Below are 53,841 nucleotides of genomic sequence, written 5' to 3' on the forward strand. Positions count from 1 at the left end.
ACGCGCAGTCCTCGGCCACGGCAGCATAGAATTGCTGAAGCTCCGCCTCCAGGTGCTCATTGACGAGCAACAGTGCCTTCAGGGCGCCGCGCAGGTCGCCATTGCAGCTCGCCACGATCTGATCGATGGCCGCATCGCTAGGGTCGGAAATCATGGTACTCCTCCGATTACTTCCCGTTGAACTCGTCGTGCGGACGCTGGTTCCTGTGGATTCAGTGCACAAGCCAAGAGGCATCCCGGGTGCGTCCCGGTTTCGATGAAGCCTCGCCCCTGATGGCGAAATTGCCACCGGCAATCTATGGAATTACTAATGACGGTGGGATGAACCCGCTATCCACAGGCTGGGGGCATTGTGGACAACTCCGCGCCCCGGCGCGAGCCGGAAATCGACAATTGGCTTTCCGAACAAGAGCATGTCCGGGCAGGGGGCAAATCGACGCGAAACCAGGCTTGAGCTTCGTCGTAATTTTCACGTGTCCAAGACACTTCAAATACCCAAGACCTTTCGGACCCCTCGATGTTGACCGCAATCATTGCGCTGGCGGCCGCCGGGCTGGCGCTGGCCCTGGCGACGCAAATCGGCGTCATCCTCATTCAGGGGGCCCTTCCGCCTCGGGGCCGCATGGTCGATGTGGCCGGCGGGCGGCTGCATGTGGTCGAGCTCGGCCCGCGCGATGCAGCGGGGCCGCCGATCGTGATGCTGCATGGCGCAAGCTCCAACCTGCGCGCGATGCGGCCGCTCGCCGACCGCATTGCGAAAACACGCCGGGTGATCTTGATCGACCGGCCGGGCCATGGCTGGAGCACGCGCGCGCGTGTCGCGGATTCGACGCCGGCGACCCAGGGCCGGATGATCGTGGAGGCACTGTCCAGGCTGGGCATCGACCAAGCGATCGTGGCGGCGCATTCCTGGGCCGGCGCGCTCGCGTTGCGCATCGCGCTGGATCATCCGGACCGCGTCGCGGGCCTCGTGCTGCTCGCCCCCGTCGCCTATCCCTGGCGCGGCGGTGCCGGCCGCTACAATGATCTGATCTCGACGCCTTTGATCGGGCCGTTGCTGGCGCACACGATCACCTTGCCGCTCGGTTATCTCGTCACGACATCAGGCGTGCGCGGCGTGTTCGCGCCGCAGCCGATGCCGGACGATTTCGTCCGCGACAGCGAGACGTTGCTCCTGCTGCGTCCGCACGAGTTCATCGCCAATGCGCGCGACCTCGTCACGCTGAAGGCCGCCGTGGTCGAGCAGGCGCCGCGCTATGCGGAGATCAAGGCGCCGGTCACGATCATTGCGGGCGACGTCGACAAGACGGTCTCGACCGGCATTCATTCGCGGCCGCTTGCAGCAACGGCGCCGAACGCCAAGCTCATCGTGCTGCCCGGTGTCGGCCACATGGTGCAATATGCCGCGCCCGATCTTGTGGTGTCCGAGATCGAGGCGACGGCTGACCGGTTGGTCCAATCGGCAGCAACAGCGGACAAGATTGCGCCCGCGAATCTGTGATCCGGTGAGGCTTGCGCAGTCGCATCCTGCCGAACATCATGCGGCTGCGCGGCCCGATAGATCTCACCCAAAGGACAAGCCTCATGCGGATCGACAACATCGCCGACCTCATCGCTGAAACCCTTGCCCAGGCCGGCGTGAAGCGCATCTACGGTGTCGTCGGCGACAGTCTCAACGGCTTGACCGAGGCGTTGCGCAAACGCGGCACGATCGACTGGCTGCACGTGCGCCATGAGGAGGTCGCGGCCTTCGCCGCCGCCGCCGAATCCCAGATCACGGGCGACCTTGCGGTATGCGCGGGCTCCTGCGGCCCGGGTAATCTGCATCTCATCAACGGCCTGTTCGACGCGCATCGCAGCCGCACGCCGGTGCTGGCGATCGCGGCCCAGATCCCCTCCGCTGAAATCGGCGGCGGCTATTTCCAGGAGACCCATCCGCAGGACCTGTTCCGCGAATGCAGCCATTATTGCGAGCTGGTGTCGGATCCGGCGCAGCTGCCCTACATGCTCGAGAACGCGATCCGCGCCGCGGTAGGCAAGCGCGGCGTGGCGGTGTTGGTGCTGCCGGGCGACGTCGCGATGCGGCCGGCGCCGAAGCGCGACATTGCGCCGAACGCCGGCCTGCTGCCGCCGGTGCCGGTGGTGCGCCCGTCCGAGGCCGAATTGAACGCGCTCGCCGCTTTGCTGAATGGCGCGAAGCGCGTCACGCTGTTCTGCGGCCGCGGCTGCGCCGGCGCGCATGACGGCCTGCTCAAGCTCGCCGAGACGCTGAAGAGCCCGATCGTGCATGCGCTCGGCGGCAAGGAATATGTCGAGTACGACAATCCCTATGATGTCGGCATGACCGGCTTCATCGGCTTCTCCTCCGGCTATGCCGCGATGCACGGCTGCGACGTGCTGCTGATGCTGGGCACCGACTTTCCCTACAAGCAGTTCTTCCCGACCGGCATCAGCATCGCCCAGGTCGATCTCCGCCCGGAGAATCTCGGCCGCCGTTGCAAGCTCGATCTCGGCGTCGTCGGCGACATCGGCGAGACCATCGCCGCGCTGTTGCCGAAGCTCACGGTCAAGACCGAGCGCAAGTTTCTCGACGCCAGCCTCGCGCATTACAAGGACGCCCGCGCCGGCCTCGACGATCTCGCCCGCGGCAAGCCGGGGCAAAAGCCGATCCATCCGCAATATCTGGCGCGGCTGCTCAGCGAGCAGGCGACCGAGGATGCGGTGTTCACCGCCGACGTCGGCACGCCGACGATCTGGGCCGCGCGCTATCTGCAAATGAATGGCCGCCGCCGGCTGGTCGGCTCCTGGGTGCACGGCTCGATGGCCAACGCCATGGCGCATGCGATCGGCGCGCAGGCGGCGCAGCCGGGGCGTCAGGTGGTGTCGATGTCCGGCGACGGCGGCTTCGCGATGCTGATGGGCGATTTGATCACGCTGACGCAGGCGAAGCTGCCGGTGAAGGTCGTGATCTTCAACAACAGCGTGCTCGGCTTCGTCGCGCTGGAGATGAAAGCCGCCGGCTTCATCGAGACGGGCGTCGACCTGAAGAACCCGGATTTCGCGGCGATGGCCCGCGCCATGGGCATTCACGGCGTCAGGGTGGAGGATCCCGGCGAACTCGAGGGCGCGATCCGCGGCGTGCTCGCGCATGACGGCCCGGCGGTGCTCGACGTCGTGACCGCGACGCAGGAATTGTCGATGCCGCCAACCATCACGCTGGAGCAGGTGAAGGGCTTCAGCCTGTGGGTGCTGCGCGCCGTGATGAGCGGTCGCGGCGACGAGGTGGTCGATCTCGCCAAAACCAATCTGTTGCCGCGCTGATCGCGGCGGACGCAGAAAATCAAGCGGCCCTTCCGAGCGGCTTCGCGCGTTCGATGCGCTTCCGCTCGCTCGGCGAGTTCATGGCTTGCCACAGGTCAGTGCGTCGCTGGACGTTCAGCCAGAACTCCGGGCTGTTGCCGAATACGCGGGCAAGAATGAGCGCGGTTGCCGCGGTGACGTTCCGGCGATCATTGCACAATTCATTGACATGCTTGCGCTGAACTCCCATGGCCTCGGCCAAGGCGCCTTGGGTAAGCCCCAACGGCGCCATGAATTCTTCCCTGAGAATCTCGCCCAACGTGGCGGGCTTGCGCTTGGTCGTCAGCATGACCCTTCTCCTGCGTCATCTGTAGCTGTGGTCGTCGAGGTAGACGCCTTGTGCTTCGCCTCGCGCGCCCGACCACCGAAAGACAATGCGCCATTGCTTGTTGACGCGAATGGAATGAAACCCCGCAAGATTGCCTCGGAGTTTCTCAAAGTGATTGCTCGGCGGCACCCGCAGGTCCTGATCAGTCGTGGCATCGTCGAGCATCTGAAGCTTGCGAAACAAACGGTCTTCAAGATCAGACGGGATGTTTCGCGATTTCGCGTCGTCCGTGAAGAAAGCGCGCAACCATTCGTCCCGGAAGCTCAGGATCATCGGACGCTGCCCCTCGATGAACCATTGTACCACACGGTGGTACAAAATCACAACGCCCGCGTTGCGGGCGTTGTGAGGGATTGCCGAGCGGCTTTACTTCGGCTTGCCGTCCTTGTCGAACGACGACACATAGGCCCACAGATTGTTGGCCTCGGTCTCGTTCTTGATGCCGGCGAATGCCATCTTGGTGCCGGGGATCTTGGCCTTCGGGTCCTTGATGTATTCGAGGAACTGATCCTTGTTCCAGGTGATGCCGGAGTTCTTGTTGGCATCGGAATAATTGTAGTCCGGCGCGGTGCCGGAATGGCGGCCGTCGAGGCCGTTGAGCTCGGGTCCGACCTTGTTCTTGGCGCCTTCGCCGATCGCGTGGCAGGCGAGGCATTTGTTGAACGAGGTCTTGCCGGCGGCGGCATCCTGCGCCAGCGCGGAGGATGCGGTGGCCAGCGATGTGACGACCGCCAGCGCGCTCAAAGTCTTTAGGTTCATGGGGTTCTCTTCGTTTCGTCCCGGGGGTAGTGTTTGGTTGTGGCATGTCCGGCTTGGACAGGACAAGCCACGAAACTTTGACAGGTTTCATGACCGTCCGCTTGTCCGAGAGAGAACTCGCCCTTGCGGGACGGGGCAATCCGACCTTCGGTCAGGTGACTGAAACAGGGTGACTGAAACAGGTGCAGACCCGATTGATTTGTCGTAACAAATCGACGAAGCGCAGAGCGCTCCGAGGGAACACCAATGTCCATCATGATGCCGGCGGCCGATCAGTCCGTCCTTGCCCGCCGCGCCGAAATCGTCGCCGCGTTGCGCGCAATCGTTCCGGGCGAGGGCGTGATCGACAGTGCCGCCGAAATGCTGGCCTATGAGTCCGACGGCCTGACCGCCTATCGGCAGCCGCCGATGGTCGTGGTGCTGCCCGATACCACCGAGCAGGTCGCGAAGGTCCTCAAATATTGCCAAGCGCAGGGCGTCAAGGTGGTGCCGCGCGGCTCCGGCACCTCGCTATCCGGCGGCGCGTTGCCGCTCGCCGATGGCGTGCTGCTCGGACTCGGCAAGTTCAAGCGCATTCGCGAGATTGACTTCGATAACCGCGTTGTTGTCACCGAGCCCGGCGTCACCAACCTTGCGATCAGCCAGGCGGTCGCCCATGCCGGCTTCTATTACGCGCCCGATCCGTCGTCGCAGATCGCCTGCTCTATCGGCGGCAATGTCGCGGAGAATTCCGGCGGCGTGCACTGCCTGAAATACGGCATGACCACCAACAACGTGCTGGGCTGCGAGATCGTGCTGATGTCGGGCGAGATCTTGCGCATCGGCGGCAAATCGGCCGAGAATGCCGGCTACGATCTGATGGGGATCATCACCGGCTCGGAGGGGCTGCTCGGCGTCATCACCGAGATCACGGTACGCATCCTGCAGAAGCCCGAGACGGCGCGCGCGCTGATGGTCGGCTTCGCCGAGGTCGAGGCGGCCGGCGAATGCGTGGCTGCCATCATCGGCGCCGGCATCATCCCCGGCGGCATGGAGATGATGGACAAGCCTGCGATCCACGCCGCGGAGGCCTTCGTCCACGCCGGCTATCCGCTCGACGTCGAGGCGCTCCTGATCATCGAGCTCGACGGTCCCCAGGTCGAGGTCGACGAGCTGATCAAGCGGGTCGAGGCGATCGCGCAAGGCTGCGGCTCGACCTCCTGCCAGATCTCGACCTCGGAGGCCGAGCGCAATCTGTTCTGGGCCGGCCGCAAGGCGGCATTCCCGGCGGTCGGTCGGATCTCGCCAGACTATCTCTGCATGGACGGCACCATCCCGCGCGGCGCGTTGCCCAAGGCCTTGGCGCGGATCCGCGAACTCTCGGAGAAATATGGCCTCGGCGTCGCCAATGTGTTCCACGCCGGCGACGGCAATCTGCACCCCCTGATCCTGTACGATGCCAACAAGCCGGGTGAGATCGAGAAGGCGGAAGCGTTCGGCGCCGACATCCTGCGTTGCTGCGTCGAGCTCGGCGGCGTGCTCACCGGCGAGCATGGCGTCGGCATCGAGAAGCGCGACCTGATGCCCGAAATGTTCACCGAGATCGATCTCAACCAGCAGCAGCGGCTGAAATGCGCCTTCGATGCCCAGGGCCTGCTCAACCCCGGCAAGGTGTTTCCCACCCTACATCGCTGCGCCGAACTCGGTCGCGTCCATGTCCACGCCGGCAAGCTGGCCTTCCCGGATATCCCGCGGTTCTAGTATCGTCTCACCAGGCCGCGCGCCGCGCTGGCATCGCCATAGGCGGCGCAGGCCCGTTCGGGGTCAGCTATCAACTCCGCCCGGACTCGCTTGAACGTTTTGCCGGCCGCTTCGGACACCTCGGGACGGAATTTACGCGGATCGTAGTCATTGCCATCGTTAGCCTTGATGGCCGCGTCAAAGGCGCCGATCATGGCCATGGCGGCGTCGGGGCTGCCGAGAAGCGTGGCGCCGAGCTGAACGCCGCCGGCACCATTGGCCTCATAGCCGGTGCATCGTTGTTCGAGCACCGCGGCCGCGGTGGCGAGCTCGTCGAGGAACGTCGCCTCGGCGTCGGTGAGCATTGCGGCGCGCGCCTGCTGGGCCACGATCATCGCGAGCAGCGCGATGGCTGTTGTTTTGATGTTCATGGCGGCGGTTCTCCTGCGGCGGTTGAGCCGCGATCGAAATCACCGGTCGCCGAATGGCGATAACGCCGGCCAGTCCTTTTGGGGCATCAGGGGCCGCGCCGGCTATTGGCCCCAAGGCCAACATGCATCGGCGTCGGCCGCAAGCGGACGTGGGGAAATTGCGAGCGCCTTGCCGATCGATCCAATTTGGCTGATCGCGCTAGCCAACCGATAACCTTAACCGATGCTTGCCGCGGCGGCGTTGGCAAGCCGTCAGGGCTGCCGTTGCGCGTCGCTGCCCTAGTGGCGGCCACCGTTTACACCGCCTTCAACTGTTCCCCGGTATTTTCCCAAGATGCATGTCTTCGGGACCACATCGATGCCCAGCCTGGCTGATCAGCTGGCGCTTTCGCGCAATCGGCCCGCGGGTTTCGACTACATGCGGATCGCGCTGGCGGTATCGATCATCTGCCTGCACAGCCTGAACGTCACGCTCGGGCTCGGCAGGGCACTGGAAATCCTGGGTTCGTTCCGCATCGGCATCGCGATGGTCCTCGCGCTGTTCTTCGCGCTCAGCGGCTTCCTGGTGACGGCGAGCCTGCAGCGGTGCAAGAGCCTGATCTCCTTCCTCGGCCTGCGCGTGCTTCGGATCGGGCCCGCGCTCGCGGTCGAGACGACGCTGTCGGCGGTCATCATCGGCTCGGTGTTCACCGAACTGCCGTTGGCGCAGTACGTCGCCGACCCGAAATTCCACGCCTATTTTCTCAACATGGTCGGCGACATCCATTACGAGCTGCCGGGCGTCTTCCTGCACAATCCGATGCCGGACGTGGTGAATGCCCAGCTCTGGACGGTGCCGTATGAATTGTGGTGCTACGTCATCCTGGCGCTGCTCGCGGTGACCACGATCTGTTTCAGCAGGGTGGCGTACCTTGTGTTCCTGGTGATCGTTCAGGTCGCGCTGGTGAGCTACGACGTCTATCGCTGGGAGGAGGTGCCGATCCAGCTTCGCCCGCATCTTCTGGTGTTCTGCTTCCTTGCCGGTGTCGGCTTCTACCTCTGGCGCGACAAGGTGCCGTTCAACCGCACGGCGTTCCTAGTCGCGCTGTTGCTGTGCGCCGCCGGGATGGCCACGGGTCGCGGCGACGCGCTGGCTCCGGTGCCGGCCGCCTATGCCGCGTGCTATCTCGGCCTGATGAATCCCCGGCGGAGCTGGATCGTATTGTCAGGCGATTACTCCTACGGGCTCTACCTCTATGGTTTCGTCATCCAGCAGTGCGTTGCCGCGTTCGGCCCGCCGGTTCAGCACTGGTATCTCAACATCCTGATCAGCCTGCCACTCGCCTTCGGCGTCGCCGTCGCGTCCTGGCATCTCGTCGAGAAACACGCGCTGGGGCTCCGCGGCCATGTCGAGACGTTCGAGGTCGCGGTGCTGTCGCGGATTTCGATCGTCGGCTTCTGGCGCAAGTCGCCCGAGCAGGCCGAACGAGAGGCTGTCGTCCAGCCAGGGCCAATCAATCCGGTTCGACCGATCGTTCTTTCCGGGCGGTAACCCCTAACCATTACTTGCTGCGAATTCGGTCTCGGATTTCGATCATCGGCTTCTGGCGCAGGTCGCCCGAGCGGGTCGGGTTGCGCGCAAGGTTCGGCAACAGCGGCGCATCGATCTGATCTGCGCGCGGGGAGGGATTGGTATCCTCCCCGCGGCGCCGTCGCTCACAGCAATACGTATTGCGTCCGCTCGCGCTTGGCGAGCAGCGGCAGTGCCTGCTCCGCGATGTAGGTCTTGAAGTAGGCGCTCTCCGCGTGAGCCTTGAACGCCGCTTTGTCCTGGAACAATTCGTAGAACAGGAATTGCGCCGGATTGTCCTTGCCGCGGCCGATCAGGAACAGCTTGGTGCCGGGGTCCTTCTGCGCCTCCGGCAGGAAACCGTCGAGAATTGCCGCGACCTTGTCGGCCTGGCCTTCCTTGGCTTCCCATTGCGCCACGACCAGAAGGCCTGACGTGTTGATCACATCGCTGATGGTTCGAGTGCTCATCGCATAGTGCTTCATTTGCATTCCTCCGTTGCTTTGCTCCGATCGAGCTTGCGATCCGGCCCAGGGTGAGACGCCGGCGATCGTCATGATCGCTGCGAACGAGCCGATGGCCGATCGTCGGGTGAGCATCATCGTCGTGGTCGTGCCTTCCGAACGTTTCATGATCGCCTCCAGATGATTTGCGCCAACCGTCGTGCCGGCCGAACCGCACCGCGACAGATAGGGGATCGTGCCGCGCACTCGGTTAGGCCACGGTCGAAATGTCGATGTCGTGAAAATGGTTCGACATTGGTCGAAGTGTTGCGTCTCCGCGTCCGCAGGATGCGCGATGTGGCCAAAACCTCGATCAGGGTGGCCCGATCGTCGTTTCCGCCACGGTCGGGCGGCAAGCCCCGCTCCCGGGCCATTCCGTCGGCGTTGCGACGGTGGGGTTCGGCGCATTTGATCTCGGAGCCAAATTTCGTTACCGACTAGCGGGTGGAAACGCTGAAAGTCAGAGACGTCCAGGACGTCGAAGAGGTGGTGCGCGCGGCTGTCGCCAGCGAGCAGCCGCTCGAGGTCATTGGTCATGGATCGAAACGCGCCATCGGCCATCCGATGGCGACCAATGCGGTGCTCGACGTCTCGGTGCTGAACGCGGTCAGCTCCTATGAGCCGAACGAGCTGATCATCACCGTGCAGGCCGGCGCGCCGCTCGCCGACGTGCAATCCCTGATCGACGCCAAGAACCAGCAATTCGCCTTCGAGCCGATGGACATGTCGGTGCTGCTCGGCACCGCAGGAGCCGGCACGATCGGCGGCATGATCGGCGCCGGCCTTGCCGGTCCGCGCCGTATCAAGGCCGGCGGCGCGCGGGATCACCTGCTCGGGGCCCATGCGGTGTCCGGGTTCGGCGACGGTTTCAAGACCGGCGGGCGGGTGGTGAAGAACGTCACCGGCTACGATCTCTGCAAGCTGCTCACCGGTTCCTGGGGCACGCTCGCGGTCATGACCGAGGTGACGCTCAAGGTGATGCCGAAGCCGGAAGCCGAGCGCACGCTGGTGCTGCGCGGGCTCGATGACGTCGCCGCCAACAAGGCGATGACGGCAGCGCTCGGTTCGCCCTTCGACGTGTCGGGCGCGGCGCATCTGCCGGGTTCGGCGTTGCGGTCCGGGACCGGCGCACTCGCTGGCCTCGCAGCCTCCGGCCAGCCGGTCACGCTGGTGCGGCTCGAGGGAATTTCGGCGTCGGCGGCCCACCGCGCGGCGTCGCTGAGCCAGGCACTGTCGTCCTATGGAACGGTCGACAGCCTCGCTGACGATGCGTCGGCTTTGATCTGGAGCGCGCTGCGCGACGTGGTGCCGTTCGCGGCGAACGGCGCGCTCGGGGCCTCGCCGGTGTGGCGCATCGTTTGCCCGCCGGCCTCGGGCGGCGCGCTGGGCCAGGCGCTGTCGCGCTTAACCGGCGGCGACGTGATCTACGATTGGGGCGGCGGGCTGATCTGGGCCGCGGTGCCGCAGAGTGCCGACGCGCAGGCCGCGCTGGTCCGCGGCCAGGTCGAGGCAGTCGGCGGGCATGCCACCCTGATCCGCGCCACTGAGGACGTGCGCCGCGCGGTCGACGTGTTCCAGCCGCAGCCGGCCGGGCTCGCCGCGCTCGGCGAACGTATCAGGGCGAGTTTCGATCCGAGGTCGGTCCTCAACCGCGGCCGGATGATTCGAGGCGGGGGCGCATGAAGACCGAGTTTAGCCTGGCGCAGCTTGCCGATCCCGACATCAAGGAAGCCGACCAGATCCTGCGCGCCTGCGTGCATTGCGGCTTCTGCACCGCGACCTGTCCGACCTATGTGCTGCTCGGCGACGAGCTCGATAGTCCGCGCGGCCGCATCTACCTGATCAAGGAGATGCTGGAGAAGGACAAGCCGCCGACGGCGGATGTGGTCAAGCATATCGACCGCTGCCTGTCGTGCCTCGCCTGCATGACCACCTGTCCGTCGGGCGTGAACTACATGCACCTCGTCGACCAGGCCCGGGTCAGGATCGAGCGGGATTACGAACGGCCGCTGACCGAGCGGCTGCTGCGATCGGTGCTTGCCTACGTGCTGCCGCGGCCGGGCCTGTTCCGGATCAGCATGATCCTGGCTGGGCTTGCCCGTCCGTTCACGGCGCTGCTGCCAACGCCGTCGGTCGGTGCGGCGAGCCCGGGCCTGCTGCGGCGGATCAAGGCCATGCTGGCGCTGGCGCCGCGCGGTCTGCCGCCGCCGGGGCCGGCTGCGGGAACCGTATTTGCGGCGACCGGCCGGCGGCGCGGCCGGGTCGCGCTGCTGCAAGGCTGCGCCCAGCAGGTGCTGGCGCCACGCATCAATCAGGCCGCGATCAATGTGCTGACCCGGCACGGCGTCGAGGTGGTGCTGGTCAAGGACGAGCAATGCTGCGGCGCGCTGACCCATCACATGGGACAGGATGCCGACGCGCTGGCGCGCGCTCGCGCCAACATCTCGGTGTGGCAAAGGGAAGCGGACCAGAACGGGCTCGACGCCATTCTGGTGACGACCTCGGGCTGTGGGACAGTTGTCAAGGACTACGGCTACCTGCTGCGCGAGGACAAAACATTCGCCGAGCCGGCCAAGCGAATCTCCGCGCTGGCAAAGGATATCACCGAGTATCTCTCAGCTCTCGAGCTCGCGCCTTCAACGCAGAAGGGCGACATCACCGTTGCCTATCACTCGGCTTGTTCGTTGCAGCATGGACAGAAAATCACTCAACTTCCGAAAGAATTGCTTTCCAAGAATGGATTCGTGGTGAAAGATGTGCCTGAGAGCCATTTGTGTTGCGGTTCGGCGGGGACCTACAACATTCTCCAGCCCGACATTGCGAGCAGATTGCGCGATCGCAAGGTCGCCAATATTGCGCTTGTCAAACCGGACATGATCGCTGCGGGCAATATTGGGTGCATGGTTCAGATTGCCGGCGGTACGTCAGTTCCTGTGGTGCACACGATTGAGCTTCTCGATTGGGCGACAGGAGGTCCCCGGCCAGGATTGAATTGATCGACTGCCATTCGAGCATGATCCGGACCCCAGCCTTGCCCTGACGCAAACTGAAGGACCGGCGCTTCCCTGCCACAGACGCGAAGCGATCGCGCGGCCATCATGCCCGACAAGCGAAGTGGAGGGTGCCTCTCCCCGAGGTGCAGCTGCTGACCGGCAAGCGATCACTTCAATACGCGGTGGACTCAAATCAGCGGCAACAGGAGGACCACGATGGCGAAGTCGAAGAAGGCGAAGAAAAGCAAGAAGGCCAAAAAGGCCAAGAAGGCGGTAGCGGCGAAGAAGAAGTCCGCGAAGAAGTCGGCCAAGAAGACTGCGAAGAAGGCCGCGAAGAAGTCTGCAAAGAAATCGGCGAAGAAGTCCGCCAAGAAGACAGCCAAGAAAGCTGCGAAGAAGGCTGCTCCGAAGAAGGCCGCGCCCAAGAAGGCCGCGAAGCCGGCTGCGAAGAAGGCCGCCAAGAAGAGCGCTCCGAAGAAGGCCGCCGCGCCGAAGCCGGTCGCCCCGGTCGCAGCACCCTCGGCGCCCGAGCCTGCGCCGCAGCCGGCCCAGAGCTGGGCCACGCCGAGCCACGAGCCCGCGCCGAGTTGGGGCACGTCCGACAGCGAGCACCACTAGCCGAACCTTCTATCGGTTCACCTGATCGAAGCCGCAGCGGACGCCGCTGCGGCTTTTTCCGTATCGGCAGCCCGTAGTTTTGCGGAAGCGCGATTCGCAATGGCGCCTCCCGCAGCGCGTAAAACCGTTGCGCGATTCCGGGTTGGGCGTGTCGTTCAACCGGAACGAGAGCCTCAGCCTTGTGGTGCAAATGCAACACCCGTCAACCAACGTATGGCGAGACTGCCAGAACGCCTAAAAAGTCGGCAGATGCATGTCTTTTCGCCTTCTCCAAAATGGGGGTGCGTTTCAGATTGAGCACACGCGATTGAGTTGCAGTCCGTTATCGCGCGCCCTGGGGGGCCACCGGAGCTGGGCTGTCTGGAAAAGTAGATGGGGATCGTCATGAAGAAACTGGCTTTGTTAGCAACGGCGCTAGCAATGATTTCGAGCTCGGCAATGGCAGCTGACATGGCGGTGAAGGCCGTCAAGGCGCCGCCGCCGGCTCCCTTCGATCCCTGGGACATCGCCTTCGGTGCAGGTATCGTCAGTGACTACGTGTTCCGCGGCGTCACCCAGTCGAACCACAATCCGTCGGTCACCGCCTATTTCGAGCCGCGCTACAACGTCAACAAGGACCTGCAGCTCTACATCGGCACCTCGACCGAAAGCATCTCCTTCGCCAACCGCGCCGCGGCTGAAGTCGACGTCTACGGCGGTATCCGCCCGACCTTCGGCGCCTTCGCCTTCGACATCGGTGTCTGGGGTTACCTGTATCCGGGTGGAACCTGCTACTTCGGCGCGCCGTTCGACACCGCCGGCAAGGCGGTCGGCGCCGAGTGCGCCCTCAACTTCCTGCCGAACGGCAACGTCATGAAGAAGGACGTCTCGTTCTTCGAAGTCTACGGCAAGGCGACCTGGACCATCAACGACAACTGGGCGTTCACCATCAACGAGTACTACTCGCCCAACTTCCTCAACACCGGCGCCTGGGGCAACTACTCCTCGATCATCGGCAAGTACACCGCGCCGAGCACCGTGTTCGGCACCAGCGGCGTCGGCATGTACGTGTCGGGTGAGTTCGGCCGGCAGTGGCTCGGCACCTCCGACAGCTTCTACGGCGTTCCGGCATTCCCGAACGGCATCAAGTATGCCGACTACAACACCTGGAACATCGGCATCGGCTTTACCTACAAGGTGTTCACGCTCGATCTGCGCTACTCCGACACCGACCTGTCGAAGGGCAATTGCAGCGCCTTCACCAGCGACTATACCGCGGGCGGCACCAACAACGTGACCCCGATCAATCCGCTCGGCACGGGCTCCAACTGGTGCGGCGCGGCCGGTATCGCCAAGCTCTCGGTCGACCTGACCGCGATGTCCAACCTGAAGTAACTTCCTCACCCGAGGATCACGGGGGGCGGCAGAGCAATCTGCCGCTCCTTTTGTTTTGCGGGCGCGGGTGATGACGAGACTGAAGCGGCAGACTGGCTGCACCTCCCCCGCAAGCGGGAGAGGGAGCCGACTGCCTTGCGGGCCGGCTGTTCGCGTTCGCAGCTGAGTTAGCTCGCCTACGACGCGGCGGCCTTGACCTTGTCGCGCAAGGTGAAGCGATCGCCGTCGCGGACCAGCGACACGTTGCGCTGGTGGAAGGCGTCGAGCGTCGCGCGGTGACCGATCGAGACCACCGTGGTGCCGGGCAGCTTCTCGGCGATCAGTCTGTACAGCGCGGCCTCCGACGGCTCGTCGAGCGAGGCTGTCGCCTCGTCCAGGAACAGGAATTGTGGCGCATGCAGCAGCGCGCGGGCGATCCCGAGCCGCTGTTGCTCGCCGAGCGACAGCATCCGGTTCCAGTGCGCCTCTTCCTCGAGTCGCGCCGCGAGCTGCGGCAGTCCGACCGCGGCGAGGACGTCGCGGACCCGTCCCGCATCGTAGCTCGCAGCCTGGCCCGGATAGACCACCGCATCATGCAGCGAGCCGATCGGCAGATAGGGACGTTGCGGCAGCATCATCAGGCTGGCGTTGGCGGGGACCTGGACTGCGCCGCGGCCGAACGGCCAGATGCCGGCCATCGCGCGGAACAGCGTGGACTTGCCGGCGCCGGAGGGACCGGTGACAAGGGTGCGTTCATTGTCGCGAAGGCTGAAGCCGTCAGCCGCGAGCAGCGGCTTGCCGTCCGGCAGCGTGACCAGGAGATCGTCGAGATCGATCGTGTCGCCGGCTGTGGGCTTGACGTGGATGATGTCCTGCCGCTGCGCGAGTGCATCGCCACCGCGGATCGATTTCTCGAAGCCGTCAAGACGTGCGACCACCGCCTGCCATTCAGCCAGCGTCCGGTAGGCCGAGATGAAGAAGGACAGCGAATCCTGCACGCTGCTGAAGGCGGACGCGGTCTGCATCATGCCGCCGAGCTGAATCTTGTTGGCGAAATAGGCCGGTGCGATCAGCACGTAGGGGAAGATCACGGCGGCTTGCGAATAGGCCGAGGTGAACGCGGTCAGCTTCTTGGTTCGTTGCATGATGTCGAGCCAGTTTCCGACCACGAAACCGAAGCGATCGAGCAATCGCGTGCGCTCGGCCGGCTCACCGTGCAGCAGTGCGATCTGCTCGGCGTTCTCGCGGGTCCGCACCAGGTTGAAGCGGAAATCGGCTTCGAACCTTTGCTGACGGAAGTTGAGGTCGACCAGCGGCCTGCCGATCAAATGGGTCAGGACCGTTCCGAGGATCGCGTAGACCAGCGCGCCCAGCACCAGGTAGCCCGGAATCGCGAGGTCCTTGCCGAACAAATGCAGCGGCGCCTGATTGGAAAGGCCCCACAGGATGAACACGAAGGAAGCAAGCGTCACCACGGCGCTCAGCAATCCGATCCCGAGCGCCAGGGTCTGTTCGACGAAGCGCTGGGTGTCGTCGGCGATACGCTGGTCCGGGTTATCGGCCGCGTCGCCGAGCAACTGCATGCGGTAGTGGTTGGCATCGTGCAGCCAGCCGCCGAGATAACGCGTGGTCATCCAGCGCCGCCAGCGGATCTGCAGCCATTGATTGAGATAGAGCTGGTAGACTTTCAGGCCGATCCAGAACGTTGCGAGCACGCAGAAATAGCCGATCTGATAGGTGAAGACCGCCTGATCACGCTCCTGCAGCGCGTTGTAGAAAACGTTGTTCCAGCGGTTGAACAGCACGGTCAGAAAGACGGCGGCGAGCTCGAGTATCACCACCGCGGCCAACAGCCCGCGGCCTGCCCATTTGTCGTCGGAATTGAAGTAGGGCGAGGCGATGCGCCACACCGTTGCGAGCGTCGAGCGAATGTTGTTCACAGATTATCGTCTCCGGGGAAGCGGCCGCAACGGCCTGAAGAATCGGGACAATCGCAGTACACCTCGACTAAAGTCGTAGGCCTGGCATGCAAGCGTTGGCTTGTCCCGGCAAGCGAGTCAACCCTAGCATGACGACAACGGCGAGGGGCGGGGGACCTTCGATTTTTCGCGAGGATGTGAGCGATCCTTACCGATCGTTCATTCGCGAGCCGGGGCTGCAATCTTTCCGACGGACTCCCGCAATCGCACCAGCGCGCCGGCCTGCACGCAAGGCCGGGGCGCTGCATAAGAATGTGGGAAGGATCCCGAGATGAGCACCTGGAATCAAATCTACAATCCGCTGGGGAATGCAGGGCTGTCGACGCTAGCCGCCGCCATTCCCGTGGTCACGCTGCTGGTCTTGATCGCCAGCGGCAAGGTGAAGGCGCACATCGCGGCCATCATCGCCGTGATCGTGACCAACCTGATCACGATCTTCGTGTTCACGATGCCGGCCGGGATGTCGATCCGGGCATCGATCCTCGGCATCGTCACCGGGTTCTTCCCGATCGGCTGGATCGTGCTCAACGTCATCTTCCTCTACCAGGTCACGGTGAGGTGCGGGAAGTTCGAGCTGCTGAAGCGCGCGGTCGGCGGCGTCACCGAGGATCGCCGCCTGCAGCTGCTGCTCATCGCGTTCTCGTTCGGCGCCTTCTTCGAGGGCGCCTCGGGCTTCGGCACGCCGGTCGCGATCACCGGCGCGGTGCTGATCGGGCTCGGCTTCTCGCCGCTCGCAGCCTCCGGCCTGTCGCTGATCGCCAACACCGCCCCGGTCGCCTTTGGTGCGCTGGGCACGCCGATCCAGGGTCTTGCCTCGGTCACCGGGCTCGATCCCTACCTCCTCGGCGCCATGGTCGGCCGGCAGCTGCCGCTGTTCTCGCTGATCGTGCCGTTCTGGGTGGTGTGGGCGTTCGCGGGCTGGCGCGGCATGAAGGAAGTCTGGCCGGCGATCCTGGTCACCGGCGTGTCGTTTGCGGTCCCGCAATTCGTGATCTCGAACTACATCAATCCCTGGATCGTCGATATCGGCGCCTCGCTGATCTCGATGGGCGCGCTGATCCTGTTCCTCAAGGTCTGGCAGCCGCGTCAGCTCTGGCTGTCGCCCGCGCTGCGCGGCCGCGATGAATCGGCGGCGACGATGGCGGCCGCCAAGCCGCTCGACAAGACGCCGCTGACCCAGGGCGAATTGTGGAGCGCGCTGCTGCCATGGATCATCGTCTGCATCCTGATGCTGATCTGGGGCAACGGCGCCTTCAAGGCTTGGGCGAATGCCAACTTCGTCTGGAACTATCCGGTCCCCGACCTCGACAAGCTGATCTTCAAGGTGCCGCCGGTGGTGCCCAAGCCGACGCCGGAAGGTGCAGTGTTCGGCTTCACCTATTTGTCGTTCACCGGCACCGGATTGCTGATCGCCGCGATCATCTCGGGTCTCCTGATGGGCTTCTCGCCGCTCAAGCTGATCGCCGAATATGGCCGCACCATCCGCCTGTGCGCGATCTCGCTGATCACGATCTCGGCGATGCTGGCGATCGGCACGCTGACCCGGCTCTCCGGCGTCGACGCCACGCTCGGCCTCGCCTTCGCCGCGACCGGCGTGCTCTACCCGTTCTTCGGCACCCTGCTTGGCTGGCTCGGCGTGGCGCTGACCGGATCGGACACCTCGTCCAACATCCTGTTCGGCAATCTGCAGAAGATCACCTCCGAGCAGCTCGGCCTGCCGCCGATCCTGATGGCGGCCGCGAACTCCTCGGGCGGCGTGATGGGCAAGATGATCGACGCGCAATCGATCGTGGTCGCCTCCACCGCGACCAACTGGTACGGCCACGAGGGTTCGATCCTGCGCTACGTGTTCCTGCACTCGATCGTGCTGGCGTGCCTGGTCGGTCTGTTCGTGACCCTGCAGGCCTATGTCTACCCGTTCACGGCGATGGTTCTGAAATAAAGAGGCGAGGCGTCGCCCAAACGGAGATCCCCGCGGGTGCGAGCCCGCGGGGATTTTGCTTTTCAAGCGCTTTTTCTCGCCCTGCCATTCTGGCCAATCGCAGCCTCGTCCCATACAAGGGCGGCGTTGCAATTGCTGGGAATGGCATGATCTCGATGAAGCGGATTCTGAACGGCGGCATGGCCGCATTGGCGCTGGCTGCAGCGGCTCTTGGCACGAGGCCGGTGCAGGCCCAGGAAGAATTCCCGTTCGGCTTCGTGATGACGCTCGATGCCGCGCGCATGCCGGGCTCCAAGCGGATTCCCTCGATCGAGGTCGGCGACAATGGCGAGGTGATCCTCGAGCTGTGGTGCGACGGCGGCAAGGGCCAGTTCTCGGTTGCCGGCAACACCATCGTGTTCGTTCCCGGCGCGATGGAGAACCGCAGCTGCACGCCGGACCGGGCGCAGGCCGACAAGGATCTGCTGGCAGCGCTCGGCGACACGACGAGTTGGCGGCGGCAGGGTGATCAGGTCACGTTCATCGGAAGCAAACAGCTGCGTTTCGTGATCAACAGCAATTAGCGCCAGCGCAACCGCTCAGGGTGTCGCGACCAATCCGCTTGCGGTGGCGACGATCCAGCGATTGCCCCAGCGCACGATGGAATCGACGCGGCCAAGGCCCGGGACGACGTCGCCGCGTGCGGCCATCTTGACGCCTTCCGGCCCCTCGAGCACGGCGGTGCCGTCTCGGACTTCGACCACCGACCAGCCGGGGATGGTGCTCGGCCGGGTCTCGGGAGGCGTCGCCGCGGGCTGCTTCGGCCCCAGCGCCATGGCTTGCGCGTTCAGCGTCGTCGGCGCGGCGCCGACCACCTGCGGGCGTGGATTGGCTACCGATTTGGGAATGCTGCCGGTGACGGCGGGGTCGGCGTTGGAGGCGGTCCGGCGCGGGCTCTCGCTCTTTCGGCTCGGTGGCGCCTCGGCGACGTGCGGGGCAGGCGCTTCCTTCTGGGCCACCGGGACGGGGGCGGGAGCTGCAAAGTCATGCCAGTTGGCGCCGCCGGTCCATCCCAGCACGAAGCTTGCGGCCAATGCCGTGGCTGCCAGCAGCGCGGTGCCGATCCGGTCGGCGAACGGCTCCCGCAGCAGCAGGCTGGCGTCGTGATTTTCGCCTGAGACGTCCCAGAGGTCCGCCGTCTGCGCCGGCGAATGACCCTCCGTCACATCCGTTGGCCAGATGCTCCCAGGACTGATCGGCTCGCGGTCTTGCATGGCGTGACCCGTGTTCGGTGACGCAAAGGATGATCCCCGAAACTAAATCGAGCCTTAATATTCGGTGACCGAACTGCGGCAGCACGAAGTCTTTTGGTCGCAGTCCCCGTAGTTTGACGGGACGGTGAGGGCGGCCGACAATCGCGACGACGACTCTGCATTGGGCCAGAGATGCACAATTCTGAAATCAGCATTGCCGCCGAAGACCCGCGACAGGCGGACGTGCGGCAGCTGATCGATCTGTCGGACGACCACATGCGGGCGCTGTATCCGCCTGATAGCAATCACCTCGCCGCCGTCGAGACGCTGGCCGCCCCGGACACCGTCTTCCTCGTCGCGCGGCGCGACGGCGAGGTACTCGGCTCGATCGCTTTCCGCCTCATCGCGCCCGGTCATGCCGAGATAAAGCGGATGTTCGTGCGTACCGATGCGCGCGGGCACGGGCTCGGCCGCCGCCTGCTCGACGCGCTGGAGGAAGCCGCGCGCGACCGGAAGATCGCGCGTATCAGCCTGGAGACCGGAATCCGGCAGCCGGAGGCGATCGGGCTCTATCGCGCCGCCGGCTACCAGGAATGTCCGCCGTTCGGGGATTATGCGCCGGATCCGCTCAGCCTGTTCATGACCAAGCATCTCTAGCCCCAAGCGGTCGTTTCCGGACGCCGTCTCCGCAAAGCGGGTCGTCGCGGCACGACGGCGTCGCTATAGCGATGACATGCTTGATTTCGCCGCACAGTATGCAGCCTTTCAGCGCCGCGATCCGGCCTGGGATGGCGTCGTGTTCGTCGCGGTCCGGACGACGGGCGTGTATTGCCGCCCGGTGTGCCGGGCGCGTACGCCGCTCGCCCGCAATGTGCGGTTCTTTGGCAGCGCCGCGTCGGCCGAACGCGCCGGCTTCCGGCCCTGCCTGCGCTGCCGTCCCGAGGCGGCGCCGTTCTGCTCGGCATGGAAGGGCACCAGGACGACGGTCGAGCGCGCGCTGGCGCTGATCGAAGCGGGCGCACTCGATCGCGGCAATGTCGAAGCGCTGGCCGATCGGCTCGGTATCGGCGCGCGGCATCTGTCGCGGCTGTTCGCCGAGCATCTCGAAGCCTCGCCGCTCCAGGTCGCACTCTCGCTGCGCGTGCAGCGCGCCAAGCGCCTGATCGACGGCAGCGATCTCCCGCTCTCCCTGGTGGCGCACCGCGCCGGCTTCACCAGCGCACGGCGCATGAACGCCGCATTCGCAAAACTCTACGGCCGCTCGCCCGCGTCGCTGCGACGGAAGCGGCGGCAAAAAATCACGATGCAATGAGCCTGAAGGAGATCAACAATGGCCAAGAGCTACGGCACCGTCAGTGCCGAACAGAAACTTGAGATGACCGGCCTCGAATTCGTGCAAGGGCTCGCCTCTGGCGCGTTGCCGCTCAACACCATCGCGCGGACGCTCGGCTATGACGTCACCGAGGCCGAGCACGGCCGCGTCGTCGCCACGCTGCTGCCGACGGACGCGCATCTCAATCCGGCCGGCACCGTGCATGGCGGTCTCACCGCGACGCTGCTCGACAGCTGCATGGGGCTTGCGGTGCAGTCGACGCTCGATGCCGGGATGAGCCAGACCACGCTCGAATTCAAGATCTCGCTGGTCCGGCCGATCACACCGGACACCGGGCTCATCCGGGCCGAGGGCCATGTGCTCAATTGCGGCCGCCGCATCGGCACCGCGGAGGGCAGGGTGACCGACGAGAAGGGACGGCTGCTCGCGCACGGCACGACGACGTGCCTGATCTTTCCGGCTTGATGCACAATTGTTGCGAAGAGGTTGCGCCGGCGCCGCATCGGAAGATGCGAAGCCGGCGCAACGTTGGAATGCCTCCAGCGAGCTTGCAGATTAGAGCGCTTCAATTTCACTGAGCCGATCGCTTGCGCTACCCGAGCGCATGGAATGTGCGTTCGGGTAGCCGCGATGCGATCGTCGATGAAGCGCCGGTTCACCCGGCGTAGCCACTCTGTTCAGGCAAGCGGATGAGGCCGAGCTGCAGCATGGCGGTCAGCGCATCTTCCTGTCCGAGCTCCTCGGCGATCCGTCCGTCCCGCACGCGCAGCACGGTCGTGCCGGCGAACGTCATCTTGCGGCCGGAGGCCGCGGGCAGCGAGCCGAGGCGGAAGTCGCTGAAGGCAGGCCCGGTGTGCGTACCGCCACCTTCCCAGCGGCCGACCACGAGATCACCTTCCGCGACGAGATCGCCGACGCCCCAGAAATTCAGATCCGGAAACGCTTCACGAAACTCGGTGATGAATTGCGTGACTGCAGCGCGGCCCTTCTTCGGTTCGTGCATCGGGTAGTGCACGACAATGTCTGGTGTCGCGAGCTCATCGATGATGCGCGGATTCCATGGGTTTCCCCAAAAGCCCTCGAACCACCGGCCTACGATGCTCTTGTTTTCATCTGACATCGGATCGTCTCCATTTGCGTGTTGCCGGTATCGCGACCGGCGCTGTGTCGATGAACGCATTAGGCATCTTGAGACGGGTATCGTGCCACCCGATTTCAGATCGGGCGTGGCGTCGGCGTTCAGACGAGATTCCGCTTTGTCGATATGGCGCTTAGCGCCGCTTCTCGGATGTCGCCGCGCAATCGGGAAGCGGGTGGCGCGCGCAACACGAACGCGAAACCTCTTCGCGATCACACAGGAGAACATCATGCGCAACTTCGATGCGATCGCCGCGCTGCGCGGCGGACTTCGTCCCGAGCTACGGGCGTTGCTCGATCGCGTTGCGATCGATCTTCGTTCCGAATTGTTCGTCAGAAGCGACGGGATACTTCAGTCCGGTCCGGACGCAGCTCCCGAGATGATGCGCAACAACGTGGTGACGCTGAAGACGAGGACAGCCTGAATCAGCAGTGCGCTGACCTCAGCGCCACACCGACTTGTCGGCGTCCCAGCGTTGGCCTTTGAACTCCTTGAGCAGCGCGTCGATCGCGCCGTTGTCGTCCTTGGCCTCGCTGCCTTCCTCGTCGCTGCTGGAATCGTCGGACAGATTGAGCTTGGCGCCGGCGCTGTCGTCCGACGTTGAAACGGTGGGGCTCGAGACCCACAGCATCAGTTTGTCGGAGCTGCCGGGCTTGTCGGGCGAGACGAGGGCGGTGACCTCGTAATTCTGGGTGAGGCCGAGCGCAGGGTAGATCGCGCTGGGCCGCTTCAGCACCAGCTTGAGCTTGCCGGTATTCGCGTTCCAGGTCGCGGAGGCGGGCTTTGCCGCAAGCGTCCTCGCCAGCACATTGGAAATCGCAGTTGCGAGCTTGTCCTTGTTGATCTTGTCGCCGTCGCGCCAGTCGGCGGCGGCGAAGCGGATGGTGCGGTCCATCTCGACCACGCCGCTGGTCCAGCCGGCCGCCGTCACGCCGGGCGTCGATTTCACCTTGGCTAGCAGCGCGCCGGCGTGCTCGGGATCGACGGTGAGGTTGAGGGTCTGCTCGCCGGAGCGCATCGCATCGCAGGTCACCGCGAGGCTCGAGGTGCCGATCTCGGCGGCCTCGCCCTTCAGGCTCTTGAGGAAATCGGCCGCCGCATCGAGCTTCACCCGCACGCCGATCGCTTCCGGCGAGACGTCGGTGAAGTCCTTGGGCTGCGGCGTGATGCCGTCCTCGGTGGCCTGATTGTCCTGGAATTCCTTTTCGCTGAGATCGGAATTATCCGTCGAGGCGACCTCGGTGACGGTCTGGCCGATCGTGATCTGGCCGCGGAACTCAAAGCTGTCGCCGGACTGCTTGCGGTTCAGCTTGACCGTGATCGGCTGCTTGTCGGCGACGCTCTGGGCGGTGCCGGAGAGCGTCTGGCCGTTGACGGTCAGGTTAGCGACGAAGCGGTCCTTGCGGTCCGAGCTCTTGTCGGCGGGATAGCAGACGTCGAGCACGGCCGCGGTCACGGTCTTGCCCAGGCGGGTTTCCTTCAGCACGACGTCGGCATTGCCGTCCATCAGGCCGTCGATCGACGTGAAATAGCGCGTCTCGGGGCCATTCGACGGTGCCGCCTTCGATTGCAGCTTCATCTGGGCGAGAGCAGGCGCCGAGGCGACGGCAAGACCGAGCAGCAGGAGCGGGAGCGCGCGCATACGATAAGTCCTCGAAGGGCAGAATCGGTTCCGTCGTAACTAGCAAACCTCCGTGTCATTGGCCAAAAAAGAAGGCCGCCTAACGGCGGCGCTTCCAGAATCGCCGTCATGTGCGATCGTTAGGTTCCTGGCCGCTCTCCAGCCTGCCGCGCAGCGTGCTGACGACGCGACTGGTGGCTTCGAGGTCCTTGATCGACAGCCCGTCGGAAAGACCGTTCACCCAGGGCAGCTGCAGGCGCATCGCCGCGTCGAAGCTTTGCTGCCCCTTCTCGGTCAGCACGACGAGCTGGGCGCGGCGATGATGCGGATTGGTCTCGAAGGTGACGAGCCCGTCCCGTTGCAGGTCGTTGACGATCCGCTGCACGTTCTGTCTGGCGGCGCCGAGGTCGCGCGCCAGCCACGCGACCGGTTGCGGGCGCTCAGTGGTGACGATGGCGCCGAGGATCTGCCAACGCGCGCTGGTCAGGCCAAGTCCGGCCACCATCCGGTCGCCGGCGGTGAACAGCAGGCTGTTGAGCCTGAACAGGTCGAGAATCAGGTCGCTCAGGGCTTCGCCAGCCGGCGTTCGCTTGGTCTGCGGCATTTGTCACCATAAGTTTATTTTGACATCATGATGTCAAAAGACTATGTATCCATCTGATCGAAGTGACATCATAGCACCATACCAACGGAGCCAGCCATGCCGCAGATGCGCCCCCTCGACCCCGCATTCCCGATCGACCGCCAGCTCGCTGTCGATGCCAGCAACGTCGTGCTCGTCAACCTCTTCACGCTCGATGCGGCCGACGAGGACACCTTCCTGAACGCCTGGCAGGCCGACGCCGCCATCATGAAGCGGCAGCCCGGCTTCATCTCGACCCAGCTGCACCGCGCGCTCGGCGACAGCCCGACCTATCTGAATTACGCGGTGTGGGAGTCGACCGCGGCCTTCCGGGCCGCTTTTGCGAACCCCGAGTTCAGGGCCAAGCTCGCGGCCTATCCAGCCTCAGCGGTGGCGTCGCCGCATCTGTTCCAGAAGGTGGCGGTGGCTGACATCTGCGTCGCTTGAAGCGCGATAGGCACCGCGCATGGCTCTATCCCCGTCATTGCGAGCGAAGCGAAGCAATCCATCAGGCCGCAAGTGGAAAAATGGATTGCTTCGTCGCTATCGCTCCTCGCAATGACGGTGGTGCCAAGCATCACGGCCCCCGTCGCGGGCGAAAGCGAACGGACGTCGCGTCAAACGCTCAACTGTGCACCAGCATGCCGACCCCGAGTGTTGCTGCGGCAGCCAAAAAGGAAATGTCCAGAAACCGCAGCGGCGCTTTTGGACGATGACCGGTCGAACCGGAAATGACGTAATAAATGCAATAGGCGGCGCCGAGCACGACAAACGTCAACGTTTGCCTGATCCAGAACGTCAGGACGACCGCAAGATCATCGATGTTGTCCAAAGCATAGGCGCCCAGTGCGAGCACCGCGCCGATCGCGTAGAACAGCACGAGTGTTGACGTCAGGGATTTGGCGTCGCGGGACATGCGATGATCCTTACAGCTCCATCGTCATCAAATCGCAAAAAAGAAGGCCGCCCGGAGGCGGCCTTCGATCTCGATGCGGATGTGGCGGGGGCTTAGAAGCCGCCCATGCCGCCCATTCCACCCATGCCGCCGCCGCCCGGCATTGCCGGCGCTGCGTCCTTGGGCAGTTCGGCGACCATGGCTTCGGTGGTCACCAGCAGGCCGGCCACCGAGGAGGCGTCCTGCAGCGCAGTGCGCACCACCTTGGCGGGGTCGATGATGCCCTTGTCGACCATGTCGACATAGTCCTCGGTCTGGGCGTCGAAGCCGAAGGTCTCCGACTTGTTCTCGAGGATCTTGCCGACCACGATCGAGCCCTCGACACCGGCGTTCTCCGAGATCTGGCGAACCGGAGCTTCGAGCGCCTTGAGCACGATGTTGATGCCGGCCTGGACGTCGGCGTTCGGGTTGGTGAGACGGCCGACCGCCTTCTTGGCGCGCAGCAGCGCCACGCCGCCGCCGGGAACGATGCCTTCCTGCACCGCGGCGCGGGTCGCGTTCAGCGCGTCCTCGACACGGTCCTTCTTCTCCTTGACCTCGACCTCGGTCGCACCGCCGACCTTGATGACGGCAACGCCGCCGGCGAGCTTGGCAAGGCGCTCCTGCAGCTTCTCACGGTCGTAGTCCGAGGTGGTTTCCTCGATCTGCGCCTTGATCTGGCCAACGCGGGCGTCGATGTCCTTCTTCTTGCCGGCGCCCTTGACGATCGTGGTGTTCTCCTTGTCGATCACGATCTTGCCGGCGCGGCCGAGCATGTTCACCGTGACGTTCTCGAGCTTCATGCCGAGGTCGTCGGAGATCAGCTGACCGCCGGTCAGGATCGCGATGTCCTCCAGCATCGCCTTGCGGCGATCGCCGAAGCCCGGCGCCTTGACGGCGGCGACCTTCAGTCCGCCGCGCAGGCGGTTGACCACCAGCGTTGCCAGCGCCTCGCCCTCGACGTCCTCGGCGAGGATCAGGAGCGGCCGGCCCGACTGCACCACGGCTTCCAGCACCGGCAGCATGGACTGCAGGCCGGTCAGCTTCTTCTCGTGCAGCAGGATGTAGGCATCCTCGAGCTCGGCGGTCATCTTCTCGGCGTTGGTGATGAAGTAGGGGCTGAGATAGCCGCGGTCGAACTTCATGCCCTCGACGATGTCGACCTCGGTCTCGAGCGACTTGTTCTCCTCGACGGTGATGACGCCCTCGTTGCCGACCTTCTGCATCGCCTGCGCGATCATCTTGCCGATCGCTGCATCGCCATTGGCCGAGATGGTGCCGACCTGGGCGACTTCGGCGGAGGAGGCGACCGGCTTGGCGCGCTTCTCGATGTCCTTGATCACGGCGGCGACCGCGGTGTCGATGCCGCGCTTGAGGTCCATCGGGTTCATGCCGGCGGCGACCGACTTGGCGCCCTCGCGGACGATGGCCTGCGCCAGCACGGTCGCGGTGGTGGTGCCGTCACCGGCGGTGTCGTTGGTCTTGGAAGCGACCTCGCGCAGCATCTGCGCGCCCATGTTCTCGAACTTGTCGTCGAGCTCGATCTCCTTGGCGACGGTGACGCCGTCCTTGGTGATGCGGGGAGCGCCGAAGCTCTTCTCGATGACGACGTTGCGGCCCTTCGGGCCGAGCGTCACCTTCACGGCATTGGCGAGCACGTCGACACCGCGCAGCATGCGGTCGCGGGCGTCTCCGGCGAATTTTACGTCCTTGGCAGCCATTGATTTGAACTCCTGGAATGTCTGTGAATTGCTTGCCGCTTCCGCGCCCGTCATCGCCGGGCTTGACCCGGCGATCCATCTTTCGAAGAGCGATGGATGCCCGGGTCGAGCCCGGGCATGACAGCGGAGAGACTGGGCGCTCTCGAATTGGTCGTGGCGCTTACGCCAGCACGCCCATGATGTCGGACTCCTTCATGATCAGGAGCTCCTGGTTGTCGAGCTTGACCTCGGTGCCCGACCACTTGCCGAACAGCACGCGGTCGCCGACCTTGAGGTCGATCGGGATCAGCTTGCCGGCCTCGTCGCGGCCACCCGGGCCGACGGCGACGATCTCGCCTTGGGACGGCTTCTCCTTGGCCGAGTCCGGAATGATGATGCCGCCCTTGGACTTCTCCTCGGCATCGATACGCTTGACCACGACGCGGTCATGCAGTGGGCGGAAGGTGGATTTAGCCATGACGTTCCCTCTTGGAGGCTCGGTTTCAGGTCCGGTTCATCGAGACCGGCGTTGAATGCCGGCCCGGTCGGCGCCAGGCAGGACGCCCGGCGGATTTAGCAATCGTTGTGCGAGAGTGCTAATTGTGCGCCGGGAAATATGGCTTGGCGCAGTTTCTGTCAAGCAAACGGGTTAAGGCCTTGGTGAGGCCAATATAGGATGGTGGACCGGAAACCAAATCGTAGCGATGACGTAATTTTGTCAGACGTCATTGCTCCGCCTTAAGTTTTACGCTTGGCTGCATGACGGGTGCGGCCGGGAGATAAGTTCGGGGGATGCATATGATCAGGTCACTCAACGCGCGATTGGTCGCACGGTTCGTGGCTGTCTCGGCGCTGACGACGCTTTTGGGGGCGTGCGGCAGCATGAGCCTGCCGTCGCTGTCGTCGAACCCCGAGCCGGGGCCTGTCGAACCGGGCGTGGCTCCGGAGATGCCGGCGTCGATCCGCCCCGACGAGATCGTCGGCCGCTGGGGCCTCGCCTCGTTCCAGAATCCAGCCGACCGCGCCCGCACCGAGGCCGCCGCACGCGGCCAGTGCAAGCAGCCTTATGTGATCGGCGCCGGCCAGAGCGGCGGCGTCATCATGCATCTGGCCGACCAGGCCACCCCGCAGGAACTGCGGCTGAAGGGTTCCCCGAGCGGCAAGAACTATATCGGCCCACCCGGACCTGTGCCCGGCGAGCAGGACCGCGAGATCATCTCGTTCGACGGCCGGGTCTTGATCACCCGCTTCGTCGACAAGGACGCCGCCGTCCGCTACGGCAACATGGTCTACGTCCGCTGCGCCCCGAGGGCGTGAGGGCGGGATTTCCAGTTATCTGCGGATGTAGCGCCGCATAGGCGATGCAGCTCTCCCCTTGCGGGAGAGGTTGGGTTGCATCACCAGATGCAATCCGGGTGAGGGGTCTCTCCGCGAGTCCCTCTCACTTTTAAGCCCGCGGATAGAACCCTTGATCCGGCGCCATAGCCGCTGCGAAGCTTCGGCGTTCTCTGGAACGGCCGGCCGGAAGGCCGTCTACGCCACCTCGCAAAGCCCTGCTTTATCGCCGCACGCCAACCCGATTGACGCCGCCATTCAGGTTGCCGCCCGCGTTATGACGAACCGCAGCCCGCGCCACCGGACGAGGCCTGAGCACGACGCCCGCCCTCGCCACGCAACCGTGCGGATAGCCGACATACTGGCAGTAGACGACCGCCTTGGCCGGTGCCGGATTGAGCGCGACACCTGCTGCCCCCAACAGGAGGCTCGCCACGATCCCCGTAACCGTCACCGATCCGGTCGAAAAAATGCGCGTCCGATGCATGGTGATCCTCTCCATCGCAAGCGAACCGACGATGATGGCGGCGGTTCAGGCACGGCTGAAGATATGAACGGCGAGGGATCGACGATGTTGACGTAGATCAACGCTGGGCGCGGGTCGCCGCCATACCAGATCGATCTACTCCATATGAAAGAGGGCGGCTCATTGAGCCGCCCTCTTGTCGTGTCGTTGCGCGGATCTCACTGACAGACGTAACTGTGGCCGTCGGCCATCTTCGTCATCGTGCCAGGTTCGCAGGTGATTCCATTGGCTGCCTTGTAGGCTGCCCATCCGGCATAACCGTAATACGGGCTGCCACCATAGTAGGCTCGTGCTGGATAGTAGGGCTGGCCAAAGTGGGGATCCGTCTGGGCGGCGTATGCATCGGTCCAATTATTTGTGCCCCAGCCAGCATAGACCGGCGCAGTGGCGGCTGCCGTGGCAACCGCGGCCGTGGCGGCGATCCCCGCGCCGACTCCGTACCCGTACGCAGCGCGCCGGGTGTGGCGACGTGCAACGCCCGCGACGCTCACGGGCGTCAGCGGTCGGCCCACGCGCGCCTGGGCGCTTTCGACTGACGCCGAAATGCCGCCCTGCTCAGACCAGGTGATGGAGAACAGTGTCGCACAAGCGAAAGTCGAGAGCGCAATTGCAGTATTGCTGACAATTCTTCGCGTCATGTTCTATCTCCAGTTTTGGGTACTCCAGTGGCTCCCCCCAATCGGTGATTCCTCAACAAGCCGCAGGTATCAGCGCCCAAGAAACCCGCCGTGCGTCGTCATGGTTTCAATGACCTCGGATGCGCGCAACGAGTGGCCGGCAAAGCTGTACTGTGTGTCGTGTGAAAGTGCGAAGCCCCGCTCGGGGCGACCGGATTCACTCCGGAAGTCCGATGCAACCGGCACCCAATGTTGGCTCCCGGTACACGCATGACAATTTCCTCACACACAGTATGCGCCTGCGACAGCAGACCTGCCAGTAAATTTGCACGTGTCACAATTGGCACAAACTGCATGCGGTCGAGACAGAGGTTCTGACTGATTTGTCACGCTGACGTGCATGCAAGGAAGGCTGCTGTACAGAATTGCTCCTTGCAATGCGGCGACGCGATGATCTGGCAACTTCGTCTGGTGATCGCTCTCGGGCTCGACCACCGCTCAAACAAAAACGCCGGCCCGAGGGGCCGGCGCTTTTCGTTTTGATCTGACAAATCTCAGTTGAACATCGCGTCAGTTGAACATCGCGTCGATGTCATCCTGCGAGGCATGGCCGGCGTCGCCGTCGAGCTTCGGTCCGTTGAGCAGGCGGGCATCGCCCTCGCGGGTGTCGACGATCGGCGGGACGTGGGTCTTGATCGCGTCGACGCCGCCCCAGATGTTCATCATCTCGTTGATGTGCTGCTCGATGAACTTCATCGTCTGCATCACCTTGCTGATGCGCTGGCCGGTGAGGTCCTGGAAGTTGCAGGCCTCGAAGATCGAGACCACGCGCTCCTGAATATCTTCGCTGAGCCGCTTCTGCTGGTCGGGCGTGACGTTGTTGGCCAGCGCGCTTGCGGCCTGGTCGATCGCTTCCACCGCTTCGAGGATCTGCTGGGTAGCCTGTTCGGTGCCGCCGACCACGGCGCCGAGCTCGCCATTGACCTTGGCCATCTCCTCGCCGTTGAAGCTCTTGCCGTGCAGCACGGCGATCTCGCGCTTGGTGCGGCTGATCGCGTCGTGGATCAGGTCGAGCTCGACCTTGAGCTTCTCGCACTGTTCGACCTGCGCGCGGTAGGTCTCGAGCAGCGCCTGCGTCTCGGCGACTTCGCGGGCGACGGCGGCATCGACGCTGTCGCCGGTGCGCTGCGCCGGTGCCGCAGCCATCTGGGCGCGGATCGAGCGAAGCTCAGCCATGATCTCCCGATGCATCGGACCGAGCTCGCCGCCGCCGGCAACTTCCGGCTCCGGCATCACGACTTCACCCATGGCCTGCTCGACACGAAAACGCTTCCGCTTCACTGACATGATTTCATTCCCGCCCCTTAACTGCAGTCCGTTCTAGCGAGAGGTGATTTAACGTCAGGTTCACGCGGGAACAGTTTGCGCCAATGGCGCGCAATCGCCGCGCTACCGGCGATTAACCATGTCGCTGCGGCATTCACGCAAAATAAACGCTGTCAGGCAAAACCGCGCTGCATTGTCGAGATGGTGAATCCAAACCGCGATTCCGTTTACCAAACCGATGCGGTTTTCATTGCTTATTGACCACGTGCAACGGGGCTTGTGCGCTCCGTCCACGTCACACGTCACGACGAAACCAGTACAGAGTACGTCGATGTTCAGGAAAACCACGCTTGCGCTGCTCGCCGGCGCCTCTTCGCTTATTGCCGTTCCCCATCACGCGATGGCGATCGACGCGTCGGCTCAGCCCGAGCCCACCGTGATCTACGCCAACCAGGGCGCACCGCAGCCGCCGATGCGCACCGCCTATGTGCAGCCGCAACGCTCCAACATGGGCGGCGGCTTCATCGAATTCCTGTTCGGCGATGCGCCGTCGTCACAGGGGTATTCGCCGCAGCCGATGTATCAGCAGCAGCCTGGCTATTACGGCAACCGCCAGGGGCTGCCGCCGATGGATCCGCAGCAGCAGATGATCCGCCAGCAGGAAGAGGCGGCCGGCGATCCGACGCAGCGTCCGTTCGATCACCGATATGAAAAGCAGCTGGTCGATTACAGCGGCAAGGAAGGCGTCGGCACCATCGTCGTCGATACGCCGAACAAGTTCCTCTATCTGGTGCAGGGCGACGGCCGCGCGCTGCGCTACGGCATCGGCGTCGGACGGCCCGGCTTCACCTGGGCCGGCGTCAAGACGATCTCGGCGAAGAAGGAATGGCCGGCCTGGACGCCGCCGCCCGAAATGCTGGCGCGCCGTCCCGACCTGCCGCGGCACATGGAAGGCGGCCCGGAGAATCCGCTCGGCGCCCGCGCGATGTATCTCGGCTCCTCGCTCTATCGTATCCATGGCTCCAACGAGCCCTGGACGATCGGCACCAACGTCTCGTCCGGCTGCATCAGGATGCGCAACGAGGACGTCATCGACCTCTATGGCCGCGTCAACGTCGGCGCCAAGGTTGTCGTGATGTAAGCGTGGTTTTGAAGCAGTCCCGGCTTTCGTCGGGACGACGGAATCAAAACGGCCGCTCGATTGGAGCGGCCGTTGTCGTTTCAGCGATCGCGTTTACGCGTAATCGCTGTTGTCGTCGCCGCCGTTGTCGTCGAAGTCGTCGGCGTCTTGATCATCGTCACTGTCCTGGTCGGCCTGCGCCTGGTCGAACGCGCCGGCGCGCGAGCCGGAATCACTGTCGCGACCGGACGAACTGACATCGTTGATCCCGGCGTCACGGGCAAGGTTGCTCGACGATTGGTCGCCGCCCCAGGGACGCGAACCACCGCCGAGGCCGCCGGCGTCGGCCAGCGATTGATGGCTGCCGCCACCCATCATGCCGCGAATGCTGGAGAGCAGCAGTCCGCCGCCGACCACGCCGGCCGCAGCCGCAGCCGCAGTGCCGAGGAACGAGCCGCCACCGCCACCGGGCGCGCCGCCGCCGAAGGGCGGGGGCTGCTGGCCGCCGTAGGGCTGGCCGTATTGGGGCTGGCCGTATTGCTGCGGCGGCTGGCCATAGCCGCCCGCCTGCTGCATCGCCTGGCCCGAGTTCCAGACCGTGCGGCTGCCGCCGACATCCGGCGGGCGCACCGGAGGCACCGAGCCGTGCGGCTGCTGCTGGCCCTGTCCGAAGATCGCATCGCGCATCGAATCGAGGAAGCCGCCGCCCTGCTGCTGTGCTCCCTGCTGCTGGCCGACCGCGGCCTCGAGCTCCTGGATCCGGTCATGGGCGCGCTTCAGCGCCTCGTCCTGCACCAGCGCGGTCTGCACCAGCGTGTAAACCGCATTCGGCGCGCTGCGCAGGCCCTGCATGATCGCGGACATGGCCTCGCCGTCGCGCGGGGCATTCTCCAGCTTGGCGAGCCGGTCGAAGAGATCGTCAATCAGTTGGCGTTCTTGCGGTGTCATGGCGTTCTCCATCGCGTCGATCGAATCGGCGCGCGGCTGATGTAGGACGGGCTTTGTGGCGCAAGGAGTGGGGGCCCGAATTAAATTTATGTATGCGACAATCCGACCGGCAGTTTTTCGTGAATCTGAAGCGTTTTCGAGCGAAGTGGATCCCGGTTCGCGTGAAGAAAACGCGTCAAAACAAGGGTCTCAGGCCAGTGTAACTTTATTCAGGGCCAGCAGCGCGGGGAAATCGTCGCCGGCGAGGTAGCCATGCTCGGTCTCCCGCTGCGTCGTCAGCGGGTCGAGATTCTTCAGGGTTTCATCGACGAAACCGGGATGGCACATCACGAGCCCATCCTCGGGCAGGCCGTCGAGGAAGCCCTGCATGAGCGCTCCGAATTCGCTGCCGCGCGTAAAATCATAGGCGCCGGCGAAGGCCGGATTGAAGCGCAGGCCGGATCGCTGGGCCTTGATCCGGAATTGGGTGCTGAGCACGTTCAGCACCAGCGCCTTCGGCGCCGTCAGCTGGCGCGCCAGCGGACCTTCGCGTCCGCACTGCCGCACCCAGGCGTCGGGTGCGCGCTCCTTCACGGCGCGCAGAAAGCCGTCGCGGACCTGCGGAAACAGTTGCGCGTGCTGATGGCCGTCGACGAAATCGGGCGCGCGGCCGAACAGATCGCGGAAGGCGTCGAGCTGCGCCAGCACTTCGGCATGGACCAGATCGGCATCGAGCCGATGCATCAGCCCGGCGCGCAACAGTTTTGGGAACGGCAGGAACATGTCGCCGTCGAGCGGACGGAAATGCATCGTCAGCGGCCGGAACGGCGCGGTCAGCGTCACATGCAGCCCGATCGCACAGCGCGGACTTTTCGCCACCGAGACCGTGAGCGCAGCCGCAGCCTCGCGGCCGATCGCCGGCGTCACCATCATCACCGACGTCGCATTGAGGCGGCCGCGTTCGATCAGGTCGCGGATCGCGCGGTTGACGCCGCAGCTCAAGCCATAATCGTCAGCACACAGCCAGATCCGGCGCGGCGAAACTTCGCTCATTCGGCGGCGGTCCGCTCGGTGGCGCTCTGCGCCGTGCCGCCGTCGGCGTGCTTCTCGGTATGCTCGGCAACGAAGTAGATCGGCCGTGCCTTCAGCTCGGAGAGGATCTTGCCGATATATTCGCCGACGATGCCGATCATGATGAGCTGTACGCCGCCGATCGTCATCACGCCGATCATCAGCGACGGATAGCCGGGCACCTGCTTGCCGGTGGTCAAGACTTCCCACAGAATCGAGAGGCCGAACAGGAAGGCCGCGCCTGCGAGCAGCGCGCCGAGCAGGCTGGCGAAGCGCAACGGCGCCACCGAGAACGAGGTCAGGCCCTCGATCGACAGGCCGATCAGCCGGCTGGCATTGAAGGTGGTGACGCCATGCGCGCGCGGCGCCGGCTCGTAGTCGACGCGGATCTGCCTGAAGCCGATCCAGCTCGCGAGGCCCTTGAAGAAGCGGTTGCGTTCCGGCAATTGCCGCAGCGCCAGCGCCGCGCGCGGCGACAGCAGGCGGAAGTCGCCGGCATCCTCGGGGATCTTCTGCCGCGCGCCCCAGTTGATCAGCGCGTAGAAGCTGCGCACGGAAAGCCGCCGCAACGCCGATTCATTGTCGCGATGTGCCTTCGCCGTGTAGACCACGTCGTAGCCGTCATCGATCCAGTGCGCGACTAGCCGCTCGACCAGCGTCGGCGGATGCTGGCCGTCGCCATCCATGAACAGCACCGCGCCGCGGCGGGCATGGTCGAGGCCGGCCATCAACGCCGCCTCCTTGCCGAAATTGCGCGACAGCGACACCACCTGGAGGTCGAGCCCGTCGGCGGGCAGGCCGCGCGCGATCGTGAGCGTGTTGTCCGCGCTGCCGTCGTCGACATAGACCACTTCGCAATGGAGCCCGTAACGGGCGCGCAATGAGCCGGCGAGGTCGATCAGCCGTTGGTGCAGCGCCACAAGCCCGGCGGCCTCGTTGTAGACGGGCACGACGATGGACAGACCCTGCGCGACGGCGGTCTTGGCGGTTGTGGTCAGGCTGGAAACGTCAGAGCCCAGCATCATCGGTCAGGTTCCAGAACTAGAGCGTTTTCCGGCGAAATCGGGTTCGCCCTCGCGTGGAGAAAACGCGTCACGACGAGAGATCATGAACACAATATGGTACCGACGGCCGGCTGTCGCCAACATGAACGGCGACACCGACTCATTGTCGCAGGAACGCCTCGAGCCTGGCGAACAGCGGGTTCTCGCGGTCGAACACGTAGTCCAGCGACACCACCGACACGGTTTCGGCGCCGTGCTCGCGCAGGAAGCTGCCGAGCGCGTAGAGCTTGCCCGGTGGGCAGTGCAGCGTAAGCATGCCCGATGAGGTCGGCCCGCCGAACGGGGCGACCACGCCGAAGCGGGTATGCGCTTCAGACAGCAGCGCGTCGTTGCAGCCGGCGAAGCGGGTGCGGACCTCGCGGTACTTGCTGGCGCGGGCGCGCGCGGCGATGTGGTCGAGGATGACGCGCGCGGTCTCGCGGGCGCCGGTCGACCAGTCGGCATCGCGGGAGGCGACGAGATTGGCCTGGCTGCGCAGCATCACGCCGTCGTCGAGCACCTTGAGCCCGTTGGCGGCGAGCGTCGCGCCCGTTGTCGTGATGTCGACGATCAGCTCGGCGGTGCCGGCCGCGGGCGCACCCTCGGTGGCGCCGGCGCTCTCGACGATGCGGTAGTCGCCGACGCCGTGCTTCGCAAAGAAGCCGCGCGTCAGGTTGATGTATTTGGTCGCAACCCGCATGCGGTGATTGTGCTGCTCGCGGAAGCCCGATGCGACGTCGTCGAGATCGGCCATGGTGCGGACGTCGATCCAGGCCTGCGGCACCGCGACCACGACATTGGCATAGCCGAAGCCGAGGCCTTCGATCATCAGCACGCGCTTGTCGGCATCGGGAATGCTCTCGCGCACCAGATCCTCACCGGTGACGCCGAGATGCACCGAGCCGCGCGCCAGATTGGCCGCGATCTCGCTCGCCGACAGATAGGCGATCTCGACATTGTCGACGCCGGCGATGGTGCCGCGATAGTCGCGCGCGCCGCCGGCCTTCGACAAGGTCAGCCCGGCGCGGGCGAAGAAGCTTTCCGCGTTTTCCTGCAAGCGTCCCTTGGAGGGAACGGCGACGACGAACGGCGTGCTCATTGGGCGCCTCCGGCGGCGCCGGCCTTGCCGTGCCGGGTCATCGCCTCGATCCAGACCGAGAAGCCGACCGCGGGGATCGGGTTGGCCGAGCCGAGCTGCGACATCAGCCCGTCATAGCGGCCGCCCGCGACCAGCGGCTCGCTGCCATTACCCTTGGCGTGCAGCTCGAACTCGAAGCCGGTGTAATAGTCGAGGCCGCGGCCGAACGCGGTTGCGAACCGCGTCTTCCTGATGTCGATGCCGCGCGCGGCCATGAAGCCGACCCGGCTCTCGAGCTGGTCGATCGCGGCGGCAAGGTTGAGCTTGGCGTCGGCTGCGAGCGCGCGCAGCTGCGCGATTGCGTCGTCGGGGTCGCCCGATATGGCGAGGAAGCGCTTGATGGTGGCGAGCGCATCGCGCGGCAGCGCGCCGCCCTTCAGCGTCGATTGCTCGAGGAAACGGTCGGCGATCTCGGCGACCGTGCGTCCGCCGACATTGGTGGTACCGGCGATCGACATCAGATCGGTGACCAGCGCCAGCGCCGCCTTGCGGTCGGAGCCGGCCAGCGCAGCGAGCACGCCCTCATATTCGTTGCGGCCCGGCGCGGTCGCCAGGGTCAGTTGCTCGATGTCGTCGGTCAGCGAAACCTTGCGGTTGAAATCCTTGATCAGCCGGCGCCGCCACACCGGATAGAGCTCCAGCGCATCGATCAGCGCGTTGAACAGCCCCACGTCGCCGGTGCGGATCTCGACATCCTTCAGCCCGAACGCCGCGGTCGCCTCCAGCGCCAGCGCCAGCATCTCGGCGTCGGCAGCGGCGCGATCCTGTCGCCCGAAGGACTCGATGCCGGCCTGCAGAAACTGGCTCGGCTGGCCGTCGCGATAGCGGAACACCGGGCCCAGATAGCTGAAACCGGCCGGCTGACCGGCGCGGGGCGAGGCGAGGTAGTCGCGCGCCACCGGGATCGTGAGATCCGGGCGCAGGCAGAGCTCCTCGCCGCTCGGGTCGGTCGTCAGATACAGGCTTTTGCGGATGTCCTCGCCGGACAGGTCGAGGAACGGCTCGGCCGGCTGCAGGATCGCGGGTTCGGAGCGGAGATAACCGGCCTGCGCGAACGAGGCCAGCAGCGCATCCGCCCATAAGGCGGATCCGGCGGCGGGTCGTGGTGCGGCAGCTTCGCTCATCTCGACGTCCAATTCGCTCCGAAATCGCGTTCCAGAGCGGGTTCCATGGGTGGCGTTGGCGCAGCCCTTAGCATGGCCGTATCAGGCTTTCGACAGGGATCAGCCAAGTGGCTTAATGATTGGGTTCGTTAACGATTTTGCGACGGCTTGGCTAGGGAAAGATGTTTCCCACATCCGGGATACGCGCTCACCGGCCCGTCATCCTGAGGTGCGAGCGCAGCGAGCCTCGAAGGATCGGCGGCCACCGGCCGGGCCGTGCATCCTTCGAGGCTCGCCGAAGAGGCTCGCACCTCAGGATGACGGGGATGGAGTGCATGGTCCATTTCCTCCCCAATCTCCCAGCGCCGCCTGGACCAGCGCCAGCGCCGCGACGGCGGCGGTGTCGGCGCGCAGGATGCGCGGCCCGAGTGCGAGGCGGAGGATGCTGGGCTGGCGCAGCAGCAGCGCGCGTTCCTCCTCGGCAAAGCCGCCCTCGGGGCCGATCAGGACATCGATCCCGGCATTCGCGGCCCTTGCTGCCTGCAGGGCCTGCACCGGGTTGGCCACTTCGGCCGCCTCGTCGCAGAACACCAGAAGCCGCGCCGGATCGCGCCCCGCCAGGAAGCGCTCAAGGGGCACGGGATCGGCGACCTCGGCGAGCGAGATGATGCCGCATTGCTCGGCGGCCTCGACCACATTGGCGCGCATCCGCTCGCCATTCACCCGCGACACCTGGGTGAAGCGGGTCAGCACCGGCACGAGCCGTGCCGCGCCCATCTCGACCGCCTTCTGCACCATATAGTCGAGCCGGGCATGTTTCAGCGGCGCGAATACGTAGGTCACATCGGGCAGGCGGTCCTGCGGGCGGGTCTGCGCTGCGATCGTCAGCGTATCGGCCCGCTTGCGGCCGGAAATCTCGGCGCGCCATTCGCCGTCGCGGCCGTTGAACACCAGCACGGTGTCGCCGGCGGCAAGCCGCAGCACGTTGCCGAGATAGTTGCTCTGATCGCGTTCGAGCGAAACGGTCGCGCTGGCACCGAGCGGGGCATCGACAAACAGGCGGGGGCTGCGGAAATCGTGTTCAGGCATGTCCTAGGTTCCTGAGCCGCGTTCTAGCCCAAAGGTGCTGCCAAGTATTGCCCGCTGCTGTTGATTGCGATCGGAGAGGATCGGCAGATTCCGCAATTGGCGTCGGGCGCCGGCGCCAAGGCCGCTTCCATGCGGCGGGCCAAGTTAACCAAGCCGGGCGACACCGTAGTCCCGCGGACTCGTCAGGGCCGCTGCGCCCAACTACTACAGGGGTGTCGATATATTGCTTCTGTCACCAAGTCATTTTTGAAGTCCGAGGGGTCGCTTGCACGCGGCCCCTTTTGCGTTTCGGTCGGTGTGGGCCGGCAAATTCGACCTGAGGCATGACCGAAAGTCCCGTTCAGGCACATTTGATGGCCCGGATTTACCGCCGTTCGCGGCCTAAAGGCTTCAAATCGGGGAACAATTTAATGTGGCCGGTGTGGCCCTACGCCGCGCTGTCGCCCAAATCCACGGGTTGTTAAGGGCTCACAGGAATCGTAAAACGCCCCCAAATTTCGTTGCTTCGTTTTGTTGCGCTGGGGTTGCCTGGACCTTTTGCCGGAGAAACACCCTCGATGATCCGCCGACTGATCATGCTGACCGTTGCCGCGACCGCCCTGTCAGCGGGGCACGCAGCTGCCCAGAGCGCCTTTCCGGCGCCGCTGCCCAATCAGGGCCTGGCTGGCACCGCGTCGGATCCCGCGTTCCCGCCGGTGAACGGCGCGCGTCCAAGCCGAGCGAGCACCGCTCCTGATCCTGCGTTTCCGCCGGTCAACGGCGCGCCCGCGGCCAGGGTCGGCGGCGCGCCGTCGCCATTCCCGAGCAGTGGTGCAGCGCCCATCGCCGGCGGCGGTTTGTCGTCTCCGCCGCCCCCGCCCGGTGCCGGTGGTGGCGCTGGCGGTGATGCCTGCATGAAGGATTTCGTTCCGCTGCGCGAGGAGACCGAGAAGCGCGGCAAGGCGATCAAGGCGGCGAGCGACCGGCACGCCAGCCCCCAGGAGGCCTGCAAGCTGATCGGCAATTACAGCCAGGCCGAAGTCAGGATGATCAAATACGTCGACACCAACGCGGCGAAGTGCGGGATCCCGCCGCAGATCTCCAACCAGCTCAAGGACGGTCACAAAAATACCGAAGCGTTGCTGAAGAAGGTCTGCAACGTCGCGGAGCAGGCGGCGGCGCAGCCGCGCGGGCCCGCCGGACCGTCGCTGAGCGACGTGCTCGGCTCGTCCGCCTCGCTGCCGGAAGCAACCCCGACCAAGAAGGGCGGCAGCACCTTCGACACGCTGAACGGTAACGTTCTGACCCGATGATCGAGCGCCCGATGATTGATCAGCCAATGATCACGCATTCATGAGCGATGTCTCCGCCCGCGTTGCCGATTCCACAGGCAACTGGGTGGACACCCATGCGCCGGTCTGGTCGCGACCCTATCTGCGGCTTGCACGCTACGACCGGCCGATCGGCTCCTGGCTGTTGTTGATGCCGTGCTGGTGGTCGGCGGCGCTCGCCGCCGGCGTCGCGCACGATGTTCGCTCGCTCCCGCTCGTCGTCCTGCTGTTCTTCATCGGCGCCTTCGTGATGCGCGGCGGAGGCTGCACCTGGAACGACATCACCGATCGCGATCTCGATGCCAAGGTCGAGCGCACCCGGTCGCGGCCGATCCCGGCCGGGCAGGTCACGGTGACGCAGGCGGTGGTCTTCATGGTCCTGCAGGCGCTGATCGGGCTCGCGGTCCTGCTGCAGTTCAACCGTTTTGCGATCATGACCGGCATCGCCTCGCTGGTGATCGTTGCGATCTATCCGTTCATGAAGCGAATCACCTGGTGGCCGCAGGTCGTGCTCGGCCTTGCCTTCTCCTACGGCGCGCTGATGGGCTTCGCCGTGACGCTCGAGCGCATCGACGCGGCTGCGATTGCGCTTTACGCCGGCTCGATCGCCTGGGTGATCGCCTACGACACCATCTACGCCCATCAGGACGCCGAGGATGACGCGCTGATCGGCGTCAAATCCACCGCGCGCCTGTTCGGCGCACGCACCCATCGCGCTCTGGTGATTTTCTACGGTCTCGCCGTGCTTCTGATCGGCGTGGCCTTCGCGCTTGCGGGCGCGCGCTGGCCGGCCTGGATTGGGCTAGCGACGTTCGCGCTGCATCTCGCCTGGCAGGTCCGCCGGCTCGACACCAGCGACCCCGCGCTCTGTCTCCGCATCTTCAAATCCAACCGCGACGCCGGCTTCATCCTGTTCGCAAGCCTGGTCGTCGACGCGGTGCTGCGCGCGGCTTAGGTCGCGAGACTGCGAAGCTGCGTCCTCATTCTCGACTGTCATCGCCCGGCTCGAATCGAGAACCATCCTCATCGTCGTCCTGGCGAAAGCCAGGACCCATTACCCCAAATCTCAATTGTTGCGCGACGCTGGGGCCACGATCCTGTTCATCACCGAATGCGGTGGTTATGGGTCCTGGCCTTCGCCAGGACAACCAAGAGGTGAGAGACGTGGAGCGCGGCGAAACGAACTCAATCCCGCGCGATGATCTCGCGCTCGTCGCGATGCACGCTGGTGCCGTTGAGGCTGACGCCGGCGCGGCGGCGGACCAGGAATTTCGGACGGCGGGCGCGGATTGCGTTGCGGCGGCGGCGGCGCGGGGAAGGCGTCCGTGGCGCCGGCTCGGTCAGTTGCGGCAGACGGAAGATGTCGCTCCACATCTGCCAGGCGGAGGTGATTTCTTCGGCATCCGAACTGGTGCCGAGCGGAATGCTAAGCGCAGGATCGCGATGAACCAGCATCAGCATCTGCGCGTCGTCGATGCCGCGCAGCGCGACGCCGAGAAAATCGCTGACGCGAACATTGACCGCCATCCGCATGCCGAGAACGGCACGGCGGAGCACGACATGTTCGCGATGAAGCTCGACCTGCCGCATGCCGCCATCCGCGCGCGCATCCTGCGCGTGGAAGCTGAGCGGAAGGGAAAGTGGGTCGAGCCGTAGTGCGCGGCTCGACCCAGCGGAATTGATTCCGCTTGTTGGTGTTTGACGCCTCAAAGCCTTAGTCTCCCCGCCGGGATTATGTTCCCGGTCGATGTGTGAGAGCCTAGCCGAGCGATGGCCGTTTCGGCTTAAAAAGCCTGGTTAACCGCTCCTCACCTGGCGCCATGATTGACAAGAGGTTGGCCCGCATGATTGACGAAGCCTTGCGCCGATCACTCAAATCTTTGTTGCCCGCCGGTGCAAAGTGCTTGAATTCCCTGTGAAACCGGCACATCTGGTTAGGTCTGTCGACGCCATTCCGGGCCCCCCTCAATCCGCAGGAATTCGTTCGTGAACTCTTCACCATCTGCATCGCGACACGGCGATACCTCCGATCTGTTCGATCAGTCCGGCCTGAGCGACCTTGCGCAGCGTCTGGTCGAGGCCGCAAAGCGCGCCGGCGCCGATGCCGCCGATGCCATCGCGGTGCGCGGCGTCTCGCAAGGCGTCGAAGTCCGCGATGGCCGCGTCGAGGAAACCGAGCGCTCCGAAGGCGATGATGTCGGGCTTCGGGTGTTCGTCGGCCAGCGCCAGGCGGTGGTGTCGACCAATGACGTCAGCGGCGACGGGATTGCAAAGCTCGCCGAGCGCGCGGTCGCGATGGCGCGCGTCGCGCCCGACGACAAATATGTCGGTCTGGCCGATCCCGCGCTCCATGCGCATGACTTCCCCGATCTCGATCTGCTCGACCGCACCGTCCCGACCACGGCCGAACTCGAGCAGCGCGCCATCGAAGCGGAAGCTGCCGCGCTCGCGGTCAAGGGTGTCTCCAAGTCCGGCGGCGCGTCGGCCTCGACCGGGATCGGCGGCATGGTGCTGGTGACGTCGACCGGCTTCCACGGCTCGTATCTGCGCTCCAGCCACGGCATCTCGACGACGGCGATTTCCGGTGAGGGCACCGGCATGGAGCGCGACTATGATTTCACCAGCGCGCCGCATGCGTCCGATCTCGAGTCGCCCACGGCCGTTGGCCGCAAGGCCGGCGAGCGCGCGGTGGCGCGGGGAAATCCGCGCAAGGTCGAGACCTGCAAGGTGCCTGTGGTGTTCGACCCGCGGGTTGCGGGCTCGATCGTCGGCCATGTCGTCGGCGCGATCAACGGCGCCTCGATCGCGCGCAAGACCAGCTTCCTGAAGGACAAGCTCGGCGAGCAGCTGTTCTCCAGGGATATCCGCATCATCGACGATCCCTTGCGCGTGCGTGGCCTGCGCTCGCAGACCTTCGACGCCGAGGGCGTCAAGGTGAAGAAGATCGCGCTGATCGACGAAGGCGTGCTGACCACCTGGGTGCTGGACTCCGCGACCGCGCGCGAGCTCGGCCTGGTCACGACTGGGCATGCGCATCGCGGCGTGTCGTCCTCGCCGTCGCCCGGAACATACAATCTGCATCTCGAGCCGGGTGCGGTGACGCCGAAGGAGCTGATCTCCGACATCAAGCAGGGCTTCTATGTCACCGACCTGATCGGCTCCGGCGTCAACGGCGTGACCGGCGATTACAGCCGCGGCGCCTCCGGCTTCTGGATCGAGAATGGCGAGATCACCTACCCGGTCAGCGAGGTGACCATCGCCGGACACCTGCTGCCGATGTTCAAGTCGCTGGTTGCCGCCAACGATCTGGAATTCCGCTACGGCGTCAATTCGCCGACGCTGCGCATCGAGGGCCTGACGCTTGGCGGACGCTGATACGGACGACTGGACCAAGGCGCGCGACGCCGCCTTGCTGACCAGATCGGTGCAGGAGGCGGGCCGGCTCGCATTGTCGCTGTTCCGCACCGAATTGAAGAACTGGATCAAGGGCGCGTCCTCGCCGGTCTCAGAGGCCGACATCGCCGTCAACGACTTGCTGGAGCAGCAGCTGCGCTCGGCGACGCCGGGTTACGGCTGGCTGTCGGAAGAGAGCGCCGACAACGCGACCCGGCTCGACCGACGCTTCACCTGGATCGTCGATCCGATCGACGGCACCCGTGCCTATCTCGCCGGCCGCGAGGACTGGTGCGTCAGTGTGGCGCTGGTTGAAAATGCATCGCCGGTGCTCGCGGCGGTGTATGCGCCGGTGACCGAGGAATTCTTCTTCGCCGCCCGCGGCCAGGGCGCCACCCTGAACGACAGCGGCGTGCATGCAACCGCGGGCACGGAGTTCGATTTTCCCCGCATGGCCGGACCGAAGCCGCTGGTGCAGCGGCTCAGCCCGACATCGGACGAGATCACGCTGTTTCCTCGGATCGGATCGCTGGCCCTGCGGTTGTGCCGCGTAGCACAAGGTCGACTTGACGCCGCCTTTGCCGGCGGGCAAAGCCGCGACTGGGATCTTGCCGCCGCGAATTTGATCGTGCAGGAAGCGGGTGGTAAGATGACCGCGCTCTCGGGGGAAGCGATTGAGTACAATCGCCGGGAGGTGACGCATGGGGTGCTGGTGGCAGCAGGACGCGAACGTCATGCACGCATTGTCGAGCATTTTCGCAACCGTCCTTTGCCGTGAGGCCCCGCCGATCCGCTCCGCGTTTCCGATTGTGACGACCAGACTTGTTACGACAGACCTGTGACGGCCACGACTTCATTTGCTTGCCGGGCATCTCGTTAGGAAAACCATCATGTCAGACAATGCCCAGCCACAGCTGCTTCACCTCGTGATCGGCGGCGAGTTGACCGATCTCGAGCACAACACCTTCAAGAATCTGGACGAAGTCGAGATCGTCGGCGTCTACCCGAACTATGCGACCGCCTATGCGGCCTGGAAGGCGAAGGCGCAGGCGACCGTGGACAACGCCCAGATGCGCTATTTCGTTGTTCACCTCCACCGGTTGCTCGATCCCGAGCAGGACACAAAGCACTCCCATTGAAACGACTATTTCGCGATCTGCTGCGCAGCGGCTTCGTGCAGCGCGCGCTGGGTGTGCTTGCGGCCGAATATCTGCGGCTGGTGTGGTACACCAACCGCTTCATCTATCAGCCGCATGACGTCTACGGGATCGTCGAGCCCTTGATGCCGGCGATCTTCGTGTTCTGGCACGGCCAGCACTTCATGACGCCGTTCATCAAGACCAAGGACAGCTACCGCGCCAAGGTCCTGATCTCGCGCCACCGCGACGGTGAGTTCAACGCCCTGGCGGTCGAGCGGCTCGGCATCGGCACGATCAGGGGTTCCGGCGATCATTCCGGCGCGTTCCATCGCAAGGGCGGCGTCGGCGCCTTCCTGGAGATGGTCCGGACGCTGGAAGACGGCTGCAACATGGCGACCACGGCCGACGTGCCGAAGCGGGCGCGGGTGGCGGGCCTCGGGGCCATCATGCTGGCGCGGGAAACCGGCCGGCCGATCATCCCCTTTGCGATGGTCACCAGCCGATTCATTCGGTTGAAAAACTGGGATTCCACGACCATCAATTTGCCATTCGGGCGCGGCGCAGTGGTAGGTATTGAGCCGGTCTATGTGCCGCCCGATGCCGATGCCGCGACGATGGAAAAGCTTCGGCAGCACGTGGAGAATCTGCTCAACGAAGCGACCCGGCGCGCCTATGCAGCCGTCGGGCGGCCGGAGGCCACGCTTGGCTAGCTCGCTACCGATGACGTTGCGTGTCTACCGCAAGCTGTCGTCCGCGATGGTGCCGCTCGCGCCTGCGCTGATCAAGCGGCGGCTCAAGCTCGGCAAGGAAGATCCCGAACGCGTCGGCGAGCGGCGCGGCATGAGCGCCGATACCAGGCCGCAGGGACCGCTGGTGTGGATACACGGCGCGAGCGTCGGCGAGGTGCTGGCGGCGGTCGGGCTGATCGAGCGGCTGCGCGCGCTCAATCTGCGCATCCTGCTCACGTCAGGGACGGTGACGTCGGCCGCGATTGTCGCCAAGCGTTTTCCGCCCGATGTGATCCATCAATACGTCCCGTATGACTCGCCGCGCTATGTCGCGCGCTTCCTCGATCACTGGCGTCCGTCGCTGGCGCTGTTCATCGAGTCCGACCTGTGGCCGAACCTGATCCTGTCGAGCGCCGCGCGGCGGCTGCCGATGGTCTTGATCAACGGGCGGATGTCGCAGCGCTCGTTCCCGCGCTGGCGCCGGGTCTCCAACACCATCGGGGCGTTGCTCGGACGGTTCGACATCTGCCTCGCGCAATCGAAGACCGATGCCGAACGTTTTGCCGCGCTCGGCAGCCCCAATGTCATGGTCACCGGCAACCTCAAGCTCGACGTCGCGGCGCCGCCGGCCGATCCCGCCAAGCTGGAGCGGCTGATGTCGGTGACGCGCGGCCGCGCCATCGTGGTTGCCGCGTCCACCCATCCCGGCGAGGAAGAGCTCCTGATCGAGGCGCACAAATCGCTCGCCGGATTCTTCCCCGGGCTGCTCACGGTGATCGTGCCGCGGCATGCCGCGCGCGGCGAGGCGGTGGCGCGGCTCGTGACTGAGGCGGGCCTGCGCCCCGCCTTGCGCTCGCACGAGGATCTGCCGGTCGCGACAACAGATATCTATGTCGCGGACACGATGGGCGAGCTCGGCCTGTTCTATCGGTTGGCGCCAATCGTGTTCATGGGCGGCTCGCTGGTCGCGCATGGCGGCCAGAACCCGATCGAGGCGATCAAGCTCGGCGCTGCGATCGTGCACGGCCCGCACGTCTTCAATTTCACCGAAGTCTATGACACGCTCGATCGTGCCGGCGGCGCGCGGCGTACCGACGATCTGGAGGCGCTGGTCAAGCAGCTCGGCCAGTTCCTCGCCGATCCCGCGGCGCGCGATACGTCGCTTGCGGCCTCCGAGCGCGTCGTCGAACAGCTCGGTGGTGCGCTGGAGCGCACGGTGACCGCTCTCGAGCCCTATCTGTTGCAGCTGCAGCTCGAGATGGGAGCCGCCAATGCGTGAGCCGGCCTTCTGGCACCGGCCATCGTCTTGGACATCGCAACTGTTGAGACCGCTTGCCGCGCTCTATGGCGCGGTGGCCGCGCGGCGGATGCAGCACTCCGGCGTCGATGCCGGCATTCCTGTGATCTGCGTCGGCAACTACCATGTCGGCGGCGCCGGCAAGACGCCGACGGTGCTGGCGCTGGCGAAACTGCTGCGCGAGCTCGACGAGCGGCCGGTGGTGCTCAGCCGCGGCTATGGCGGCCGGCTTGCCGGGCCGGCCAAGGTCGATCGTGACAGTCATACGGCGGCCGATATCGGCGACGAGCCGCTGATGATGGCGGCGACCTTGCCGGTCGTGGTGTCGCGTGACCGTGCCGCCGGCCTGGCGCTGGCGCGCGCACAGAACGCAAGCGTGATCCTGATGGATGACGGCTTCCAGAATCCATCCGTACTCAAGGACACCTGCCTGATCGTGATCGACGGTACGCGTGGCGTCGGCAATGGCCGCGTCATTCCGGCAGGACCGTTGCGCGCGCCACTGTCGCCGCAGCTGGAACGCACCGACGCGCTGATCGTGGTCGGCGAGGGAAGCGGCGCGAAGAAGATCGCGGCCGATCTCGCGGCCCGTGGCAAGCCGATATTGTTGGCGCATCTGAGGCCAGATGAGGCCTCATTGAGTGCGTTGCGCGATCAGCGCGTACTCGCCTTCGCCGGCATCGGCGATCCCGCGCGCTTCTTCAACACGCTGCGCGCAAGCGGCGTCGACGTCGTGCGCAACACGGCTTTCCCCGATCATCACACCTTCACCAAGGATGAGATCGAACAGCTCGTCGCCGACGCGCGAAGCGACGCCTTGACGCTGGTGACGACGGAAAAGGATCTGGCGCGGTTGCGTGGTCCGGCCGGGAGGCCGGCCGGGGCACAGGCGATCGTGCCGTTCGCGGTGACGCTGCAATTCGAGGATGCTGCCGCGCTGCGGCGGCTGGTGAGCGATCAGCTGTTCAAGGCACGGAACAGGAGGCTGCGCGCATGAGCCCGGTCTTGAGCTTAAGCCTGCGGCTTGAGCACGCCGGGATGATGGCGCTGCAGCACGGCGGTCGGGGTGGCGTAGGCCTCCTGCAGGTCGACGCTCCAGTATTTCAGCTCGTCGAGCGGGATCCGGACGTCGGTGATGGCACAACGCACAAAGGTGCCGGGCGAGATCACGCGGAAATCGCCGTCGAGATATTGCACCTGCGCTTCGCCATGGCCCGAGGGACCGAACTTGTTCAGCACGTTTGAGCTCTCCGCCTTGCCCCCGATGAGGCCCTTAAATGTTCATGAAGCCGTCTATCACAGATAGGGGGTCATGTCCGCCCATTAAACCACCGACTTGTGATGATTTGGCGGCAGACGTGCATGGTAGCGTTGCAGGCGTGGTCCGCTGTGTTTACAGCGCCATAACGAGCCGGCCGGATCGGATGCGCCTCAAGTCAGTTTTCATGTGCCTCGCCATGCTTGCCGCGCCGGCCGCGGCCGCGGCGCCGCTTCCGGCTCCGCATCAGGTCGAAATTCCCGAAGGCAATATCACGCTGCACGCGCAGCTCTACCGGCCCGACGGCGATGGCCCGTTCCCGACGGTCATCGCGCTGCATGGCTGCGGCGGTCTTGCCGGCCGTTCCGAGGCGGTCCTGCCGCGCTATCGCGACTGGGCCGAGCAACTGCTCACGTCAGGCCATGCGGTGCTGCTGCCGGACAGCTACGGCTCGCGCGAGCTCGGGCCACAGTGCCGCATCAAGGAGCATCAGGTCCAGACCCGCCGTGCGCGGGTTGCCGATATCAACGCCGCGCGGCAATGGCTGGTGCAGCAGAAATGGGTGGCGAAGAGCCGCATCAGCCTGATCGGCTGGGGTAACGGCGCGGCCGCGTTGCTGTGGGCGGTGCGGCCGCAGATGTGGTCGCGCAATGTCGAGCCGGACTTCCGCTCGGCGGTCGCGTTCTATCCGGATTGCCGCACCTCGTCCGGCCTCGGCTGGAGCGCGCGGGTGCCGACGCTGGTCCTGATCGGCGCGCGCGACGACGTGACGTCGTCGTCGGCCTGCCACCAGATGGTGGACGGCGCGCGCGGCCGCAGCGCGCTGGCGCGGATCGTGGTCTATCCCGAGGCCTATCACGATTTCGACCGCGCCAACCTGCCGCTGCATGCGGTCGCGGCCTCGTCCGATGTCGACATCACCGAGCCCGGTCACGTCGGCACCGATGCGAGTGCGCGCAAGGACGCGCAGAAGCAAGTTGCCGAGTGGCTGGCGCGCTAAAACAAACTGCCCTGATCGATCGGCTTGGTGACGCGCTTCGGCGCCGCCGGTTTCGCCTCACGCGGCTTCGGCTGGCTCTCGGGCGTCGCCGTCGCCTCGGGCTGGTCGGCATTGGTGGTGGCGGCGACGCGGCCGTCGGCGAACTCGATCGACAAATTGGCGTTGGGGCCGACCGCCGCGGCTGAATGCAGTGCGTGTCCCTGCGCGTCGCGCACCAGCGCAAAGCCGCGCGCCAGCACGCCGCGATAGGACAGCGCCGACAGCAACTGGCTGCGATGGGCGACCCGCGCCTCGAGCCGCTGCATCGTCGTCAGCAGCGCGCGGCGGGCGCGTTCGGCGAGGCGGTGGGTGCGCTCGAGATCGCGTGCGATCGCGTTGCGCTGGGCCTTGGCGTTGGCGAGCTTCGAGGCCTTGAGCCGGATCTCGAGCCCGCTGAAGCGCTCGCGCCTGCGATGCAGCAGCGCACGTGCCGACAGCGCGATGCGTTCGCCCGAGACGGTTAGCCGCTGCCTTGCATGCGCGACCTGGCCGCGCAGCACGCCGATGGTGAGGCGTGAGCTCGACGCGGCAAAGCGGCGGAAATGCGCGTGCGTATTGGCCTTCAGCCCGCGTGGCAGCCCGGCGGCAAGATGATCGAGCCGCTGCCGCGGGATCGCCAGCAGTTCGTTCGCCGCCGGCAGCGCACGCGCCGCGGCACGCAGCTCGTTGCGGCGGGCCTCCTGGCTGCGCTGCCAGCACACCATGGTGCGGCGGGCGAGTCCCTGAACCTCGACGAACAGCTCGCTGCGCACCGGCACCGCCATCTCGGCGGCGGCGGTCGGCGTCGGCGCGCGCTTGTCGGCGACGAAGTCGATCAGCGTGATGTCGGTCTCGTGGCCGACCGCCGAGATCAGCGGGATGTGGCTCTCAGCCGCGGCGCGGACCACGATCTCCTCGTTGAACGACCACAAATCCTCCAGCGAGCCGCCGCCGCGCGCGACGATCAACAGATCGGGCCGCGGGATCCGGCCGCCCTCCGGCAGCGCGTTGAAGCCGCGGATCGCGGCCGCGACCTGCTCGGCCGAGCCGTCGCCCTGCACCTTGACCGGCCAGACCAGCACGCGGCGGGGGAAGCGGTCCTCCAGCCGATGCAGGATGTCGCGGATCACCGCGCCGGTCGGCGAGGTGACGACGCCGATCACCTCGGGCAGCCACGGCAAAAGCTGCTTGCGGGCCTCGTCGAACAGGCCTTCGGCCGCGAGCTTCTTCTTGCGCTCCTCCATCAGCGCCATCAGCGCGCCGACGCCGGCGGGCTCCAGGGAGTCGATGACGATCTGGTACTTCGAGGAGTTCGGATAGGTGGTCAGCTTGCCGGTGGCGATGACCTCGAGCCCTTCCTGCGGCTTGAAGCGCATCCTCGCGTGGGCAAACTTCCAGATCACCGCCTCGATCTTGGCGCTCTCGTCCTTCAGGGCGAAATAGCAGTGGCCGGAGGAGTGCGGGCCGCGAAAGCCGGAGATCTCGCCGCGGACGCGGACATGGCCGAAGCGGTCCTCCACCGTCCGCTTCAGGGCGGAGGAGAGTTCCGAGACGGTGAACTCGGGCGCGTTGACGAGATTTGGCGCGGCAGCAGTCATTTGCAGGTGATTCGGCTGTTTGTGAGCTTCAGCGCAACGTAGGGACTTTTGCCCGCCATCGCCAATGCGCGGGCTTGTTTGTCCATATACTCTGTGATACAGAGTTCTCTGTATTGAGAGGAATGGCGACCTGGCTGGAGGGCTGACCGATGGTCCCGCAGTTGACGTTGGCGAGTTTCGTCCATTCCGCGGCAGGCGCGGTCCATGCCGTCGTGGCTGTCCTGTGCATCGGTGTCGGGCTGATCCAGTTCCTGCGTCCCAAGCGCGGCGCGGGCCACCGGGCGCGCGGCTATTTCTTCGTCTATGCCATGCTGGTCGCCGACGGGACCGCGATGCTGGTCTACCGGTTCACCGGCGCTCTCAACTTGTTCCATGTCGGTGCGATCGTGAACTTCGCCTGCATCGTGGCGGCAATTGTTCCGCTGCTGCGCAGCCCGCGCCCGGCGAACTGGCGGCTGACCCACTACTATTTCATCTCGTGGTCCTACGTGTCGCTGATGTCGGCGGCGGCAACGGAAATCATGGCGCGTGTGCTGCCGCTGACGACGCGCGGGCAGGTCGGGCTGCTGGCATTGGTGCTGTCGATCATCACCATGACGATCGCCTATGTCCTGATCGGCAAATATCGTCCGGCAGCCGATGCCCCACCGGTTTCTTCCAGGGTCGCCGAACAAAATGGAGTGGCGTCATGATCGACAGCCAGCAGGCCAGCGCGGCGCTGAACGACATCAACGACGTCGTGCAGCGCGTCCGCCAATCGCGAATCTATCAGAACGCCAGTCTCATCATCGTCATGTGGGGCGTATTGGTGTTCGTGGGCTACCTCGCCAATTTCACATGGCCGCCGCAGGGCTATACGATCTGGGCCGTCGTCGATCTCATCGGAATCGCAGGCTCGATCGCAATTGCAGCATTCAGCGGCATCGGTCCGGGGGCGGGCGCCTTCGCGCTCCGGCTGCTGGTGGCGTTCCTGCTGTTCATCGCATTCGGCATTTTCTGTTCGGCGGTGCTCGGCCATTTCGGGCCGCGTCAGATGCTGGTGTTCTGGCCGCTATTCACGATGCTGTTCTATGCGCTCGCCGGCCTGTGGTTCGGCTACGCCTTCATCGTGATCGCGCTGTGCAGCAGCGCCTTGATCGTGACCGCCTACTTCTACGCCGGTCCGGCGCTGCTGCTGTGGATGGCGGTGGTGCATGGCGGTGCGCTGGTGCTCGGCGGCCTCTGGATGCGCCGGATCTGATCGATGGCGGAACTCGACGAGATCATTCACCAGCCGCTGCGGCTGCGGATCATGGCGGCGCTCAATGCGCTGCCGGTTGCGACCGGGCTCGAATTCGCCCGGCTGAAGAAGCTGACGGGCGCCACCGACGGCAATCTCGGCGCCCATATCGAGACGCTGGCGCGGGCCGGCTATGTGGCGGTCGACAAGGCCTTCTTCGGCAAGAAGCCGCAGACCACCGTGACCGCCACCGCGGCCGGCCGTGGCGCGTTCGCCCGCCACGTCGCGACCTTGCAGGAGATCATCGCCGGCAAGCAGCCATGAGCCGGAATGACGGGGGAATCGGCCCCGTCGCCCCTTGCAGGCCGGCGGGGATTCGTGCGACCGACACAGCTCTTGCACCCTTTTGAGCCTGTGTCTGATGAACATCCTCCTGCTCGGTTCCGGCGGCCGCGAACATGCGCTGGCGTGGAAGATCGCGGCATCTCCGCTGGTGACGAAACTCTGGTGCGCGCCGGGCAATGCCGGGATCGCGCGCGAGGCCGAATGCATCGCGCTCGATGACGCCGACCATGCCGCGGTGATCGAATTCTGCCGGCGCAATGCGGTCGATCTGGTGGTGGTCGGGCCGGAGACGCCGCTCGCCGCCGGCATCGTCGATGACCTCGCCGCTGAAGGCATCAAGGCGTTCGGGCCGAGCAAGCAGGCCGCGCAGCTCGAGGGCTCTAAGGGCTTCACGAAAGACCTCTGCAGCGAGTTCGACATTCCGACCGGCGCCTATCGCCGCTTCGACAATGCAAAGGACGCTGTGGCTTATGTCCGCGCCCAGGGCGCGCCGATCGTGGTCAAGGCCGACGGGCTCGCCGCAGGCAAGGGCGTTGTGGTGGCGCAGACGCTGTCTGAAGCGGAAGCCGCCATTGCGATGATGTTCGAGGGCGCGTTCGGCTCGGCCGGCGCCGAGGTCGTGATCGAGGAATTCCTCTCGGGCCGCGAGATCAGCTTCTTTGCGCTGTGCGATGGCGAGACCGCGATCCCGCTCGCGACCGCGCAGGACCACAAGCGGGTGTTCGATCACGACAAGGGGCCGAACACCGGCGGCATGGGCGCCTATTCGCCGACGCCGTTCGTGACGCCTGAGATCCACGACCAGATCATGGCGCGGATCATCCTGCCGACGGTGGCCGGGATGAAGCGCCGCGGCACGCCGTTCAAGGGCGTGCTCTATGCCGGTGTGATGCTGACCGAGCAGGGCCCAAAGCTGTTCGAATACAACGTGCGGTTCGGCGATCCCGAGTGCCAGGTGCTGATGCTGCGGATGATGTCGGACATCGTGCCGGCGTTTCTCGCCTCCATCGACGGGCAGTTGAAGAATTTCGACCTGCGCTGGTACCCGGACCCGGCGCTGACGGTGGTGATGGCGGCCAAGGGCTATCCCGGCGACTACATCAAGGGCACGCGGATCGACGGCCTCGATGACGCCGCCAAGGTCGACGGCGTCGAGATCTTCCACGCCGGCACGGTGGCCAAGGATGGCGCAATCCTTGCCAACGGCGGTCGCGTGCTGAACGTCTGCGCGATGGGCAAGACGGTCACCGAGGCGCGCGACCGCGCCTATCAGGCCGTCGATCGCATCAAATGGCCGGAGGGATTCTGCCGCCGCGACATCGCCTGGCAAGCGGTGGAGGCGGAGCGGACCTAGTTGTCATTCCGGATCGACGCGCATCGCGCGTCGATCCGGAATCTCGATGTTGTAGGTGCTTCTCACATTACCTCGAGATTCCGGGTTCGGCGCGTTGCGCCGCCCCGGAATGACGAAGCGGATCAGAGCAAGTCCCCGCCCGCCGCTGACGCGGTGGTGCCGTGCTCGCGGAACGCCTTGATGACGTTCTTGCCGATCTTCCACTTGTGCACCTCGTCCGGGCCGTCGACCAGCCGCTGCGAGCGCACCTGGGTGTACCATTTCGCCAGCGGCGTATCCTGGCTGAAGCCGAGCGCGCCGTGGAGCTGGATCGCGGTGTCGATCACCTTGTGCACCATGTGGGCGTGGAAGATCTTGGCGATCGAGTTCTCCTGGCGGATGTCGAGGCCCTTCTCCGCCTTGTAGGCGATGTGCAGCAGCATCAGCCGGCCGATATAGAGCTCGCTCGCGCAATCGGCGAGCATGAACTGCACCGCCTGGCGGTCGGCCAGCAACTGCCCGAAGGTCGAGCGTTTGGTGACATGGGCTGCCGCCATGTCGAGCGCGCGCTGCGCCTTGGCGACGTTGTGCATGCCGTGGCGCAGCCGGCCGTAGGCGAGGCGGTGCTGGCCCATGTTGAAGCCGTTGCCTTCGCCGCCGAGCAGATTGTCGGCGGGCACCTTGAGATCCTTGATCTCGATCTCGGAGTGGCCGCCATGGATCACGTCGTCATGCGGACCCTCGATCGCCATGTTGGCGACGTTGCGCTTGATGCGGTAGCCGGGGTTGGGCAGCTCGACGATGAAGGTCGAATACTGCTTGTGGCGTGGCGCGTTCGGATCGGTCTTCGCCATGACAAGCGCCATGTCGGCGACGCTCGCCGACGAGGAAAACCATTTCTCGCCGTTGAGGATGTAGTTCTCATTGCCGTCCTTGACTGCCGTGGTCTGCATGCCGGTGGCGTCGGCGCCGGCGGCCTTCTCGGTCATCGAGAAGCAGATCCGCTTCTCGCCGTTCAGCAGAGGCTTGAGGAATTTCTCCTTCTGGTACTCGGTGCCGTGCGCCAGGATCGTCATCATCGAGGCGTCGTCCGGCCCCTGCGTGTTCATCGAGAGCGCGCCGAGCATGCTCTCGCCGAGCTCCATCTGCACCAGCGCGTTGGCGAGCGGGCCGAGGCCCATACCGCCATACTCCTTCGGCACGAAGGGGCACCACAGGCCCTGCGCGCGGGCCTTCTTGCGCAGCGGCGCCAGCACCTCGGCGAGCGGCTTGGTGTCGAGTTCCTTTTCCGCCGGAATGCACTCGTCGTGCACGAATTTGCGGACCTTCTCGCGGATCGCCTTGGCTTCGGCCGGAATCTCGAAATCGATCGACATGGCACTTCCTCGTTTCGTGTTGTTGTTGCTTGGGCTTGAGAATGGCATAAACCTCACTTGGACCAGCGGCAACGCCGAACAAAGTTTGAAGCACGGCGCACGCGACCGGGGAGCCACCGATGCCTGATCTCGCTGATCTTTTTCCCGGCTATGACTCGAAATGGATCAACACCGCGCAGGGCCGCATCTTCGCCCGCGTCGGCGGCAAGGGCCCGCCGCTGCTGTTGCTGCACGGGTTTTCCTTGACGCATGTGATGTGGCACACGGTGGCGCCGAAGCTTGACGACAAGTTCACGCTGATCATCGCCGACCTGCCGGGCTACGGCTGGTCCGACATGCCCGACAGCGACAAGGACCATACGCCCTACACCAAGCGGGCCTGGGCCAAGACCATGGTCGAGGCGATGGAGCAGCTTGG

Annotated in this window: 58 protein-coding genes (2 of these 58 cut by a window edge); 31 read left to right on the forward strand and 27 right to left on the reverse strand. The window is 65.1% G+C overall.

Annotated features, from left to right (window positions below):
* A protein-coding gene (locus BraRD5C2_RS04375) for a hypothetical protein (protein ID WP_165126306.1) crosses the window boundary here: on the reverse strand, positions 1–154 show its 5' portion. It extends 23 nt beyond the left edge of the window; the window shows 154 of its 177 coding nt (coding positions 1–154); it begins with the start codon at positions 152–154; its stop codon lies off the left edge, out of view.
* 363 nt (positions 155–517) lie between these two features.
* Here BraRD5C2_RS04375 and BraRD5C2_RS04380 point away from each other — a divergent pair, with 363 nt between their 5' ends.
* Positions 518–1,501, forward strand: coding sequence for an alpha/beta fold hydrolase (locus BraRD5C2_RS04380; RefSeq protein WP_223967102.1), 984 nt, complete (start codon positions 518–520; stop codon positions 1,499–1,501).
* A gap of 83 nt (positions 1,502–1,584) precedes the next feature.
* Complete coding sequence (gene poxB / locus BraRD5C2_RS04385) at positions 1,585–3,321, forward strand: ubiquinone-dependent pyruvate dehydrogenase (protein WP_223967103.1); 1,737 nt, start codon at positions 1,585–1,587, stop codon at positions 3,319–3,321.
* Between the two features lie 19 nt (positions 3,322–3,340).
* Here poxB and BraRD5C2_RS04390 read toward each other — a convergent pair whose 3' ends face one another.
* The 3 genes from BraRD5C2_RS04390 to cycA form a co-directional block, all read right to left on the reverse strand.
* Positions 3,341–3,649, reverse strand: a complete 309-nt coding sequence (locus BraRD5C2_RS04390; RefSeq protein WP_176529221.1) for a HigA family addiction module antitoxin — start codon at positions 3,647–3,649, stop codon at positions 3,341–3,343.
* A gap of 15 nt (positions 3,650–3,664) precedes the next feature.
* Entirely contained in the window at positions 3,665–3,961 is a 297-nt protein-coding gene (locus BraRD5C2_RS04395; RefSeq protein WP_223967105.1) for a type II toxin-antitoxin system RelE/ParE family toxin, read from the reverse strand.
* Positions 3,962–4,054: 93 nt separating this feature from the next.
* A complete protein-coding gene (gene cycA, locus BraRD5C2_RS04400) occupies positions 4,055–4,447 on the reverse strand; it encodes a cytochrome c-550 CycA (RefSeq protein ID WP_223967106.1) in 393 nt (130 codons plus the stop codon).
* 246 nt (positions 4,448–4,693) lie between these two features.
* Here cycA and BraRD5C2_RS04405 point away from each other — a divergent pair, with 246 nt between their 5' ends.
* Positions 4,694–6,187 (forward strand): FAD-linked oxidase C-terminal domain-containing protein, encoded by a 1,494-nt coding sequence (locus tag BraRD5C2_RS04405; RefSeq protein ID WP_223967108.1) that lies wholly within the window; start codon positions 4,694–4,696, stop codon positions 6,185–6,187.
* Here the strand turns inward: BraRD5C2_RS04405 and BraRD5C2_RS04410 are convergent.
* On the reverse strand, positions 6,184–6,597 hold the full coding sequence (locus BraRD5C2_RS04410) for a hypothetical protein (RefSeq protein ID WP_223967110.1): 414 nt from the start codon (positions 6,595–6,597) through the stop codon (positions 6,184–6,186). The two genes, BraRD5C2_RS04405 and BraRD5C2_RS04410, sit on opposite strands and share 4 nt — an antisense overlap.
* A gap of 358 nt (positions 6,598–6,955) precedes the next feature.
* Here BraRD5C2_RS04410 and BraRD5C2_RS04415 point away from each other — a divergent pair, with 358 nt between their 5' ends.
* Entirely contained in the window at positions 6,956–8,128 is a 1,173-nt protein-coding gene (locus BraRD5C2_RS04415) for an acyltransferase family protein (protein ID WP_223967111.1), read from the forward strand.
* 164 nt (positions 8,129–8,292) lie between these two features.
* Here BraRD5C2_RS04415 and BraRD5C2_RS04420 read toward each other — a convergent pair whose 3' ends face one another.
* Positions 8,293–8,778, reverse strand: a complete 486-nt coding sequence (locus tag BraRD5C2_RS04420) for a putative quinol monooxygenase (RefSeq protein WP_223967112.1) — start codon at positions 8,776–8,778, stop codon at positions 8,293–8,295.
* A gap of 315 nt (positions 8,779–9,093) precedes the next feature.
* Between BraRD5C2_RS04420 and BraRD5C2_RS04425 the strand changes: the two genes are divergently transcribed.
* The 4 genes from BraRD5C2_RS04425 to BraRD5C2_RS04440 all read left to right on the forward strand — a co-directional run bounded on the left by BraRD5C2_RS04425 (position 9,094) and on the right by BraRD5C2_RS04440 (position 13,634).
* Positions 9,094–10,332 (forward strand): FAD-binding protein, encoded by a 1,239-nt coding sequence (locus BraRD5C2_RS04425; RefSeq protein WP_223967113.1) that lies wholly within the window; start codon positions 9,094–9,096, stop codon positions 10,330–10,332.
* A complete protein-coding gene (gene glcF, locus BraRD5C2_RS04430; RefSeq protein WP_223967114.1) occupies positions 10,329–11,645 on the forward strand; it encodes a glycolate oxidase subunit GlcF in 1,317 nt (438 codons plus the stop codon). Before BraRD5C2_RS04425 ends, glcF begins: the two co-directional genes overlap by 4 nt.
* 213 nt (positions 11,646–11,858) lie before the next feature.
* Positions 11,859–12,260 (forward strand): histone, encoded by a 402-nt coding sequence (locus tag BraRD5C2_RS04435; RefSeq protein WP_223967115.1) that lies wholly within the window; start codon positions 11,859–11,861, stop codon positions 12,258–12,260.
* A gap of 384 nt (positions 12,261–12,644) precedes the next feature.
* Complete coding sequence (locus BraRD5C2_RS04440) at positions 12,645–13,634, forward strand: TorF family putative porin (protein ID WP_223967116.1); 990 nt, start codon at positions 12,645–12,647, stop codon at positions 13,632–13,634.
* 176 nt (positions 13,635–13,810) lie between these two features.
* Here BraRD5C2_RS04440 and BraRD5C2_RS04445 read toward each other — a convergent pair whose 3' ends face one another.
* The gene (locus BraRD5C2_RS04445) at positions 13,811–15,553 is read right to left on the reverse strand and encodes an ABC transporter ATP-binding protein/permease (RefSeq protein ID WP_223967118.1); all 1,743 of its coding nucleotides are present in this window, start codon (positions 15,551–15,553) and stop codon (positions 13,811–13,813) included.
* A gap of 310 nt (positions 15,554–15,863) precedes the next feature.
* Here BraRD5C2_RS04445 and BraRD5C2_RS04450 point away from each other — a divergent pair, with 310 nt between their 5' ends.
* Together BraRD5C2_RS04450 and BraRD5C2_RS04455 are read left to right on the forward strand one after the other, a co-directional pair.
* Complete coding sequence (locus BraRD5C2_RS04450; RefSeq protein ID WP_223967120.1) at positions 15,864–17,534, forward strand: L-lactate permease; 1,671 nt, start codon at positions 15,864–15,866, stop codon at positions 17,532–17,534.
* Between the two features lie 146 nt (positions 17,535–17,680).
* On the forward strand, positions 17,681–18,097 hold the full coding sequence (locus tag BraRD5C2_RS04455) for an META domain-containing protein (RefSeq protein ID WP_223967122.1): 417 nt from the start codon (positions 17,681–17,683) through the stop codon (positions 18,095–18,097).
* A gap of 15 nt (positions 18,098–18,112) precedes the next feature.
* Here BraRD5C2_RS04455 and BraRD5C2_RS04460 read toward each other — a convergent pair whose 3' ends face one another.
* A complete protein-coding gene (locus BraRD5C2_RS04460) occupies positions 18,113–18,739 on the reverse strand; it encodes a hypothetical protein (protein WP_223967124.1) in 627 nt (208 codons plus the stop codon).
* Positions 18,740–18,958: 219 nt separating this feature from the next.
* Here BraRD5C2_RS04460 and BraRD5C2_RS04465 point away from each other — a divergent pair, with 219 nt between their 5' ends.
* The 3 genes from BraRD5C2_RS04465 (at position 18,959) to BraRD5C2_RS04475 (ending at position 20,564) form a co-directional block, all read left to right on the forward strand.
* Positions 18,959–19,423, forward strand: coding sequence for a GNAT family N-acetyltransferase (locus BraRD5C2_RS04465; RefSeq protein ID WP_223967125.1), 465 nt, complete (start codon positions 18,959–18,961; stop codon positions 19,421–19,423).
* Positions 19,424–19,499: 76 nt separating this feature from the next.
* Positions 19,500–20,078 carry a bifunctional transcriptional activator/DNA repair enzyme AdaA gene (locus BraRD5C2_RS04470; RefSeq protein ID WP_223967126.1) on the forward strand — a complete coding sequence of 193 codons (579 nt, stop codon included), beginning with the start codon at positions 19,500–19,502 and terminating at the stop codon, positions 20,076–20,078.
* Between the two features lie 18 nt (positions 20,079–20,096).
* Entirely contained in the window at positions 20,097–20,564 is a 468-nt protein-coding gene (locus BraRD5C2_RS04475) for a PaaI family thioesterase (RefSeq protein ID WP_223967127.1), read from the forward strand.
* A 190-nt stretch (positions 20,565–20,754) separates the two neighbouring features.
* Here BraRD5C2_RS04475 and BraRD5C2_RS04480 read toward each other — a convergent pair whose 3' ends face one another.
* Positions 20,755–21,468, reverse strand: coding sequence for an ester cyclase (locus BraRD5C2_RS04480; RefSeq protein ID WP_308444386.1), 714 nt, complete (start codon positions 21,466–21,468; stop codon positions 20,755–20,757).
* On the opposite strand from BraRD5C2_RS04480, the gene BraRD5C2_RS04485 reads away from it, so the two are divergent.
* On the forward strand, positions 21,467–21,661 hold the full coding sequence (locus tag BraRD5C2_RS04485; RefSeq protein WP_223967128.1) for a hypothetical protein: 195 nt from the start codon (positions 21,467–21,469) through the stop codon (positions 21,659–21,661). The two genes, BraRD5C2_RS04480 and BraRD5C2_RS04485, sit on opposite strands and share 2 nt — an antisense overlap.
* Positions 21,662–21,679: 18 nt before the next feature.
* Here the strand turns inward: BraRD5C2_RS04485 and BraRD5C2_RS04490 are convergent, their stop codons facing one another.
* A complete protein-coding gene (locus tag BraRD5C2_RS04490) occupies positions 21,680–22,879 on the reverse strand; it encodes a hypothetical protein (protein WP_223967129.1) in 1,200 nt (399 codons plus the stop codon).
* 106 nt (positions 22,880–22,985) lie between these two features.
* A complete protein-coding gene (locus BraRD5C2_RS04495; protein ID WP_223967130.1) occupies positions 22,986–23,462 on the reverse strand; it encodes a MarR family winged helix-turn-helix transcriptional regulator in 477 nt (158 codons plus the stop codon).
* A 96-nt stretch (positions 23,463–23,558) separates the two neighbouring features.
* Between BraRD5C2_RS04495 and BraRD5C2_RS04500 the strand changes: the two genes are divergently transcribed.
* Positions 23,559–23,927 carry an antibiotic biosynthesis monooxygenase family protein gene (locus BraRD5C2_RS04500; protein WP_223967131.1) on the forward strand — a complete coding sequence of 123 codons (369 nt, stop codon included), beginning with the start codon at positions 23,559–23,561 and terminating at the stop codon, positions 23,925–23,927.
* Between the two features lie 178 nt (positions 23,928–24,105).
* Here the strand turns inward: BraRD5C2_RS04500 and BraRD5C2_RS04505 are convergent, their stop codons facing one another.
* The 3 genes from BraRD5C2_RS04505 to BraRD5C2_RS04515 all read right to left on the reverse strand — a co-directional run bounded on the left by BraRD5C2_RS04505 (position 24,106) and on the right by BraRD5C2_RS04515 (position 26,592).
* On the reverse strand, positions 24,106–24,396 hold the full coding sequence (locus tag BraRD5C2_RS04505; protein ID WP_223967132.1) for a hypothetical protein: 291 nt from the start codon (positions 24,394–24,396) through the stop codon (positions 24,106–24,108).
* A gap of 92 nt (positions 24,397–24,488) precedes the next feature.
* Complete coding sequence (groL, locus tag BraRD5C2_RS04510; protein ID WP_223967133.1) at positions 24,489–26,135, reverse strand: chaperonin GroEL; 1,647 nt, start codon at positions 26,133–26,135, stop codon at positions 24,489–24,491.
* A gap of 160 nt (positions 26,136–26,295) precedes the next feature.
* Positions 26,296–26,592, reverse strand: coding sequence for a co-chaperone GroES (locus BraRD5C2_RS04515; RefSeq protein WP_018269780.1), 297 nt, complete (start codon positions 26,590–26,592; stop codon positions 26,296–26,298).
* A 320-nt stretch (positions 26,593–26,912) separates the two neighbouring features.
* Between BraRD5C2_RS04515 and BraRD5C2_RS04520 the strand changes: the two genes are divergently transcribed.
* Positions 26,913–27,431, forward strand: coding sequence for a hypothetical protein (locus BraRD5C2_RS04520; RefSeq protein ID WP_223967134.1), 519 nt, complete (start codon positions 26,913–26,915; stop codon positions 27,429–27,431).
* 241 nt (positions 27,432–27,672) lie between these two features.
* On the opposite strand, the gene BraRD5C2_RS04525 is transcribed toward BraRD5C2_RS04520, so the two are convergent.
* From BraRD5C2_RS04525 to BraRD5C2_RS04535, 3 genes are all read right to left on the reverse strand, one after another.
* Positions 27,673–27,951, reverse strand: a complete 279-nt coding sequence (locus BraRD5C2_RS04525; protein WP_374707956.1) for a hypothetical protein — start codon at positions 27,949–27,951, stop codon at positions 27,673–27,675.
* A gap of 182 nt (positions 27,952–28,133) precedes the next feature.
* Positions 28,134–28,613 carry a hypothetical protein gene (locus tag BraRD5C2_RS04530; protein ID WP_223967136.1) on the reverse strand — a complete coding sequence of 160 codons (480 nt, stop codon included), beginning with the start codon at positions 28,611–28,613 and terminating at the stop codon, positions 28,134–28,136.
* A gap of 549 nt (positions 28,614–29,162) precedes the next feature.
* Positions 29,163–29,939, reverse strand: coding sequence for a protein phosphatase CheZ (locus BraRD5C2_RS04535; protein WP_223967137.1), 777 nt, complete (start codon positions 29,937–29,939; stop codon positions 29,163–29,165).
* 310 nt (positions 29,940–30,249) lie between these two features.
* Here BraRD5C2_RS04535 and BraRD5C2_RS04540 point away from each other — a divergent pair, with 310 nt between their 5' ends.
* Positions 30,250–31,059 carry a L,D-transpeptidase gene (locus tag BraRD5C2_RS04540; protein WP_223967138.1) on the forward strand — a complete coding sequence of 270 codons (810 nt, stop codon included), beginning with the start codon at positions 30,250–30,252 and terminating at the stop codon, positions 31,057–31,059.
* Between the two features lie 93 nt (positions 31,060–31,152).
* Here BraRD5C2_RS04540 and BraRD5C2_RS04545 read toward each other — a convergent pair whose 3' ends face one another.
* The 6 genes from BraRD5C2_RS04545 to BraRD5C2_RS04570 form a co-directional block, all read right to left on the reverse strand.
* Entirely contained in the window at positions 31,153–31,986 is an 834-nt protein-coding gene (locus BraRD5C2_RS04545) for a DUF2076 domain-containing protein (RefSeq protein ID WP_223967139.1), read from the reverse strand.
* A gap of 189 nt (positions 31,987–32,175) precedes the next feature.
* A complete protein-coding gene (locus tag BraRD5C2_RS04550; protein ID WP_223967140.1) occupies positions 32,176–33,018 on the reverse strand; it encodes a ChbG/HpnK family deacetylase in 843 nt (280 codons plus the stop codon).
* Complete coding sequence (locus tag BraRD5C2_RS04555; protein WP_223967141.1) at positions 33,015–34,061, reverse strand: glycosyltransferase family 2 protein; 1,047 nt, start codon at positions 34,059–34,061, stop codon at positions 33,015–33,017. Before BraRD5C2_RS04555 ends, BraRD5C2_RS04550 begins: the two co-directional genes overlap by 4 nt.
* A gap of 139 nt (positions 34,062–34,200) precedes the next feature.
* Positions 34,201–35,178, reverse strand: coding sequence for an ATP phosphoribosyltransferase (gene hisG, locus BraRD5C2_RS04560; RefSeq protein ID WP_223967142.1), 978 nt, complete (start codon positions 35,176–35,178; stop codon positions 34,201–34,203).
* On the reverse strand, positions 35,175–36,341 hold the full coding sequence (locus BraRD5C2_RS04565) for an ATP phosphoribosyltransferase regulatory subunit (protein WP_223967143.1): 1,167 nt from the start codon (positions 36,339–36,341) through the stop codon (positions 35,175–35,177). Before BraRD5C2_RS04565 ends, hisG begins: the two co-directional genes overlap by 4 nt.
* A gap of 291 nt (positions 36,342–36,632) precedes the next feature.
* A complete protein-coding gene (locus BraRD5C2_RS04570; protein WP_223967144.1) occupies positions 36,633–37,409 on the reverse strand; it encodes a 16S rRNA (uracil(1498)-N(3))-methyltransferase in 777 nt (258 codons plus the stop codon).
* A gap of 557 nt (positions 37,410–37,966) precedes the next feature.
* Here BraRD5C2_RS04570 and BraRD5C2_RS04575 point away from each other — a divergent pair.
* Positions 37,967–38,701 carry a hypothetical protein gene (locus BraRD5C2_RS04575; protein ID WP_223967145.1) on the forward strand — a complete coding sequence of 245 codons (735 nt, stop codon included), beginning with the start codon at positions 37,967–37,969 and terminating at the stop codon, positions 38,699–38,701.
* A gap of 40 nt (positions 38,702–38,741) precedes the next feature.
* A complete protein-coding gene (ubiA, locus tag BraRD5C2_RS04580; protein ID WP_223967146.1) occupies positions 38,742–39,674 on the forward strand; it encodes a 4-hydroxybenzoate octaprenyltransferase in 933 nt (310 codons plus the stop codon).
* 230 nt (positions 39,675–39,904) lie between these two features.
* Here ubiA and BraRD5C2_RS04585 read toward each other — a convergent pair whose 3' ends face one another.
* Positions 39,905–40,429: a DUF6101 family protein gene (locus BraRD5C2_RS04585; protein WP_223967147.1), complete on the reverse strand. Its 525-nt coding sequence runs from the start codon at positions 40,427–40,429 to the stop codon at positions 39,905–39,907.
* A 276-nt stretch (positions 40,430–40,705) separates the two neighbouring features.
* On the opposite strand from BraRD5C2_RS04585, the gene BraRD5C2_RS04590 reads away from it, so the two are divergent.
* From BraRD5C2_RS04590 to lpxK, 6 genes are all read left to right on the forward strand, one after another.
* A complete protein-coding gene (locus BraRD5C2_RS04590; RefSeq protein WP_223967148.1) occupies positions 40,706–42,094 on the forward strand; it encodes a TldD/PmbA family protein in 1,389 nt (462 codons plus the stop codon).
* On the forward strand, positions 42,081–42,890 hold the full coding sequence (locus BraRD5C2_RS04595; RefSeq protein ID WP_223967149.1) for a 3'(2'),5'-bisphosphate nucleotidase CysQ: 810 nt from the start codon (positions 42,081–42,083) through the stop codon (positions 42,888–42,890). Before BraRD5C2_RS04590 ends, BraRD5C2_RS04595 begins: the two co-directional genes overlap by 14 nt.
* A gap of 112 nt (positions 42,891–43,002) precedes the next feature.
* Positions 43,003–43,251, forward strand: a complete 249-nt coding sequence (locus BraRD5C2_RS04600) for a DUF4170 domain-containing protein (RefSeq protein WP_050628541.1) — start codon at positions 43,003–43,005, stop codon at positions 43,249–43,251.
* Positions 43,248–43,961: a lysophospholipid acyltransferase family protein gene (locus tag BraRD5C2_RS04605; protein WP_097671627.1), complete on the forward strand. Its 714-nt coding sequence runs from the start codon at positions 43,248–43,250 to the stop codon at positions 43,959–43,961. Before BraRD5C2_RS04600 ends, BraRD5C2_RS04605 begins: the two co-directional genes overlap by 4 nt.
* A complete protein-coding gene (locus BraRD5C2_RS04610; protein WP_223967150.1) occupies positions 43,924–45,258 on the forward strand; it encodes a 3-deoxy-D-manno-octulosonic acid transferase in 1,335 nt (444 codons plus the stop codon). Before BraRD5C2_RS04605 ends, BraRD5C2_RS04610 begins: the two co-directional genes overlap by 38 nt.
* Positions 45,251–46,273: a tetraacyldisaccharide 4'-kinase gene (gene lpxK, locus BraRD5C2_RS04615; RefSeq protein ID WP_223967151.1), complete on the forward strand. Its 1,023-nt coding sequence runs from the start codon at positions 45,251–45,253 to the stop codon at positions 46,271–46,273. Before BraRD5C2_RS04610 ends, lpxK begins: the two co-directional genes overlap by 8 nt.
* 14 nt (positions 46,274–46,287) lie before the next feature.
* Here the strand turns inward: lpxK and BraRD5C2_RS04620 are convergent, their stop codons facing one another.
* Positions 46,288–46,515 carry a DUF2093 domain-containing protein gene (locus BraRD5C2_RS04620; protein WP_016848019.1) on the reverse strand — a complete coding sequence of 76 codons (228 nt, stop codon included), beginning with the start codon at positions 46,513–46,515 and terminating at the stop codon, positions 46,288–46,290.
* A gap of 185 nt (positions 46,516–46,700) precedes the next feature.
* Between BraRD5C2_RS04620 and BraRD5C2_RS04625 the strand changes: the two genes are divergently transcribed.
* Positions 46,701–47,534: a dienelactone hydrolase family protein gene (locus BraRD5C2_RS04625; protein WP_223967152.1), complete on the forward strand. Its 834-nt coding sequence runs from the start codon at positions 46,701–46,703 to the stop codon at positions 47,532–47,534.
* On the opposite strand, the gene xseA is transcribed toward BraRD5C2_RS04625, so the two are convergent.
* The gene (xseA, locus tag BraRD5C2_RS04630) at positions 47,531–49,150 is read right to left on the reverse strand and encodes an exodeoxyribonuclease VII large subunit (protein ID WP_223967153.1); all 1,620 of its coding nucleotides are present in this window, start codon (positions 49,148–49,150) and stop codon (positions 47,531–47,533) included. The genes BraRD5C2_RS04625 and xseA overlap by 4 nt on opposite strands.
* Positions 49,151–49,299: 149 nt before the next feature.
* On the opposite strand from xseA, the gene BraRD5C2_RS04635 reads away from it, so the two are divergent.
* The 4 genes from BraRD5C2_RS04635 (at position 49,300) to purD (ending at position 52,068) form a co-directional block, all read left to right on the forward strand.
* Entirely contained in the window at positions 49,300–49,842 is a 543-nt protein-coding gene (locus BraRD5C2_RS04635; protein ID WP_223967154.1) for a DUF2306 domain-containing protein, read from the forward strand.
* Positions 49,839–50,390 carry a hypothetical protein gene (locus BraRD5C2_RS04640; protein ID WP_223967155.1) on the forward strand — a complete coding sequence of 184 codons (552 nt, stop codon included), beginning with the start codon at positions 49,839–49,841 and terminating at the stop codon, positions 50,388–50,390. The genes BraRD5C2_RS04635 and BraRD5C2_RS04640 overlap by 4 nt, the downstream gene beginning before the upstream one ends.
* Positions 50,391–50,393: 3 nt before the next feature.
* Positions 50,394–50,693, forward strand: a complete 300-nt coding sequence (locus BraRD5C2_RS04645; RefSeq protein WP_223967156.1) for a winged helix-turn-helix domain-containing protein — start codon at positions 50,394–50,396, stop codon at positions 50,691–50,693.
* A gap of 97 nt (positions 50,694–50,790) precedes the next feature.
* Positions 50,791–52,068 carry a phosphoribosylamine--glycine ligase gene (gene purD, locus BraRD5C2_RS04650; protein ID WP_223967157.1) on the forward strand — a complete coding sequence of 426 codons (1,278 nt, stop codon included), beginning with the start codon at positions 50,791–50,793 and terminating at the stop codon, positions 52,066–52,068.
* Between the two features lie 122 nt (positions 52,069–52,190).
* Here purD and BraRD5C2_RS04655 read toward each other — a convergent pair whose 3' ends face one another.
* Positions 52,191–53,423, reverse strand: a complete 1,233-nt coding sequence (locus BraRD5C2_RS04655) for an acyl-CoA dehydrogenase family protein (RefSeq protein WP_097671618.1) — start codon at positions 53,421–53,423, stop codon at positions 52,191–52,193.
* Between the two features lie 119 nt (positions 53,424–53,542).
* Between BraRD5C2_RS04655 and BraRD5C2_RS04660 the strand changes: the two genes are divergently transcribed.
* On the forward strand, positions 53,543–53,841 hold the 5' end (the start) of the coding sequence (locus tag BraRD5C2_RS04660) for an alpha/beta fold hydrolase (RefSeq protein ID WP_223967158.1). Its footprint extends 607 nt past the window's final position; 299 of the gene's 906 nt are visible here — the first part of the coding sequence; it begins with the start codon at positions 53,543–53,545; its stop codon lies off the right edge, out of view.

It is taken from the genome of Bradyrhizobium sp. RD5-C2, from assembly GCF_019972155.1.
Classification (GTDB): domain Bacteria; phylum Pseudomonadota; class Alphaproteobacteria; order Rhizobiales; family Xanthobacteraceae; genus Bradyrhizobium.

Bases quoted from the DNA above. Each gene is read 5' to 3' on its own strand.
- BraRD5C2_RS04380 (WP_223967102.1), top strand. From the start codon at position 518: ATGTTGACCGCAATCATTGCGCTGGCGGCCGCCGGGCTGGCGCTGGCC.
- poxB (WP_223967103.1), top strand. From the start codon at position 1,585: ATGCGGATCGACAACATCGCCGACCTCATCGCTGAAACCCTTGCCCAG.
- BraRD5C2_RS04390 (WP_176529221.1), bottom strand. From the start codon at position 3,649: ATGCTGACGACCAAGCGCAAGCCCGCCACGTTGGGCGAGATTCTCAGG.
- BraRD5C2_RS04395 (WP_223967105.1), bottom strand. From the start codon at position 3,961: ATGATCCTGAGCTTCCGGGACGAATGGTTGCGCGCTTTCTTCACGGAC.
- cycA (WP_223967106.1), bottom strand. From the start codon at position 4,447: ATGAACCTAAAGACTTTGAGCGCGCTGGCGGTCGTCACATCGCTGGCC.
- BraRD5C2_RS04405 (WP_223967108.1), top strand. From the start codon at position 4,694: ATGTCCATCATGATGCCGGCGGCCGATCAGTCCGTCCTTGCCCGCCGC.
- BraRD5C2_RS04410 (WP_223967110.1), bottom strand. From the start codon at position 6,597: ATGAACATCAAAACAACAGCCATCGCGCTGCTCGCGATGATCGTGGCC.
- BraRD5C2_RS04415 (WP_223967111.1), top strand. From the start codon at position 6,956: ATGCCCAGCCTGGCTGATCAGCTGGCGCTTTCGCGCAATCGGCCCGCG.
- BraRD5C2_RS04420 (WP_223967112.1), bottom strand. From the start codon at position 8,778: ATGAAACGTTCGGAAGGCACGACCACGACGATGATGCTCACCCGACGA.
- glcF (WP_223967114.1), top strand. From the start codon at position 10,329: ATGAAGACCGAGTTTAGCCTGGCGCAGCTTGCCGATCCCGACATCAAG.
- BraRD5C2_RS04435 (WP_223967115.1), top strand. From the start codon at position 11,859: ATGGCGAAGTCGAAGAAGGCGAAGAAAAGCAAGAAGGCCAAAAAGGCC.
- BraRD5C2_RS04440 (WP_223967116.1), top strand. From the start codon at position 12,645: ATGAAGAAACTGGCTTTGTTAGCAACGGCGCTAGCAATGATTTCGAGC.
- BraRD5C2_RS04450 (WP_223967120.1), top strand. From the start codon at position 15,864: ATGAGCACCTGGAATCAAATCTACAATCCGCTGGGGAATGCAGGGCTG.
- BraRD5C2_RS04455 (WP_223967122.1), top strand. From the start codon at position 17,681: ATGATCTCGATGAAGCGGATTCTGAACGGCGGCATGGCCGCATTGGCG.
- BraRD5C2_RS04465 (WP_223967125.1), top strand. From the start codon at position 18,959: ATGCACAATTCTGAAATCAGCATTGCCGCCGAAGACCCGCGACAGGCG.
- BraRD5C2_RS04470 (WP_223967126.1), top strand. From the start codon at position 19,500: ATGCTTGATTTCGCCGCACAGTATGCAGCCTTTCAGCGCCGCGATCCG.
- BraRD5C2_RS04475 (WP_223967127.1), top strand. From the start codon at position 20,097: ATGGCCAAGAGCTACGGCACCGTCAGTGCCGAACAGAAACTTGAGATG.
- BraRD5C2_RS04485 (WP_223967128.1), top strand. From the start codon at position 21,467: ATGCGCAACTTCGATGCGATCGCCGCGCTGCGCGGCGGACTTCGTCCC.
- BraRD5C2_RS04480 (WP_308444386.1), bottom strand. From the start codon at position 21,468: ATGATGTTCTCCTGTGTGATCGCGAAGAGGTTTCGCGTTCGTGTTGCG.
- BraRD5C2_RS04490 (WP_223967129.1), bottom strand. From the start codon at position 22,879: ATGCGCGCGCTCCCGCTCCTGCTGCTCGGTCTTGCCGTCGCCTCGGCG.
- BraRD5C2_RS04495 (WP_223967130.1), bottom strand. From the start codon at position 23,462: ATGCCGCAGACCAAGCGAACGCCGGCTGGCGAAGCCCTGAGCGACCTG.
- BraRD5C2_RS04500 (WP_223967131.1), top strand. From the start codon at position 23,559: ATGCCGCAGATGCGCCCCCTCGACCCCGCATTCCCGATCGACCGCCAG.
- BraRD5C2_RS04505 (WP_223967132.1), bottom strand. From the start codon at position 24,396: ATGTCCCGCGACGCCAAATCCCTGACGTCAACACTCGTGCTGTTCTAC.
- groL (WP_223967133.1), bottom strand. From the start codon at position 26,135: ATGGCTGCCAAGGACGTAAAATTCGCCGGAGACGCCCGCGACCGCATG.
- BraRD5C2_RS04515 (WP_018269780.1), bottom strand. From the start codon at position 26,592: ATGGCTAAATCCACCTTCCGCCCACTGCATGACCGCGTCGTGGTCAAG.
- BraRD5C2_RS04520 (WP_223967134.1), top strand. From the start codon at position 26,913: ATGATCAGGTCACTCAACGCGCGATTGGTCGCACGGTTCGTGGCTGTC.
- BraRD5C2_RS04525 (WP_374707956.1), bottom strand. From the start codon at position 27,951: ATGGAGAGGATCACCATGCATCGGACGCGCATTTTTTCGACCGGATCG.
- BraRD5C2_RS04530 (WP_223967136.1), bottom strand. From the start codon at position 28,613: ATGACGCGAAGAATTGTCAGCAATACTGCAATTGCGCTCTCGACTTTC.
- BraRD5C2_RS04535 (WP_223967137.1), bottom strand. From the start codon at position 29,939: ATGTCAGTGAAGCGGAAGCGTTTTCGTGTCGAGCAGGCCATGGGTGAA.
- BraRD5C2_RS04540 (WP_223967138.1), top strand. From the start codon at position 30,250: ATGTTCAGGAAAACCACGCTTGCGCTGCTCGCCGGCGCCTCTTCGCTT.
- BraRD5C2_RS04545 (WP_223967139.1), bottom strand. From the start codon at position 31,986: ATGACACCGCAAGAACGCCAACTGATTGACGATCTCTTCGACCGGCTC.
- BraRD5C2_RS04550 (WP_223967140.1), bottom strand. From the start codon at position 33,018: ATGAGCGAAGTTTCGCCGCGCCGGATCTGGCTGTGTGCTGACGATTAT.
- BraRD5C2_RS04555 (WP_223967141.1), bottom strand. From the start codon at position 34,061: ATGATGCTGGGCTCTGACGTTTCCAGCCTGACCACAACCGCCAAGACC.
- hisG (WP_223967142.1), bottom strand. From the start codon at position 35,178: ATGAGCACGCCGTTCGTCGTCGCCGTTCCCTCCAAGGGACGCTTGCAG.
- BraRD5C2_RS04565 (WP_223967143.1), bottom strand. From the start codon at position 36,341: ATGAGCGAAGCTGCCGCACCACGACCCGCCGCCGGATCCGCCTTATGG.
- BraRD5C2_RS04570 (WP_223967144.1), bottom strand. From the start codon at position 37,409: ATGCCTGAACACGATTTCCGCAGCCCCCGCCTGTTTGTCGATGCCCCG.
- BraRD5C2_RS04575 (WP_223967145.1), top strand. From the start codon at position 37,967: ATGATCCGCCGACTGATCATGCTGACCGTTGCCGCGACCGCCCTGTCA.
- ubiA (WP_223967146.1), top strand. From the start codon at position 38,742: ATGAGCGATGTCTCCGCCCGCGTTGCCGATTCCACAGGCAACTGGGTG.
- BraRD5C2_RS04600 (WP_050628541.1), top strand. From the start codon at position 43,003: ATGTCAGACAATGCCCAGCCACAGCTGCTTCACCTCGTGATCGGCGGC.
- BraRD5C2_RS04610 (WP_223967150.1), top strand. From the start codon at position 43,924: ATGCAGCCGTCGGGCGGCCGGAGGCCACGCTTGGCTAGCTCGCTACCG.
- lpxK (WP_223967151.1), top strand. From the start codon at position 45,251: ATGCGTGAGCCGGCCTTCTGGCACCGGCCATCGTCTTGGACATCGCAA.
- BraRD5C2_RS04625 (WP_223967152.1), top strand. From the start codon at position 46,701: ATGCGCCTCAAGTCAGTTTTCATGTGCCTCGCCATGCTTGCCGCGCCG.
- xseA (WP_223967153.1), bottom strand. From the start codon at position 49,150: ATGACTGCTGCCGCGCCAAATCTCGTCAACGCGCCCGAGTTCACCGTC.
- BraRD5C2_RS04635 (WP_223967154.1), top strand. From the start codon at position 49,300: ATGGTCCCGCAGTTGACGTTGGCGAGTTTCGTCCATTCCGCGGCAGGC.
- BraRD5C2_RS04640 (WP_223967155.1), top strand. From the start codon at position 49,839: ATGATCGACAGCCAGCAGGCCAGCGCGGCGCTGAACGACATCAACGAC.
- BraRD5C2_RS04645 (WP_223967156.1), top strand. From the start codon at position 50,394: ATGGCGGAACTCGACGAGATCATTCACCAGCCGCTGCGGCTGCGGATC.
- purD (WP_223967157.1), top strand. From the start codon at position 50,791: ATGAACATCCTCCTGCTCGGTTCCGGCGGCCGCGAACATGCGCTGGCG.
- BraRD5C2_RS04655 (WP_097671618.1), bottom strand. From the start codon at position 53,423: ATGTCGATCGATTTCGAGATTCCGGCCGAAGCCAAGGCGATCCGCGAG.